At 69.8% G+C, this 57,240-nt stretch carries 52 protein-coding genes (1 of these 52 only partly in view); 27 read left to right on the top strand and 25 right to left on the bottom strand.

The window, feature by feature from the left end; translation table 11 throughout:
* The 4 genes from ACFWXC_RS38245 to ACFWXC_RS38230 all read right to left on the bottom strand — a co-directional run.
* On the bottom strand, positions 1–680 hold the 5' end (the start) of the coding sequence (locus ACFWXC_RS38245; protein WP_384486238.1) for an ABC transporter substrate-binding protein. The gene continues 886 nt to the left of window position 1, outside the view; the window shows 680 of its 1,566 coding nt (coding positions 1–680); it begins with the start codon at positions 678–680; its stop codon lies beyond the left edge, outside the window.
* A gap of 64 nt (positions 681–744) precedes the next feature.
* Positions 745–1,149 (bottom strand): alcohol dehydrogenase catalytic domain-containing protein, encoded by a 405-nt coding sequence (locus tag ACFWXC_RS38240; protein WP_384486236.1) that lies wholly within the window; start codon positions 1,147–1,149, stop codon positions 745–747.
* A 31-nt stretch (positions 1,150–1,180) separates the two neighbouring features.
* A complete protein-coding gene (locus tag ACFWXC_RS38235) occupies positions 1,181–2,068 on the bottom strand; it encodes a sugar phosphate isomerase/epimerase family protein (protein ID WP_384486234.1) in 888 nt (295 codons plus the stop codon).
* Positions 2,069–2,105: 37 nt separating this feature from the next.
* Positions 2,106–3,209, bottom strand: coding sequence for a Gfo/Idh/MocA family protein (locus ACFWXC_RS38230; protein ID WP_384486232.1), 1,104 nt, complete (start codon positions 3,207–3,209; stop codon positions 2,106–2,108).
* Between the two features lie 777 nt (positions 3,210–3,986).
* Between ACFWXC_RS38230 and ACFWXC_RS38225 the strand changes: the two genes are divergently transcribed.
* From ACFWXC_RS38225 to ACFWXC_RS38175, 11 genes are all read left to right on the top strand, one after another.
* Positions 3,987–5,222: an ROK family protein gene (locus ACFWXC_RS38225; RefSeq protein ID WP_384486230.1), complete on the top strand. Its 1,236-nt coding sequence runs from the start codon at positions 3,987–3,989 to the stop codon at positions 5,220–5,222.
* A 471-nt stretch (positions 5,223–5,693) separates the two neighbouring features.
* Positions 5,694–6,650 (top strand): ABC transporter permease, encoded by a 957-nt coding sequence (locus ACFWXC_RS38220; RefSeq protein ID WP_384486228.1) that lies wholly within the window; start codon positions 5,694–5,696, stop codon positions 6,648–6,650.
* A complete protein-coding gene (locus ACFWXC_RS38215; RefSeq protein ID WP_384486226.1) occupies positions 6,647–7,552 on the top strand; it encodes an ABC transporter permease in 906 nt (301 codons plus the stop codon). The genes ACFWXC_RS38220 and ACFWXC_RS38215 overlap by 4 nt, the downstream gene beginning before the upstream one ends.
* A 67-nt stretch (positions 7,553–7,619) precedes the next feature.
* On the top strand, positions 7,620–9,188 hold the full coding sequence (locus ACFWXC_RS38210) for an ABC transporter substrate-binding protein (protein WP_384486224.1): 1,569 nt from the start codon (positions 7,620–7,622) through the stop codon (positions 9,186–9,188).
* Entirely contained in the window at positions 9,173–10,213 is a 1,041-nt protein-coding gene (locus tag ACFWXC_RS38205) for an ABC transporter ATP-binding protein (RefSeq protein WP_384486221.1), read from the top strand. The genes ACFWXC_RS38210 and ACFWXC_RS38205 overlap by 16 nt, the downstream gene beginning before the upstream one ends.
* Positions 10,203–11,270 carry an ABC transporter ATP-binding protein gene (locus tag ACFWXC_RS38200; protein ID WP_384486219.1) on the top strand — a complete coding sequence of 356 codons (1,068 nt, stop codon included), beginning with the start codon at positions 10,203–10,205 and terminating at the stop codon, positions 11,268–11,270. The genes ACFWXC_RS38205 and ACFWXC_RS38200 overlap by 11 nt, the downstream gene beginning before the upstream one ends.
* On the top strand, positions 11,263–12,099 hold the full coding sequence (locus tag ACFWXC_RS38195) for an SDR family oxidoreductase (RefSeq protein ID WP_384486322.1): 837 nt from the start codon (positions 11,263–11,265) through the stop codon (positions 12,097–12,099). Before ACFWXC_RS38200 ends, ACFWXC_RS38195 begins: the two co-directional genes overlap by 8 nt.
* 187 nt (positions 12,100–12,286) lie before the next feature.
* Complete coding sequence (locus tag ACFWXC_RS38190) at positions 12,287–13,294, top strand: zinc-binding dehydrogenase (protein ID WP_384486217.1); 1,008 nt, start codon at positions 12,287–12,289, stop codon at positions 13,292–13,294.
* A 48-nt stretch (positions 13,295–13,342) separates the two neighbouring features.
* Positions 13,343–14,092, top strand: coding sequence for an NADPH-dependent F420 reductase (locus ACFWXC_RS38185; RefSeq protein ID WP_384486215.1), 750 nt, complete (start codon positions 13,343–13,345; stop codon positions 14,090–14,092).
* 34 nt (positions 14,093–14,126) lie between these two features.
* Entirely contained in the window at positions 14,127–15,032 is a 906-nt protein-coding gene (locus tag ACFWXC_RS38180) for an MBL fold metallo-hydrolase (RefSeq protein ID WP_384486213.1), read from the top strand.
* 143 nt (positions 15,033–15,175) lie between these two features.
* Entirely contained in the window at positions 15,176–16,510 is a 1,335-nt protein-coding gene (locus ACFWXC_RS38175; protein ID WP_384486212.1) for a sialidase family protein, read from the top strand.
* 80 nt (positions 16,511–16,590) lie between these two features.
* On the opposite strand, the gene ACFWXC_RS38170 is transcribed toward ACFWXC_RS38175, so the two are convergent.
* The 3 genes from ACFWXC_RS38170 to ACFWXC_RS38160 form a co-directional block, all read right to left on the bottom strand.
* The gene (locus tag ACFWXC_RS38170; RefSeq protein ID WP_384486210.1) at positions 16,591–17,499 is read right to left on the bottom strand and encodes an HpcH/HpaI aldolase/citrate lyase family protein; all 909 of its coding nucleotides are present in this window, start codon (positions 17,497–17,499) and stop codon (positions 16,591–16,593) included.
* A 39-nt stretch (positions 17,500–17,538) separates the two neighbouring features.
* The gene (locus tag ACFWXC_RS38165; RefSeq protein WP_384486208.1) at positions 17,539–18,918 is read right to left on the bottom strand and encodes an LLM class flavin-dependent oxidoreductase; all 1,380 of its coding nucleotides are present in this window, start codon (positions 18,916–18,918) and stop codon (positions 17,539–17,541) included.
* 234 nt (positions 18,919–19,152) lie between these two features.
* A complete protein-coding gene (locus ACFWXC_RS38160; protein ID WP_384486206.1) occupies positions 19,153–19,665 on the bottom strand; it encodes a nuclear transport factor 2 family protein in 513 nt (170 codons plus the stop codon).
* 397 nt (positions 19,666–20,062) lie between these two features.
* Between ACFWXC_RS38160 and ACFWXC_RS38155 the strand changes: the two genes are divergently transcribed.
* Complete coding sequence (locus tag ACFWXC_RS38155; RefSeq protein ID WP_384486204.1) at positions 20,063–21,259, top strand: CaiB/BaiF CoA transferase family protein; 1,197 nt, start codon at positions 20,063–20,065, stop codon at positions 21,257–21,259.
* Positions 21,260–21,338: 79 nt separating this feature from the next.
* Positions 21,339–22,796 (top strand): aldehyde dehydrogenase family protein, encoded by a 1,458-nt coding sequence (locus ACFWXC_RS38150; protein ID WP_384486202.1) that lies wholly within the window; start codon positions 21,339–21,341, stop codon positions 22,794–22,796.
* A gap of 316 nt (positions 22,797–23,112) precedes the next feature.
* On the opposite strand, the gene ACFWXC_RS38145 is transcribed toward ACFWXC_RS38150, so the two are convergent.
* Positions 23,113–23,541 carry a hypothetical protein gene (locus ACFWXC_RS38145; protein ID WP_384486200.1) on the bottom strand — a complete coding sequence of 143 codons (429 nt, stop codon included), beginning with the start codon at positions 23,539–23,541 and terminating at the stop codon, positions 23,113–23,115.
* 80 nt (positions 23,542–23,621) lie between these two features.
* Positions 23,622–24,152, bottom strand: coding sequence for an HdeD family acid-resistance protein (locus ACFWXC_RS38140; RefSeq protein ID WP_384486198.1), 531 nt, complete (start codon positions 24,150–24,152; stop codon positions 23,622–23,624).
* Positions 24,153–24,569: 417 nt separating this feature from the next.
* Between ACFWXC_RS38140 and ACFWXC_RS38135 the strand changes: the two genes are divergently transcribed.
* Genes ACFWXC_RS38135 through ACFWXC_RS38120 form a run of 4 tightly spaced genes read left to right on the top strand, consistent with a single transcriptional unit; the run spans position 24,570 to position 28,523 of the window.
* Entirely contained in the window at positions 24,570–25,835 is a 1,266-nt protein-coding gene (locus tag ACFWXC_RS38135; RefSeq protein WP_384486196.1) for an acyl-CoA dehydrogenase family protein, read from the top strand.
* Positions 25,832–26,635 carry an SDR family NAD(P)-dependent oxidoreductase gene (locus ACFWXC_RS38130; protein ID WP_384486194.1) on the top strand — a complete coding sequence of 268 codons (804 nt, stop codon included), beginning with the start codon at positions 25,832–25,834 and terminating at the stop codon, positions 26,633–26,635. Before ACFWXC_RS38135 ends, ACFWXC_RS38130 begins: the two co-directional genes overlap by 4 nt.
* Positions 26,632–27,390 (top strand): SDR family oxidoreductase, encoded by a 759-nt coding sequence (locus ACFWXC_RS38125; RefSeq protein ID WP_384486192.1) that lies wholly within the window; start codon positions 26,632–26,634, stop codon positions 27,388–27,390. Before ACFWXC_RS38130 ends, ACFWXC_RS38125 begins: the two co-directional genes overlap by 4 nt.
* Positions 27,387–28,523, top strand: coding sequence for a phosphotransferase family protein (locus ACFWXC_RS38120; protein ID WP_384486190.1), 1,137 nt, complete (start codon positions 27,387–27,389; stop codon positions 28,521–28,523). The genes ACFWXC_RS38125 and ACFWXC_RS38120 overlap by 4 nt, the downstream gene beginning before the upstream one ends.
* A gap of 15 nt (positions 28,524–28,538) precedes the next feature.
* On the opposite strand, the gene ACFWXC_RS38115 is transcribed toward ACFWXC_RS38120, so the two are convergent.
* From ACFWXC_RS38115 to ACFWXC_RS38065, 11 genes are all read right to left on the bottom strand, one after another.
* Positions 28,539–29,552: an AraC family transcriptional regulator gene (locus tag ACFWXC_RS38115; protein ID WP_384486188.1), complete on the bottom strand. Its 1,014-nt coding sequence runs from the start codon at positions 29,550–29,552 to the stop codon at positions 28,539–28,541.
* 123 nt (positions 29,553–29,675) lie between these two features.
* Positions 29,676–30,089, bottom strand: coding sequence for a nuclear transport factor 2 family protein (locus ACFWXC_RS38110; RefSeq protein WP_384486186.1), 414 nt, complete (start codon positions 30,087–30,089; stop codon positions 29,676–29,678).
* A gap of 8 nt (positions 30,090–30,097) precedes the next feature.
* On the bottom strand, positions 30,098–31,033 hold the full coding sequence (locus ACFWXC_RS38105) for a cyclase family protein (protein WP_384486184.1): 936 nt from the start codon (positions 31,031–31,033) through the stop codon (positions 30,098–30,100).
* Complete coding sequence (locus tag ACFWXC_RS38100) at positions 31,030–31,977, bottom strand: SDR family NAD(P)-dependent oxidoreductase (protein ID WP_384486182.1); 948 nt, start codon at positions 31,975–31,977, stop codon at positions 31,030–31,032. The genes ACFWXC_RS38105 and ACFWXC_RS38100 overlap by 4 nt, the downstream gene beginning before the upstream one ends.
* A gap of 16 nt (positions 31,978–31,993) precedes the next feature.
* Complete coding sequence (locus tag ACFWXC_RS38095; RefSeq protein WP_384486180.1) at positions 31,994–33,559, bottom strand: flavin-containing monooxygenase; 1,566 nt, start codon at positions 33,557–33,559, stop codon at positions 31,994–31,996.
* A gap of 59 nt (positions 33,560–33,618) precedes the next feature.
* A complete protein-coding gene (locus tag ACFWXC_RS38090; protein ID WP_384486178.1) occupies positions 33,619–34,563 on the bottom strand; it encodes a hypothetical protein in 945 nt (314 codons plus the stop codon).
* A gap of 51 nt (positions 34,564–34,614) precedes the next feature.
* Positions 34,615–35,856: a cytochrome P450 gene (locus ACFWXC_RS38085; RefSeq protein ID WP_384486176.1), complete on the bottom strand. Its 1,242-nt coding sequence runs from the start codon at positions 35,854–35,856 to the stop codon at positions 34,615–34,617.
* 35 nt (positions 35,857–35,891) lie between these two features.
* Positions 35,892–36,632 (bottom strand): SDR family NAD(P)-dependent oxidoreductase, encoded by a 741-nt coding sequence (locus ACFWXC_RS38080; RefSeq protein ID WP_384486174.1) that lies wholly within the window; start codon positions 36,630–36,632, stop codon positions 35,892–35,894.
* A 19-nt stretch (positions 36,633–36,651) separates the two neighbouring features.
* Entirely contained in the window at positions 36,652–37,029 is a 378-nt protein-coding gene (locus ACFWXC_RS38075; RefSeq protein ID WP_384486172.1) for a carboxymuconolactone decarboxylase family protein, read from the bottom strand.
* A gap of 652 nt (positions 37,030–37,681) precedes the next feature.
* A complete protein-coding gene (locus ACFWXC_RS38070) occupies positions 37,682–38,335 on the bottom strand; it encodes a LuxR C-terminal-related transcriptional regulator (protein WP_384486170.1) in 654 nt (217 codons plus the stop codon).
* Entirely contained in the window at positions 38,323–39,474 is a 1,152-nt protein-coding gene (locus ACFWXC_RS38065) for a histidine kinase (RefSeq protein ID WP_384486168.1), read from the bottom strand. The genes ACFWXC_RS38070 and ACFWXC_RS38065 overlap by 13 nt, the downstream gene beginning before the upstream one ends.
* Positions 39,475–39,729: 255 nt before the next feature.
* Here ACFWXC_RS38065 and ACFWXC_RS38060 point away from each other — a divergent pair, with 255 nt between their 5' ends.
* The 3 genes from ACFWXC_RS38060 to ACFWXC_RS38050 all read left to right on the top strand — a co-directional run bounded on the left by ACFWXC_RS38060 (position 39,730) and on the right by ACFWXC_RS38050 (position 41,570).
* On the top strand, positions 39,730–40,152 hold the full coding sequence (locus ACFWXC_RS38060) for a hypothetical protein (RefSeq protein WP_384486166.1): 423 nt from the start codon (positions 39,730–39,732) through the stop codon (positions 40,150–40,152).
* Positions 40,153–40,252: 100 nt separating this feature from the next.
* The gene (locus ACFWXC_RS38055) at positions 40,253–40,672 is read left to right on the top strand and encodes a hypothetical protein (RefSeq protein WP_384486164.1); all 420 of its coding nucleotides are present in this window, start codon (positions 40,253–40,255) and stop codon (positions 40,670–40,672) included.
* Positions 40,673–40,745: 73 nt separating this feature from the next.
* The gene (locus ACFWXC_RS38050; protein WP_384486162.1) at positions 40,746–41,570 is read left to right on the top strand and encodes an SDR family oxidoreductase; all 825 of its coding nucleotides are present in this window, start codon (positions 40,746–40,748) and stop codon (positions 41,568–41,570) included.
* A gap of 123 nt (positions 41,571–41,693) precedes the next feature.
* Here ACFWXC_RS38050 and ACFWXC_RS38045 read toward each other — a convergent pair whose 3' ends face one another.
* From ACFWXC_RS38045 to ACFWXC_RS38035, 3 genes are all read right to left on the bottom strand, one after another.
* Positions 41,694–44,135 carry a SpoIIE family protein phosphatase gene (locus ACFWXC_RS38045; RefSeq protein ID WP_384486320.1) on the bottom strand — a complete coding sequence of 814 codons (2,442 nt, stop codon included), beginning with the start codon at positions 44,133–44,135 and terminating at the stop codon, positions 41,694–41,696.
* A gap of 521 nt (positions 44,136–44,656) precedes the next feature.
* Positions 44,657–45,361, bottom strand: a complete 705-nt coding sequence (locus ACFWXC_RS38040) for a TetR/AcrR family transcriptional regulator (protein WP_384486160.1) — start codon at positions 45,359–45,361, stop codon at positions 44,657–44,659.
* 467 nt (positions 45,362–45,828) lie between these two features.
* Positions 45,829–46,875, bottom strand: a complete 1,047-nt coding sequence (locus tag ACFWXC_RS38035; RefSeq protein WP_384486158.1) for a cyclase family protein — start codon at positions 46,873–46,875, stop codon at positions 45,829–45,831.
* Between the two features lie 193 nt (positions 46,876–47,068).
* Here ACFWXC_RS38035 and ACFWXC_RS38030 point away from each other — a divergent pair, with 193 nt between their 5' ends.
* Together ACFWXC_RS38030 and ACFWXC_RS38025 are read left to right on the top strand one after the other, a co-directional pair.
* A complete protein-coding gene (locus ACFWXC_RS38030; protein ID WP_384486156.1) occupies positions 47,069–47,467 on the top strand; it encodes a nuclear transport factor 2 family protein in 399 nt (132 codons plus the stop codon).
* Between the two features lie 56 nt (positions 47,468–47,523).
* On the top strand, positions 47,524–47,916 hold the full coding sequence (locus ACFWXC_RS38025) for a nuclear transport factor 2 family protein (protein ID WP_384486154.1): 393 nt from the start codon (positions 47,524–47,526) through the stop codon (positions 47,914–47,916).
* Positions 47,917–48,069: 153 nt separating this feature from the next.
* On the opposite strand, the gene ACFWXC_RS38020 is transcribed toward ACFWXC_RS38025, so the two are convergent.
* Together ACFWXC_RS38020 and ACFWXC_RS38015 are read right to left on the bottom strand one after the other, a co-directional pair.
* Positions 48,070–50,241, bottom strand: a complete 2,172-nt coding sequence (locus ACFWXC_RS38020; protein WP_384486152.1) for a hypothetical protein — start codon at positions 50,239–50,241, stop codon at positions 48,070–48,072.
* 114 nt (positions 50,242–50,355) lie between these two features.
* A complete protein-coding gene (locus ACFWXC_RS38015; RefSeq protein ID WP_384486150.1) occupies positions 50,356–50,871 on the bottom strand; it encodes a MarR family winged helix-turn-helix transcriptional regulator in 516 nt (171 codons plus the stop codon).
* A gap of 174 nt (positions 50,872–51,045) precedes the next feature.
* On the opposite strand from ACFWXC_RS38015, the gene ACFWXC_RS38010 reads away from it, so the two are divergent.
* The 5 genes from ACFWXC_RS38010 to ACFWXC_RS37990 all read left to right on the top strand — a co-directional run bounded on the left by ACFWXC_RS38010 (position 51,046) and on the right by ACFWXC_RS37990 (position 57,199).
* Positions 51,046–52,368, top strand: a complete 1,323-nt coding sequence (locus ACFWXC_RS38010; protein WP_384486148.1) for an FAD-dependent oxidoreductase — start codon at positions 51,046–51,048, stop codon at positions 52,366–52,368.
* A 204-nt stretch (positions 52,369–52,572) separates the two neighbouring features.
* Entirely contained in the window at positions 52,573–53,844 is a 1,272-nt protein-coding gene (locus tag ACFWXC_RS38005) for an amidohydrolase family protein (RefSeq protein ID WP_384486146.1), read from the top strand.
* Positions 53,845–54,036: 192 nt separating this feature from the next.
* On the top strand, positions 54,037–55,236 hold the full coding sequence (locus ACFWXC_RS38000) for a cytochrome P450 (protein ID WP_384486144.1): 1,200 nt from the start codon (positions 54,037–54,039) through the stop codon (positions 55,234–55,236).
* A gap of 184 nt (positions 55,237–55,420) precedes the next feature.
* Positions 55,421–56,893: a FadR/GntR family transcriptional regulator gene (locus tag ACFWXC_RS37995; protein WP_384486142.1), complete on the top strand. Its 1,473-nt coding sequence runs from the start codon at positions 55,421–55,423 to the stop codon at positions 56,891–56,893.
* A 117-nt stretch (positions 56,894–57,010) separates the two neighbouring features.
* Positions 57,011–57,199 (top strand): ferredoxin, encoded by a 189-nt coding sequence (locus tag ACFWXC_RS37990; RefSeq protein WP_384486140.1) that lies wholly within the window; start codon positions 57,011–57,013, stop codon positions 57,197–57,199.
* Positions 57,200–57,240: the final 41 nt, after the last annotated feature.

Below are 57,240 nucleotides of genomic sequence, written 5' to 3'. Positions count from 1 at the left end.
GCGTCCCGGTACTTGGCGTACTTGGTGAGCACGACCTTGCCGCCGGGCGTCCACGACGTCCAGGAGTAGCGGCCGGTGCCGTCGACGACCTTGCCGGCCGCGTTGCCCGCGTAGGTGGCGGGGTTGACGATCGGCATCGTCTCGAAGAGGTCGAAGATGTTCGGCGTCGGCTTGGAGAAGGTGAGCTTCAGCTCGTGGTCGCCCTCGGCCTTCATCGACGTGATCTGGGCGGCGATCGGCTGGTTGGCCGCGCCCGCCGCGGGATCCTGCACCGTCTTCAGCGTGAACAGGACGTCGTTCGCCGTCAGTTGGCGACCGCTGTGGAAGGTGACGTCGTCGCGGAGCGTGATGTCGATGCTTCTGGCGTCCGGCGCGAGTTTCCACGACTTGGCGAGGACGCCGGTGGGCTTTCCGGTCTTGGCGTCGATCAGCGTCAGCGTCTCGAAGACCTGGTACTCGGAGAGGATGTTGCCGACCGAGGTCTTCAGGAATCCTCCGGGATCGACGTCGCTGGTCTGGGCGACGACGAGGGTGCCTCCGTCGCGCACCGGGCCGGCGGCCGCGGAGGTACCGGCGACGGGCTGGGCGGCGGCGCTGCACGCGGCCGACGTGAGCAGGGCCGCGCCCACGGCGACGCCCGCTGTCAGCCGGCGGTACCGGGCTTGCTGGGTGAGTGACATCGGTACTCCTTGAGCTGCGAGGGTTGGGGAAGCTTGAGCGAGGGGGCCGGTCGCACCGTTCGGGTCAGTGATCGCCACGTAGGCCGAGCGCGACCTTGCCCCAGGGACGGCCGGACTCGACTACCGCGGGCTTCAGCGCCGTCCGGCTCGCGGTCAGGAGCGCGAAGTGCGCGTATCCGCCACAGCCTCGGTCAGTGGTGCCGAACACCGGGTCGCCGACCGTGAACGAGTCGACGCCCGGCCCGAGTTGTACGACCACACCCGCGACCTCACGCCCGAGCACGGCCGGCAGATCGAGGTGCAGGAAGGCGCGGTGCATCCCGGAACGGACCTTCCAGTCCACCGGGTTGACCCCGGCTGCCCGCACCTCGACGAGAAGCTCGCCCGGCCCCGGTACGTGCATGGGCAGATCGAGGAAGCGCTGGACCTCTGGTCCGCCGTATGCGGTGAATCCGTACGCTGCGGGCACTGCGAGCCTCCAACTCCGGTTGCCGGAACGGTCAGTGCTGCTGCCGGGCCCACTCGCCGCAGAGCCGCACGCTCTCCTCGGGGGTCGGCTGCGCGCCCTTGTCGACCTCGATGACGAGCCAGCCGTCGAAGCTGTCGGGCAGCGCGGCCAGCGTGGCCGGGATGTCCACGGAGGCATGGCCCGGCTCCGCCCACAGGCCGGCCAGGACGGTCTCCTGGTAGGTCCAGCCCTCGGCCCTGCCGCGCTCGGCGATGTCGGCGTGGAAGTCCTTGACGTGCATCGCGGCGACCCGCTCCCCGTACTCCCGGATCAGGCCGATGACGTCGGCGCCGGCCCAGCCGAGGTGACCGATGTCGGGGCCGAAGGACAGGACGTCCGCCGGAATCGTGTCGAGGATGAAGCGGGTCTCCTGCTCGGTCTCCGCCCAGGTGCCGATGTGCGGGTGGAAGGCGGCCGTTATGCCGTTGGCCTTCGTCGTCTCGCCCATCCGCGCGAACACGTCCCGCACCCGCTCCAGCCGTTCCGGAGTGGCATCGGCGCCCACGGCGGGGCGGTGCACGCGCGGTGCCTGCTTGTTCATGCCGGTGGCCACGAAGACGGTGGGCAGGCCGAGTTCGGCCATCTGCGTGCTGATCCGGTCGGTCTTGTCGAGATGCGCCCGCAGGCTCTCCTCGTCCAAGGGCAGCGGGCCCGAGATGTAGCCGGGGGCGGGCGACAGGCCGTGGTCGGAGAGGAGTTGACCGTACTCGGCGGTGGTGAGGTCGGCCGGTACCTCCGCGTGCACGGAGTCGATGCCCGACTCCTTGATGACCTTGAGGCGTTCGGGGAGCGGCGGGGCGAGGGTGGGGTCGATCCAGCCGTCGTCGGTGGCGATCCACTGGAGGGGGTTGATCGCGATCTTCTCGGGGCTGATGGTCACGGCATGCCTTTCGTCGAAAGTGATCGGGGCTGAACGGTCAGGCGGAGTAACGGGGTTCGGGGCGTTCGCAGGTGCTCTCCAGGCGCACCGTCCGGCCCGACCGGGAGGAGTCCTCGACCGCGCACAGAGCTTCGAGGACGTGGAAGGCGAAGGAGGCGTTGGCGCGGTGCGGGCCGCCCTCGACCGCCGTCGCCAAGTCCCGTACGCCGAGGCCGCGTCGGGCCTGTTCGCGGGTGCCGACGGCGCCGAAGAGCTCGACGGCCGGCTCCAGTACGGTCCAGTCGGTGTCGCCGTGGCGACGCAGGCGTACGTCGCCGTCGAAGTGGTTCGGGTTGGGCAGCGAGAGAGTGCCCTCGGTGCCGTAGATCTCCATGGCGGGCAGGTCGGTGTCCCAGACGTCGAAGCTCATCTGGGTGGTGCCGATGACCCCGGACGCGAAGGTGAGGACGGCGGCGGCGTGGGTGGGGACGGTGACGTCGACGGAGTCGATCGCCCGGTCGGGCGCGGTGACGGTCCGGGTCGGCGCGCCGATGCGGCTGCTCGCGCTGACCGACCGCACCGGACCCAGGGCGTTCACGAGGATCGCGAAGTAGTACGGGCCCATGTCCATCACCGGGCCGCCGCCCTCCTGGAACAGGAACGCCGGGTTCGGGTGCCAGGTCTCGGCCTTGCTGTGGCTGATGAACGCGGAGGCCCCGATCGGGGTGCCGATCGCCCCCGAGTCGATCGCCCTGCGCAGCGTCTGGCTCGCGCTGCCCAGGAAGGTGTCCGGCGCCGCCCCGAGGACCCGCCCGCCGCCGGCGGCCGCCTCCAGTACGGTCCGGCCCTCCGCGACGTTCGTGGCCAGGGGCTTCTCGACGTAGACGTGCTTGCCGGCCTCCAGTGCGGCGATGACCGTACGGGCGTGGTGCACCGGAGGCGTGAGGTTGACGAGGATGTCCACCGTGTCGTCGGCGTAGAGCTCCGCGTCGTCGCCCCAGGCCGGGATCTCGTGCTCGACGGCGGCCTGTTTGGCCCGGGCCACGTCGATGTCGCCGACGCGGACGATCCGCAGTTCCGGCCAGCGGGCCAGGCCGGTCACGTACCGGCCGAAGATGTTGCCGCTGCCCAGGATGCCGATGCGATGCGTGTGCTTGACCATGCCGTGGGTTCCTCCGGAGAGCGTTGGGCGGAGAGCGAAGCGCGTAGGGGTGATCCGTGGAATTGGTCGGAGAGCGCGGGCCGGTGGTCGGGAGCGCGACCGGTCGTTCAGGCCGAAACGCGAGACCGGTTCCCGCCGGGTAGTTCGGCATTTAAGGGCTGTGCCGCCGACTGGCACGAGGGCCGCGGTCCGGTGAGCAGAACACCGGGAGCGGGGTTATCGAATGGTGACGGGTGAAATTGACGGGCCGTCAGGAAGCTTGTTCCGGGCTGCGGAAACCGGTGGCGCGGGTGGCGCGCACGGCACAGTTCGCCGAACTGAGGAGATGATGGAATGTGCAGCTCACAGCCGTGCGCGAGGGCATCGATCGGACCGTTGCGCGGGCCTGGGGGCGGTCGCCGGGAGCAGGTGGACGACGTGTCGACGTGCCGCCCGCAGAAGGCGGTTTCGCGCCGGGACGGGACCTTGATCGCCGATGCGTGGTCCGTCGAGTGATCCGATTTCATTGCTTCGGATGCCTCTTCTGGCTAAACTCCCGGACTTTTTCCAGCCGTCCGGGAGTCTCGGTGCCGCTGTCGTTCAATCGGCCACGGCGTGAACGCCGGGTTGCGCATCACCATCGTTTGGTTCGTATGCCGGAGACAAGATGCCGTTTTTTGTTTCTTGTGCGCACTAAAAACAGCGGAATGCCCTGCCGTACCGATCCGAATGTCCTGGTTGACGCGATCACTCCGCAGGCCGGATGGTGAAGGGGCACAAGGAGGCGGAATTAAGACCGTGACGTTTCACAAAGACGGGATCCATCCGGCCGTTCCGGCCCTGCTGCCGGCGGTTCCCGTGGGGCTGCGCCGGGTCCTGGACATGGTCGTCTCCGGCGAGGCGACCAGCCGTGCCGAGATCGCACGGCGCAGCGGACTCGCCCGCTCGACGGTCGGCCAGCAGGTCAGTCATCTCGTCGGACGCGGCATCCTTGAGGAGATCGAGTCCGGCGAGTCCGTGCGCGGCCGGCCGCCCCGTGTGCTGACGCTCTCCCCGCGCGCCGGCACCATCGCCGTGGCCGACGTCGACACCCTGGCCGCACGCGTCGCGATCGCCGACCTCACGGGACGGGTGCTCGCCGAGGACACCGTGCACGTGCGTCTCGATTCCGGTCCGGAAACGGTGTTGGAGAGGGTGTCCGAACGACTGCTGGGCCTGCTGGAGAAGACCGGGCGTGACCCTCGTAGGGTCCGTCAGGTGGTGATGGGTCTGCCCGGGCCCGTCGACATCCAGCGCGGTTGCGCCGTGCGCCCGACAGGAATGCCGGGGTGGGACGCCTACCCGGCCGCCGACGCCCTGAGCGCACGCTTCCGTGCGCCCGCCCTGGTGGACAACGATGCCAACCTCATGGCCCTCGGCGAGGCGACCCAGGACGAGGTCGACACCCCTCTCCTCTGTCTGAAGATCGCCGCCGGGATCGGGGCCGGACTCGTCACCGGCTCCGGCGACATCTACCGCGGGGCCGACGGAGCCGAGGGCGACGTGGGCCACATCCGGGCCGTCGACGGCGGCGACGCCCTGTGCACCTGCGGCAACGTCGGCTGTGTCAGGGGCGTCGCCTCGCACCGGGCCGTCCTGCGCACCCTGGGCATACCCGAGACGACGGACGACGATCCACGGCACGGCGAACGCCAACTGGCCGAACGCATCGCCGACAACGACCCCTCGGCCGTGCACGCACTGCGCCAGGCCGCCACCGCGATCGGCGAGGTCGCGGCCATGCTCGTCCTCATGTACAACCCCCGCACACTGGTCCTCGGCGGCCCGCTGAGCGACCTTCGCGACGACCTCCTGTCCGGGGTGCGTGCCGTGGTGTACCAGCGGGCCCTGCCCCTGACCACCCGCAAACTGACCATCACCACCACCCGTCCCGACGGCACCTCCGCGATTCACGGCGGCATCGCCCTTGCTCTGCGAGACGTCTTCAGTGAGCAGGGGATTGCCCGGTTGCTGGTGGACGACCGGGAAGGCTGACGCCGAAGCCGAGCCGCGTCCGGCAGGGGCGACCGGACGAACCTGCGGGTGGCGGCTCGTCAGATCCGCTGCGGTTTGGAGGAGTTCGGCGAGAACAGGGCCACGCGGCGCAGTAGGCCGACGGACGTGAGCAGACACCGGTCCGGACGGCCGACCGACCCTGGTCCGGGCCGACCGCACGACCGGCGCCCCGTCCCGGTGCCCGGCCGAGGTCAGCAGCAGGACGAGCCCTTCCATACGGCCGCGCCGACAATCTGTTCCGTTGAGCGGACATACTCCGCCAACCGGTTCAGGCCAGTCCCCATGCTGGGCTCCCATCGCGCCAACCCCGGTGCGGCGGTACGAGAACGAGCCGGGTCACGGCTTCCGTCCGCACCGATCGCACCTACCGCGGCGGCAGCCGCACACCTCACCGGACGACCGCACGTCACACGTCACACGTCACCTATGCCTCCCGAGGAAGCGAGTCGCATGGTGCTCACCACCGCGAGACGGGTCCTTCGCAGCCTGGTCGTGATCATCCTGGTCACGATGGGCTCCGTGGCGCTGCTGAGTCTGGCGCCGGGATCGGCCGCCTCCGTCATCCTGGGGGAGAACGCGACACCGGCGGCGGTCGCGAAACTGAACGCCAGACTCGGCATGGACCGACCTCTCTGGCATCAGTACACCGACTGGCTCGGACATGCCGTCACGGGCGATCTCGGCACCTCGCCGGTCACCAACGAATCGGTCACGCACGCGGTCCTGTCCCGACTGCCCGTGACCCTGGAACTCGCGGCCATCGCACTGACCTTGTCCCTGGCCGTCGCCGTGCTCCTGGCCATCGTCTCCGCGGCCCGGGAAGGGTCCGCGGTGGACCGCGGGGCCACGGCCCTCTCGTCGGTGCTGCTGTCGGTACCGGCCTTCATCGCGGGCCCCGTGCTCATCTACTTCTTCTCCCTGAAGCTGGGCTGGCTCCCCGTCAGCGGATGGGCCCGGGTCAGCACCGACGGCCTCGGGGCGAACCTGCGCGGCGCCCTGCTCCCGGCCGTGTCGATCGCCCTGACCGAGATCGCTGCCTTCCACCGCGCGCTGCGGGCGGATCTCGTCTCCACCCTGCGCGAGGACTTCATCGCCGCCGCCCGCGCCAAGGGGATGAGCCCCGCCTACGTCATGTTCCGCCACGCGCTGCGGCCGTCGTCGTTCTCCCTGATCACACTCGCCGGCATCAACCTCGGCCGGCTGATCGGCGGGACCGTCGTCGTCGAGATCCTGTTCTCGCTGCCCGGTCTCGGCCAGCTGGTCGTCTCCTCGATCGTCTCCCGGGACCTCGTCTCGGTCCAGGGCATCGTGGTCTTCGTCGTCGTGGCGTACGTCCTGGTCAACACCCTGGTCGACCTCAGCTACCAGTGGCTGGATCCGCGGGTCGGAAAGGTGGCCGCAGCATGACGAGCGTCCAGCGCACCGTCACCACGGGACGGGACACCGGGACCGGCGACGGCGCCGGGACGGAGCCCTCCGTCCCGGCCGTGCACCGCAGACGGTCGATCCTCGTCGGGATCGCCTACACCTGGCTCGCCGTGATCGTCCTCGCGGCCGTCCTCGCCGACCTCCTCCCGCTGGCGCCCTACGACCGTCCCGTCGGCCTGCCCCGGCAGACACCGGGCCTCGGCTCGCTCGACGTTCTGCTCGGCACCGACCAGCTCGGCCGCTCGCTCCTGTCCCGCTGCGTCTACGGAGCACGGGTCTCGCTGCTGGTCGGAGCGGGTGCGGGCCTGATCGGCTCGGCCGTGGGGACCGTACTCGGCATGGTCGCCGGATATCTCCGCGGCCGTACCGACTCGGTGATCAGACTGCTCGCGGACGCGATGCTCGCGTTCCCGCCGCTGATCCTGCTCCTCGCGCTGGCCGCCGTCCTCACCCCCAGCGTGTCCACCCTCCTCATCGGGCTGACCCTGCTGGTCGTCCCGACCTTCATCCGGCTGGCCAGGGCCAACACCCTGTCCTGGGCGTCGCGAGAGTTCGTCACCGCCGCCCGCACCATGGGCGCGAGCAGGCGGCGCATCCTGGCGCGGGAGATCCTGCCCAACCTGCTGCCCTCACTGGGCGCCTACCTGCCCGTCGTGATGGCCGCGCTGATCGTGGCGGAGGGCTCACTGAGCTTCCTCGGCATGGGCATCCCACCCCCCTCGCCGAGCTGGGGCGGAATGATCTCCGACGGCAAGGACTCCGTCGGTGACTACCCGCACCTCGTCTTCGTGCCCACGGCGTTCATCTTCCTGACCGTGTTCGCCCTCAACCAGGCCGGTGACCACCTGCGGCACCGGTTCGACCGCGGTCTGCACGACTGACGCGGTCCGGCCCGTGCCCGCTCCGGGCCGGCCGGCTTTCCAGACCGTCCACGACAAGGGGCCAACGATGATCCGTAGAAGGTGCGTCACCACGATTGCCGCAGCCACCGCGGCACTCCTGCTCGGCGCCTGCGGGGGCGGCGGCGGGAAGAGCGCCGGGGGATCGACCGGGGCGACCGGCAAGCCGGTCGCCGGCGGGTCCGCCCGGGTCCTCACCCTCAGCGAACTCCGTACCCTAGATCCCGCGCAGATGGGCAACAACTTCGTCAGCGGCGCCGTCGTCGGCAACGCGCTCTACGGGACCCTGCTGACGGACGATCCCCGTACCGGGAAGATCCGCGTTTCCCTGGCCAAGTCCTTCACCTCCCCGGACGGGGGGAAGACCTTCGAGCTGAAGCTGCGCGACGGGCTGACGTTCTCCGACGGCACCCCACTCGACGCCGAGGCCGTCAAGTACAACTGGGACCGCATGCGTGATCCGGCCACGGCATCCCCGTACCAGGCCGACGCCTCGCTGGTGACGTCGACGAAGACCGTCGACGCGACGACGCTGAAGGTCACTCTCGCAGCGCCCATGAACCAGTTCGCCCAGTCGGTGGTCACCACGTCCATGAACTGGATCGCCTCACCGGCCGCGCTCGGCAAGGGGGCGAAGGCGTTCGACGCACACCCCGTCGGCGCCGGACCGTACACCCTGAAGGAGTGGCGCCGGCAGGACGCCATGGTGCTCGTGAAGAACCCCGAGTACTGGGACGCGCCCAAGCCCTACCTGGACCAGCTCACCCTGAAGGTCGCCCTCGACGCGACCCAGCGTCTCAACACCGTGGTCAGCGGGGGCGCCGACCTCGCCATCGAACAGAACTGGGAGAACCTGAAGAAGGCATCCCAGGCCGGACTGCCGACCACGACGTCCCCGCTCAGCGGTGGCACCTACCTCGCCCTCAACACACGGCGGGCGCCCTTCAACGACGGACGGGCACGGAAGGCGCTGTCCGCGGCCGTCGACTTCAACGCCCTGAACGACTCGGTGTACAACGGGACGGGGGAGACCATCGACACGCTGTTCCGTAAGTCCTCGCCCTTCTACACCGACATCCCGGTGGGCAAGCCCGACGCCGCCACCGCGCAGCAGCTGTTCGACGAACTCGCGGCCGACGGCAAGCCCGTCTCGTTCACCTTCATCACCACCGCGTCGACCGAGAACAAGGGCCAGGCGGAGTCGATCCAGGCCCAGCTCAGCAAGTTCAAGAACGTGACCATGAAGATCAAGGTGGTCGACTACGCGGAGTTCCTGCCCCTGCAGACCTCCCACAACTTCGACATGGTGGTGTCGTCCGCCGCCTTCAACGACCCCGAGCCCAGGCTCTGGACAGCGTTCCAGGGCGACTCGCCGACCAACATGACGGGCGTCCACGACACACCGCTCGACCAGGCCCTGCTGAAGGGACGCACGGCCACCACCGTCGCGGACCGCAAGGCCGCCTACGAGACCGTGCAGCGGCGGCTCGTGGCACTGCGCCCCATGCTCTGGATCCTGCGCATCGCCGGCAGCGCGATCTCCGGCAAGAACGTCGGCGGCCTCACCCAGTACGGGTTCGGCTCGCTCCTTCCGGAGGACCTGTGGATCAAGCACTAGGCGGTCCGGCCGACCCGGTCGCCCCGATCCTCGAAGTCCGCGATCTGCGGGTCCACATCGGGACGCCGCGCGGTGTCGTACGGGCGGTCGACGACGTCTCCCTGACGATCGGCCACGCGCAGGCGCTGGGCGTCGTGGGGGAGTCGGGTTCCGGCAAGTCGGTGACCGCGAAGGCGATCATGGGCATGCTGCCTCGTGGCGCGGGGTGCAGCGGTCAGATCCTCTTCCGGGGACAGGACTTGCTCACACTGTCCCGGAGCGAGCGCAGGAAGATCTGGGGCACCCAGGTCGCCATGGTGCTCCAGGATCCGGGGAGGTCACTCAACCCGGTCGTACGGGTGGAACGGCAGCTCACCGAGGGCATGCGCCGGCACCTCGGGGTGGGGCGCGCGGAGGCGCGGGGGCGGGCCGTCGATCTCCTCGCGGAGGTGGGCGTGCCCGACCCGGAGCGTCGGCTGCGCAACTACCCGCACGAACTGTCCGGCGGTATGCGTCAGCGGGTGATGATCGCCATCGCGCTGGCGTGCGAACCCGACCTGGTCATCGCGGACGAACCGACGACGGCGCTGGACGTGACCGTCCAGCGCCAGGTCCTCGACCTGTTGCGCCGCATCCAGCGGGACCGGGGGACGGCCCTCATGCTGATCAGCCACGACCTCGCCGTGGTCGCCGGGCGCACCGACCGCACGGCCGTGATGTACGCGGGCCGGCTCGCCGAGGTCGGCGCGACGCGGACCGTGTTCACGACACCGCGCCACCGCTACACCCACGCCCTGCTGGAGGCGGTTCCCACGATCGACCACGAACGGCACACCCCTTTGCGCCTGATCCCCGGCACGCTGCCGGATCCCGTCGCACCGCCGACGGGCTGCCGGTTCGGCCCCCGCTGTACGGCGGCACGGGCCGAGTGCGGTGTTCCGGGGCCCGTCATGACCTCCGTGGGGCACGACCACCGGGTCGCGTGCTGCGTTCCGGTCGACGCGCCCGACACACCGCCGGTGGCGGGGGTCCACGATGGCCGGTAGCGGGAACGCCCATCTCCGCGGTGACAGCGCCCTGTTGACGGTACGGGACCTGGTCGTCGAGTACGCCACCGATGCCGGGGTCGTGCAGGCGGTGTCCGGTGTCAGCTTCGACGTCCTGCCCGGTGAAACCCTCGGCATCGTCGGCGAGTCGGGTTGCGGCAAGTCCACCACGGGCCGGGCCGTGCTGCGCCTGGACCACGCGACCGGCGGCACGATCGAGTTCGACGGCGAGCGCATCGACCAGGCCCGCCCACAGCGGATGCGCACGCTCCGACGTGACATGCAGATGGTCTTCCAGGACCCGGTGGCCTCGCTGAACCCACGCCGCAGGGTCCGGGACGTGGTCGAGGAGGGCCTGGTGATCGGAGGTATGCCGGTCGCCGAGCGTACCGAGCGGGCAGCCACCGTACTGGCTCAAGTGGGGCTTGCGGAGGCACGGTTCGCCGAGATGACGCCTCATCAGCTGTCGGGAGGTCAGGCGCAGCGGGTCGCCATAGCCAGGGCCCTGGCGCTGAATCCGAAGCTGTTGATCTGCGACGAGCCGGTGTCGGCCCTGGACGTCTCGGTGCAGGCCCAGACGCTCAACCTGATCGAGGACATCAAGGCCGCCTACGCGCTGACCGCCGTGTTCATCGCGCACGACCTCGGCGTCGTCCGCGCGGTCAGCGACGACGTCATGGTGATGTACCTGGGCAAGGTGTGCGAGTTCGGTGACGCCGACCTGGTGTACGAGCGGCCCTCCCACCCGTACACCAGGGCCCTGCTCGACTCGGTTCCGCTGCTCGACTCCGACCGGGGGTTCGCCGGACCCGCCCTCGACGGGGACATCCCCTCACCCCTGGCGCCCCCGTCGGGCTGCCGGTTCCGTACCCGGTGCCCGAGGGCGGAGGACCGGTGCGCCGTCAGTGAGCCGCAGGTGCGGGAGGTGCGCAAGGACCAGTACGTCGCGTGCCACTTCCCGCTTCAGGACACGCAGGCGGGCCGCCAGGACGGGCGGTCCTTCTCGGAGGAAGGACGGCCTGCTCTTCTGCGAAAGGTGGAGCGTGGACATGCATGAACTCGGCACGAGCAAGCGGCCGGACTGGAGTCTCGCGGTGGTGATCGGGGCCGGTGGCCTCGGCACGGCGGTGGCGCGACGGCTCGGCCATCACCACCGGCTGCTCATCGCGGACATCGACAAGGACAAGGCGGACGAGGTCGCGCACAGCATGCGCGACGAGGGCGGCGACGCGGAACCGGTGCACTGTGACATCACGCGGCCGGAGTCGGTCCTGGAACTCGCCGAAGAGGTGAAGCGGCACGGAGGGTTCGCCGCGCTCGCGCACGTCGCCGGACTCTCCCCGTCGGCGGCGGACTTCGAGAGCATCGTGCGGGTCAACCTCACCGGCGCCGCACTCGTCACGCGCGCGCTGCTGCCCTGCGCGGAGCCCGGCGCGGCGGCGATCCTCGTCGCGTCCCTCGCCGCGCACACCGTCACGCCGAGCGCCGCTGCCGAGGCCGTACTGCGTGACCCGCACGACACGCGGACGGCGACCCGTCTCAAGGAGGCGCTCGGCGAGGCGGAGCGCACCTCCGCGATGGCCTACCACCTCTCCAAACACGGTCTGCTGTCCCTGTGCCGACGCGAGGCATGGGCGTGGGGACAGCGGGGAGCACGGATCGTCAGTCTCTCCCCGGGGCTCATCGCCACCCCCATGGGCGCGTTCGAGTTCGCGCGCAGTCCGGTCAAGCACGACCTCTATGCCAGGACGCCGCTCGCCCGTGAGTGCACGATGATCGAGATCGCCGGCGTGGTCGCCTTCCTCGCCTCCGACCAGGCGTCGTTCATCTCCGGCACCGACATCCTGGTCGACGGGGGCCTGGCGGGGACACTGCGCGGCGACTGAGCGAGCCGGTGTCGGCCGGGACCCGCGGAGAAAGTGGTCCGCCCAGCGGGACACCGGCCCCGGCGCGAGACCGCACCGCCCTAGTTTTTCGCGAGCCGTGACTCCCCGGCGCGGTCAGCGCCCTCGCGGCGGTCAGCACGGGGGACACCTGGCGCCCACCCGCCCTCCCGGACCGGAAGGACCCACGATGAAGTCCGCCATCTACAACGGGCCGTTCGACATCACCGTCACCGAGTTGGAGACACCCACCTGCGGTCCGCGGGACGTGCTGCTGCGCAACCTGCACGCCGGCATCTGCGGTTCTGACGTGTCGGTCTACCGGCACGGTCCCGGGGCGCACCAGATCCTGAAGGGCGAGCAGTTCGGCCACGAGGTCGTGTCCGAGATCGCCGAGGTGGGCAGCGAGGTGACCGGCCTCTCCGCAGGCGACCGCGTCTACCCCTACCCGCTGACGGCCAAGGGCGACCCCACCCGCGCCGGATGTCTGGGCGGGTTCTCCGAGTACATCCACGTCCCGAACTGCCGTGTGGGTGAGCAGGTGTTCAAGGTCGACGACCGGATCCCGACACCTGTCGCCGGACTCATCGAGCCCTTCACGGTGGCCCACCGTGCTGTGCGTCGCTGCCGTCCGCGGCAGGGGGAAAAGGCCGTCGTCTTCGGCGCCGGCACGATCGGGATCGCCGCGGCGGTGGCGCTGAAGAGCTTCGGTGCCGCGGAGGTCATGGTGGTGGACCTGTCCGACTTCCGTCTGGAGAAGGCCGCCGGACTCGGATTCGTGACCTGCAACTCCGCGCGGGAGGACCTGCGCAGGCGAGCCGGTGAGGTGTTCGGCGAGGTGAAGACCTTGATGGGGACCTTTCCCGACGTCGACATCTACGTCGAGGCGGCGGGGCCCGACGAACTGTTCGCCACGATCCAGTCCATGGCGAAGTCCGGCGCGCGCATCGGCGCGGTCGCCGTCCACCCCAAGCCGGTCGCCGTCGACATGGTCCGGCTGGCCTACGGCGAGCAGGAGATCATCGGACCTGGCGGCTACCGCCCCGAGGACGTCGTCGACGTCATGAAGATCATGGAGAGCGGACGGTTCGATCTCGCCTCCATCATCACCCACACCTTCGAGCTCGACCGGATCATCGAGGCGATCGAGACGGCGGGCGACCGCGAGTCGGCCCTCCACGTCGCCATCGCCTACTGAGGAACCGCTCGGCCCTCGCCGAACGGCGGGCAGGAAAGGATCAGGGAAGTGACGAAGACCCTCGGGCTCATCGGAGCCGGACGGATAGGCGGGGCGCTGGCCCGGCTGGCGCTCGCCGCCGGACTGGACGTGGTCGTGAGCAACTCGCGCGGCCCGCAGACGCTCGTCGACACGGTGGCGCAGTGGGGAGAGGGCGCCAGGGCCGCCACGGTGGCGGACGCCGCGCGCCAGGGCGACATCGTGGTGGCCACCGTCCCCCTCGGCGCGCACCGGCGGCTGCCCGCCGACGCCCTGGTGGGGAAGACGGTGGTGGACACCATGAACTACTACCCCGAGCGCGACGGCTCCCTGGCGGAGCTGGACTCCCGCCGGCTGACCTCCAGCGAGCTGGTGCAGCGCGAACTTCCCCGGTCGCGGGTGGTCAAGGCGTTCAACAACATCGACTTCCGGCGGCTGGAGATCCTGGCCCGGCCCACCGGCGCCGCGGACCGCAGCGCGCTGCCCGTGGCCGGTGACAGCGCCGCCGCCAAGGAGGAGGCGATCCGGCTGCTCGACGCCCTGGGTTACGACGCCGTCGACCTGGGTCCCCTGTCGGAGAGCTGGCGCAGCGAGCCGAACACGGCGGTCTACGTCCAGCCGTACCTGCCCGAACGCCCGGCGGGGCCGGCCGGGGAAGAGGACGTCATGAGGTGGTTCCTGGACTGCCCCGGTGCCCCGCTCCCCGCCGACCGGGTCGCCGCCCTTCTGTGCGATGCCGTGCGTCAGTCGCCCGCCGACGCACGAGAGCGCCTCGGCTGACGGCCGACGACCTATTCACCGGAGGCATGACGACATGCGGACACTCAGCCTGGGCCATGCCTCGGTCGACCGGGTCGAGGAGCACACTCTGCCGGTCTCCCTCACCTTCCTCACCGGCGACGAGGCCCTCATCGCGCGGCGCGTGGACCCGCTGCCCGGCGGGTTCCTGGACCGGGCCACGATGAACTTCCGGTTCTCCAACCACAGTTGGGTGCTACGGGTGGACGGCCGCACGGTACTGGTCGACCTGTGCACCGGCAACGGCCGTACCGGCAGGGGGCCTTACTTCGACGGACTGGACGTGCCCTATCTGGACCGGCTCACGGCGGCAGGTGTGTCGCCCGAGACCGTCGACGTCGTCTTCTGCACCCACTTCCACCACGATCACTGCGGCTGGAACACCCGTCAGAGCGAGGGGAGATGGGTGCCCACCTTCCCCAACGCCGACTACGTCTTCGCGGCGGACGAGTACCGGCGGTGGGACACGGCGAGGCCACCGCACCCCAACGACTTCAGCCCCAACGTGTTCGATGAATGCATACGTCCGGTCGTCGAAGCGGGCCTGGCCAGGGTCGTTGCGCTGCCGTACGAGATCTCGCCGAGCCTGACCGTCGAGCACGCACCGGGCCACACGCTCGGGCACGCGGTGCTGGGGCTCGACTCCGGTGGCGTACGGGCGTACTTCACCGGCGACGCCTTCCACCACCCGGTCCAGCTGACGCGTCCCGAACTGCACCTGCCGGGCTGCGACGACCTGGAGACGGCCGTCGCCACCCGGCGCGCACTCGTGCGACGGGCGCTGGACGAAGACGCGTTCCTCTTTCCCGCCCACTTCCCCGCCCCGCACTACGGCCGACTCGCCCTCGACGGCGACGAGGTCTGCTTCGTGCCGGGCGGCGCGATCCACACCACCGTTGGCTCCACGCAGGGTGGAGCATGACGTCCTTCAAAGGAGCAGGCATGAGATCACCGCACGGATCCTTCCCACCATCGAGTACGGACCCACAGTTACCCGAGCGGGCCCGGGCAAGGCGTCGTGTGACGGCGCCCGGGAATTCGTTCCGCGCGCGGGTGAGGAGAGGGGTGAGAGTGTTCGGCGCCGGCCTGTTTGCCGCCATGGTCGCCCTGCCCTTCCTCGTGACCAGCGCGCAGGCAAGTCCGGCCGGTGGCAGCTTTGGTGCCTTTTCGCGCGGCATACTCGAGGTCGACGCGACCCCCGGCACGCCGGACCGGGTGAACGGTCAGCCGGTCGTCGCGGTCGACCCCAGGAACCCGAACAACCTCGTGTACGCGTCGACGGACCACATCGTCGACGGCGCCGCACTCGTGCGGGTGGACTGTTACGCCGCGTTCTCGACCAACGGCGGCCGAACCTGGACCCGCACGGCCTGGCCGGCCGGCGACAACCCCCAGTGCGGCGACCCGTACCTCGCCGTCGACTCGAAGGGGATCTTCTACCTCGCCTGGAACCAGCTGGGCTGCCCCGACGACCCGACCGGACCGATCACCGGTACCTGCGACGGGGTCCCGAACAAGCTCGGCGTCGCCAGATCCACCGACGGCGGCCGCACCTGGTCGCACGCCGTCGACACGCCGGCCGTCCGCGCCGCCACTCCGCGGTTGAGGGTGGACACGGCCACCGACTACGTCTACGCGGTCGGCGCGAGCCCGGTCGGGCAGCCCGGACCCTCGGCCGTCACGGTCAGCAAGGACCACGGCCTGACCTGGACGCCGGTCGGGGAGCTCCCGGACCAGCCCTTCGGTAACCAGATCGCCGTGCACAACGGCGTGCTGGCCAGCGCGACCTCCGAGGTGGTCGTGGGCGGCGTCTCGGTCGAGCCCGTGAACCCCGTGTTCGAGGTGAGCCGCGACGAGGGGCAGACCTTCACCGCCCTCCCGGTCACCGACAGCGCCGGAAACCCGGTTGCACCGCCCTCGGGCGACCTCGTGCCGGACACCAGGCTCCTGGCGTCGGACCCGATCCCCTGGGTCTCCGCCGATCCCACGAGGACCAACCGGTTCGCGGTCATGGTGCCCCGGGGCGACAACCTGGAGGTGTACGTCACCGACGACGCGGGCCGGACCTGGGCCGGTCCGAGCGTGGTCGCGGCACCGGGTGCCGCGAAGCCCTGGATCGAGTTCGGTTCCAAGGGAACGCTGGGCATCATGTGGCGGCACGTGGTCGACGGGCTCGTCGACACCTACTCCACGGTCTCCTTCGACGGCGGGCAGACCTTCCCCCGCACGGTGAAGGCCAACCGGACGAGCGAGCCGTACACCTTCCTCGGCAGCGGCGGTGACGAATGGTCGCGGATCCTCATCCACGGCAAGTACGCCTACGTCACCTGGTCGGACGCGCGCGAGGGTGGCGCTGTCGACGGCATCGTCGCCCGGGTTCCCCTCTCGCTCTACCACTGAGTCCGCGCGACCCGTCGTGATCCACGGCACCGGGCGGCATCTCCTGCCGAGGAGATGCCGCAAGGGCTTCGTCACCGGCGTCAGTCGCTCACGGCGGAGTGCTGGGCGAGGACGATTTCCGCGAGCTTCACGTGTGCGGCGTCCACGAGCCGGCCGTCGACGCTGGTGGCCCCCAGGCCCGCCGACTCGGCGGCGCGATACGCCTCCAGGACCCGCCGGGCCCGCCTGACCTCGTCGTCCGTCGCCCGGAAGACCTGGTTCGCGATCCCGATCTGCGAAGGATGGATCGCCCACTTGCCGTTGAACCCCAGGGAGGCCGCCGCGCGCGCGTCCTCCTCGTAGCCGGCCGGGTCACGGAAGTCGGGATAGGGGGCGTCGACGGCCGCGATGCCCGCGATGCGCGCCGCGGTGAGCACCTGCATCCGTGCGAAGTACCAGAAGTCACCCGGATACGGCTCACGTGGACGGAAGTTGGTGTCCACTCGGGCGCCCTGGGAGACCGACAGGTCGCCCGCGCCGAAGATGACGGCGTCCAGGCGCGTACTCGCGGTCGCGATCTCCTCGGCGTGCGCGACGCCCGCGACGTCCTCGATGAGGACCTCCAGCCGGATCCGCTTGCGCAGTCCGAGCCGCTCCTCCAGCTGGCTCAGCAGCACGTCGACCCACCAGACGTCCCGCGCCGCCGTGACCTTCGGGACGATGACGGTGTCCAGGTTCTCCCCGGCCCCTTCGACCACCTCGATGATGTCCCCGTGGGCCCACCTGGTGCCGATCCCGTTGATCCGCACCGCACGGACGGTGCTGCCCCAGTCGTACCCGTTGAGCGCCTGCACGGCCTTGCCCCGGGCCTGTTCGCGCAGCGCCGGGGCCACCGCGTCCTCCAGGTCGAGGAAGACCAGGTCGGCGTCCGAGGCGGCCGCCTTGGCGAACATGTGGTCGTTGGAGGCGGGCGTGGCCAGCTCCGAGCGTCGCAAGGGGGGTGTGTTCATCGTGTCCTGGTCTCTCCTCGGGTGGGTCTCGGTCCGCGGTCAGGCGCGCGTGTCGTGCCGTTCCTGTGCGAACAGGTTCGCCGGGCGGTCGAGGGACAGGTTCTCCCGCAGGGTCCGGCCCGTGTACTCGCTCCGGACGAGCCCCAGGCGGCGGAGTTCGGGCACCACCAGCCGGACGAAGTCCTCGAAGGCGCCGGGGAAGTGGGTGGCGGCCAGGACGAAGCCGTCGCAGGAGCGCGACTCGAACCACTGCCGCATCTGCTCGGCGATCCCCGGCCCGGTGCCCACGAACCGCGGCCCCTGGAGCAGGGTGGCCCGGTGGTTCGCGAGCATGCGCAGGGTCAGTTCGCGGTCGCCGAGGTGCCGCCGTACGCCCTGCACCAGTCCGCGGATCCCGGACACCGAGTCGATGAGTTCGTCGGTGACGACGTCGTCGAGCGAGTGGCCGGCGAAGTCGTGGTTGGTGACCTCGGACAGCAGGGTCAAGGACGCCATGGGATGCACGAGTTCGTCGAGGAACAGCGCCTCCTTCTCCCGGGCGATCGCCTCCGTCTCACCGGCGATCGTGTAGACCATGGGCAGCAGCCGTACGGTGTCCGCGTCCCGCCCGGCCTCGGTGATCAGGTCCTTCTGCTCCCGGTAGTGCTCGCGCGCGATCTCCTGGCTGGGATCGGAGGTGAAGATCAGATCGGCCCACCTGGCCGCGAACAGCCGCCCCCGGCCCGACTGCCCCGCCTGGATGATCACCGGCCGCCCCTGCGGGGTGCGCGGCACGGTCAGCGGCCCGCGCACGGTGAAGTACTCACCCTCGTGGGCGACTTCGTGGACCTTCTCCGGATCGGCGAAGATGCCGGCCGTACGGTCGCCGACGATGGCGTCGTCCTCCCACGAGTCCCAGAGCTTCGAGACGACCTCGACGAACTCCTCGGCCCGGTCGTAGCGCTTGTCGTGTTCGAGGTGCTCGTCCAGGCCGAAGTTCTGCGCTTCGGCGTCGTTCACCGAGGTCACGACGTTCCAGGCGGCCCGCCCGCCGCTGAGGTGGTCGAGGGTGGCGAACGTCCGCGCCACATGGAAGGGCTGGTAGTAGGTCGTCGAGTAGGTCGCGCCCAGCCCGATGTGCTCGGTGGCGCCCGCGACGGCGCCCAGCACCGTGCTCAGGTCGAGCTTGACGGGGCGCGCACCGTAGCGGACGGCGTCGGCCGGCGAGTCGCCGTAGATCGTCGGCATCGCCAGCCGGTCGTCGAAGAACATCAGGTCGAACATGCCCTCTTCCAGCACGCGCGCGATCCGCTGGTAGTAGCGCACGTCCAGGTAGTCGGCAGCCGCACTGGGATAACGCCACGAGCCTGAATACACCGACACGTTGGAGGCCTGGAGAAACGCGACAAGGGTCAACTGGTCATTGCGTGAGGTGGACATCGGGGCCTTTCGTGAGCGGGGGGCGAGGGAACGGCGGCAAGACGGAGAGGACACGGCCGGGAGCGGACGGATGCCCCGGTCCCGCCGCGTACGACAGCGGCGAGGGACGCCTCGCGCGATCGTGGGCGGCCGGCCGGCCGGCCCGACCGGACGGCGGCGGGACACGTCCCCACCCCGACGGGCTGTGCTGTCCACCCGAGTGCCTCCTGAGGCGAACCGACGCGCCGCGTCGTGTCAGCGGAACACCTCGTAGGAAGGGTCGGTGTCGTCCCGGCGTCCCGAGGGCGGCGCGACGGCCTCGGGGGAGCGCGTCACCTCGCGGTAGAGGTCACCGACGTAGGCTCGGTGGTCGATGGCCCAGACGCCGGCCCGGCGCGACCAGCGGTCGACGTACCGGCCGCGATGGAACAGGTCCGTGACGAGGCCGTCGGCCGGGTGAGTGCGCAGCCACACCGACACGTAGGTCTCGCTGGCCGCTGTTCCCGCCCCTTCGTCGACTTCGACGAGCGGGTGGGACACCAGGTGCGAATGGCCGGCGAGCTGGGCGTGGTAGGGCCAGACGAAGTCGAGGAAGCCGGCGGCGGACCCCCGGTAGTCGGGGCCGTAGTCGGCCGTGCCGTCGGGATGCCAGACGGTGTCGGCGAGGGCACGGTCCATGCGGTCGAGACCACGGCAGTACCGGTACAGCACCTCCGTGATCTCCTGCTTCGCCGCGAGCCGGGTGATCGACGCCGAGTCGGTGTGCATGCCTCGCTCCTCTCGTGTGTCGTACGCCCGGGGCGGAGTGGCGGCGCCGCCCGTCGCGGCCGGGATGCCGGGAAGCCCCTGCGAGCAACCTAGGAAGTGCCGCGGCGGGAGTCATGTGCCGTGTCCGCTGAGCGGGATCGAATCCGGGGCGAGTGCCCGATGCCGGTTAGCGTGGGCCGTCGTCGAGTGGGCGGCGTGACACCACCGGTGCGCTCGGCCCGGCGGAGAAGCCGCGCGTTCCGCCCGCCACGGTGTCCCGTACGCCGGACACGAGCCCGAACGTCCGACCGAGGCAGGCCCACCGCCCTCGTGCCCAGGCTGCCTCGCGGCAGCGTGCGCGGAACTCGCCCGGAGCGTCACGAGACGACGACCGACAGGAAAGGCAGGGAACGCAACCATGAGCGACGGACCACTGGCCGGACTCCGTGTCCTGGATGCCGCCACCCTCGCCGCCGGACCGCTGATCGCCACCTGGCTCGGCGAGCACGGCGCGGACGTGATCAAGATCGAGCAGCCCGACGGCGGTGACCCGCTGCGGCAGTGGGGGGCGCAGAAGGACGGCGTCGGGCTGATGTGGAAGAGCGTCGGCCGTAACAAGAAGAGCGTCACGCTGAACCTGCGCCACGAGACCGGACGGGACCTGCTGCGCCGGCTGGCCCGGCAGGCGGACGTCGTGGTCCTGAACCTGCGGCCGTCGACCCTGCGCAAGTGGCGCCTGGACTACCCGAGTCTCGCCGCGGAGAACCCCCGCCTGGTGATGGTGCACGTCACCGGGTACGGAGCGGGCGGGCCGAAGTCCGACCGCCCCGGATTCGGCACCCTCGGCGAGGCGATGAGCGGGTTCGCCCACCTCACCGGCAGCCCGGACGGCCCCCCGACCCTCCCGTCGTTCATGCTCGCCGACGGCGTGGCGGGGCTGACCGCCACCTACGCGGTGATGATGGCCCTCTACCACCGCGACGTGCACGGAGCCGACGGCCAGCTCGTCGACGTCAACCTGATCGACCCGCTGGCACGGCTGCTGGAACAGTCGGTGCTGACCTACGACCAACTGGGCAGCATCCCCGCCAGAACCGGCAACCGCTGGGACATCAGCGCACCGCGCAACGTCTACCTCACGAAGGACGGGCACTGGCTCGCCATGTCCGGCAGCGCGCCCACGATCGCGAAGCGCGCCCTCCAGGCGGTGGGGCGGCCCGAACTGACCGAGGACCCCCGGTTCGCCGAGGCCCAGCAACGCCTGCGGAACGCCGCCGAGATAGACACGATCATGGCCGACTGGATCGTGGCCCACACCCTGGACGACGCGATGGCCGTCTTCGAGGCGGCGGGAGTCGCCGCCGCCCCGGTCTACGACGCCGCGCAACTGCTCGCCGACCCGCACATGGTGGCCAGGGACGTCTACCCGTCTGTTCCGGACGCCCAGCTGGGGGCGATGCGGGTGCAGGCACCGGTGCCCCGGTTCTCGGCGACCCAGGGCGGCATCAGCCATCTGGGCCCGGCTCTCGGCGAACACAACGACGAGATCTACGGGGGGCTGCTCGGCCTCGACGCCGACCGGCGCCGGGAACTGTCCGCGCAGGGCGTGATCTGACCCGGGACAGAAGCGTCAGGAACCAGAACACCTGTGCCGGACGAGATGGTCCGGCGGCGACGGCAACGGGAGGCCCCGCATGAGCCAACTCGACGTGGAAGCAGCGGACTTGGGGAAGGTCACCGAGTCCTTCATCGACGGGGTGTCGGTCGGGACACGCGAGGTCTACGAGAACATCGACCCCTCGACCGGACACTCGCTCGGAGACGTGTCGAGAGGGACCCCCGAGCAGATCGACCGGGCGGTCGCCTCGGCACGCGCGGCACAGCGGGCATGGCGCACCACGACACCGGAACAACGAGCCGACCTCCTGTGCCGGTTGGCCGACCTGATCGAGAGCCGGACGGAGGAACTCGCCCGGCTGGAGAGCGAGGACTCCGGAAAACCCCTGTCCCAGGCCCGCAACGACGCCCGGGTGTGCGCCCGTTACTTCCGTTTCTACGGCCGCGCGATCGACTCGTACTACGGTCTGAGCCTGCCCCTGCGCCCCGACCTCCTCGTATACACACGCCGCGAACCCCACGGTGTCACCGGCCACATCCTCGCCTGGAACTACCCCCTGCAACTCCTCGCCCGTGGAGTCGCACCCGCCCTCGCGACCGGGAACTGCGCCGTGGTGAAGCCGGCCGACGAAACGCCGCGCACCGCGGTGGCCGTGGCCAGGCTCGCCGTACAGGCCGGGCTGCCGCAGGGCGTGTTCAACGTCGTGACCGGGCTCGGTGCCGAGGCCGGTGCCGCGCTGGCGGCCCATCCCGGCATCGACCACCTGGGCTTCGTCGGCTCCACCCGGGTCGGCTCTCTCGTCGCGACGGCCGCCGCCGAGCGGGTGTCCCCGGTGACGCTCGAACTCGGCGGCAAGTCGGCCCACTTGGTGTTCGCGGACGCCGACGTCGAGAAGGCGGCACGGGTCGCGGCGGCCGCGATCCTCCAGAATGCCGGGCAGACGTGTTCCGCGGGCTCGCGCGTGCTCGTCCACGAGAGTGTGCACGCCGAAATGGTGGAGCGCGTCGCGGGTCACTTCGCCCAGGTGACGATAGGCCGCGGTCTCGACGACCCCGACCTCGGCCCGCTCGTCTCGCGCAAGCAGCAGGACCGGGTCCGCGGTTACGTGCGGGCGGCCGGCACCGGCGAGATCGTCTTCGGGGGTTCGGTAGCCGAGCCCGAGGGCATGACGGACGGCGCCTACTTCATGCCGACCCTGATCGACGGGGTGGACCCGGCGTCCCCGATCGCACAGGAGGAGATCTTCGGACCCGTGCTCACCACGATGCGGTTCGCGACCGAGGAGGAGGCCCTCGCCCTGGCGAACGGGACCGAGTACGCCTTGCTCGGCGCCGTCTGGACCAGGGACCTCAGCCGGGCGCACCGGGTCGCCGCCGAAGTGGAGGCGGGCCAGGTCTATGTGAACACCTATGGTGCGGGCGGCGGCGTGGAACTCCCGTTCGGCGGATTCCGCAAGTCCGGCTACGGCCGTGAGAAGGGCGTGGAGGCCCTCGACAGCTGCACCGCGACGAAGACGATCGTCGTCCAGCTCTGAGACGAAGCGCTGAGCGGGTGTTCTGCGACAGTGGCCGGAGGCGCGGCCTTGCTGCGAAGGGCAGGCGGGCGCCGGGCGTGTCCGAGTGATCTGCCGGATGAGGCAGGGGAGTTGATCCGGCCGGTCATCGCGGCCTGGAAGGCGAGGCACCCGTCGGTCCGCGGGCACGCGGGCCAGTACGCGATGCGGGCGTCTCCGTGTGCACAGCCAGTCCCGGACCGCGACATGACAGACGGCTCGTCAGGGCACGTCATGTCACGTCGCGGCGGCGGGTGGATCGACCGGCTCGGCATGCGCGGTGATGCCGAGCCGGGCATCAGCCGGAGGTACCCAGCTCGGCGGCGAGGTCGTCGGCGTCGGCGCGGGCGAGCGCGGCGTCTACGACGGCGTACTCGGCCTGGTCCAGCACGTAGAGCACCAGGGCGATGGCGTCGGCGGCGTCCTGCTCGGCGTCGTCGGCGCGGTGTTCGGCCCGCTTGAGGTCGCGTTCGGCCTTGTGCTCGGCGCTCGCCGCGCGGCGGTCGGCGAAGTGCTTCGCCACCGAGTCGTGCAGGTCGCTTATCCGACCCTCCGCCCGGGCCTTGGCCTCGTCAGTCTTGGTTCCGACGGCGTCCAGGGACGCCTTGAGGTTGGTCCTCTCCGTCTCCAGCTGCGCGCGGTTCTTCGCCTTGGCGGCCGCGGCGGTGTCCTCGACCTTCTTCGTCCGGTCTGCCAACTTGCTGAGCTGGTCCGAAAGCTTTTCCATGGTGATCCCTATCTCGTGAAGTTGATTCGGTGGGGTCTCAGATGCCGCGCGGCCCGGGCGCGCCGACGCCAGGCCCGCGGCTATGCCGCTCTTTGCCGCAGGTGGAACGAGAGGACGATGCCGGAAATCCCGTACATCAGGCTGAACAGGCCGAACACGGTCGCCAGAGACACCGCGCCGACGTCCGGCCGTACGAAGAGCGCGAACGCCAGCGCGACGGATACCAGCCCGGTCAGCATGAACATTGCACGCTCCCCGGCGGACTCGCCGACCTGGGACGCCATGCCGATCTCGACGGCGCCGGTGACCAGCGCCCACGCACCGATCCAGAGGGTGAGTGCCAGAGCCGTGATGCCCGGCCACAACAGCGCGGCGGCCCCGCCCACGGCAGACAGCAGGGCCAGCAGCAGCCAGCCGAAGACCGGTCCTGCCCGGCCGCTGCTGAACGCGCGAACGGCGTCGTTCACCGCGGTGAAGAAGGCGTAGAAGGCGTAGAGGTAGACGAACGTACCCACGGTAATGCCGGGCCACAGCAGCGAAACCACTCCGAAGCCGACCGCGAGGATGCCGCGCCACAACAGTACGTTGGGTGAACTGAGTATATTGATCACTTCCCTTCTTGACTGACGGCATGAGTCGGTCGTCGGGACGCCAGGTTCGGCCGGCTGGCTGAGAGACGGCGCCCGGTGGTGCGTGCGCCGCGATGCCCATGACCGGCCTCTTTCACAACCCCGAGGCTAGGGCTCCGCGGCCTGTGGCCCATCCGTCATCCGACTGCAGTACCACTGCAATCCGTCGCACGCCGAGGGCGCGGCAGCGGCCGCCGGCATCACGGTGAAACGCCGCTGTAAGAGCTCCGCCGGCGCTCTGGCGTACCTGACTTCCGATGCGCCGGTCTCGTGCGGAGATTTCCTCGGTCCGGCCGGTTGTTCACCTGGACCGGAAGAACGCCTTCGTTGTCGTCTGAGATCAAGATTCTGTCGTGCAGGATCAAGAGAGAGCGGGCGGCTGTCCCTAGCGTGGTGGCCATGGACTTCAGCCCTTCTCCGCGTGCGGCCGAGCTCACCGCGGCCGTGCGGCTCTTCATTCAGGACGAGATCGCCCCCGTCGAGCACGAGTTGCGCCGGCGCCAGGACGAGGCTCGCCGCGTCGGCGGCGGGACGGACCTGTGGCAGGTGCCGGAAGAGGTGCGGGAACTTCAGCGCCGGGCGCGGGGGCAGGGCCTGTGGAACCTGTTCCTGCCCGCGGGCCATGGAGGGCGGTACGCGGAGCGGTTCGGTCCGCGCGGCGGCTCCGGACTGACGAACCTGGACTACGCCCCGATCGCCGAGGCGACCGGATGGTCGTTCCTGGCGCCGTACGTGTTCAACTGCAACGCGCCGGATTCCGGCAACGCCGAGGTGCTGCTGCGCTATGGCTCCAGTGAGCAGAAGGACCGCTGGCTGGAGCCGCTGCTCGACGGGTCGATCCGCTCGGCGTTCGCCATGACCGAGCCGGGCGTGGCCTCCTCGGACGCCACCAACATGCAGCTCACCGCTGTGATCGAGGGCGACGAGGTCGTTCTCGACGGCCGCAAGTGGTGGACCACCGGCATCGGGCATCCGGACTGCGAGGTCCTCATCGTCATGGGGCTCACCGCCCCGGGCGCCCACAAGCACGCCCAGCACTCGATGGTCCTGGTCCCGCGGGACACCCCGGGGGTGAAGGTCGAGCGGATGCTGGACACGATGGGCTTCTTCGACGAGCCCTTCGGCCACGGCGAGGTCTCCTTCACCGATGTCCGCGTCCCGGCTTCGTACATCGTCGCCGGCCCCGGGCGGGCCTTCGAGATCGCCCAGGGCCGCCTCGGCCCCGGCCGGGTGCACCACGCGATGCGCATGATCGGCCTGGCCGAGCGGGCCCTGCACCTGGCCTGCGAACGCGGTCTGGCACGCTCCGCGTTCGGCAGGCCACTGGCGGACCTCGGCGGCAACCGCGAACGCATCGCCGAGGCGCGGATCGCGATCGACTCCACCCGCCTGCTCATCCTGGACGCCGCCTGGAAACTCGACACCGTCGGCGCCAGGGGTGCGCTCGCAGAGGTCAGCGCCATCAAGGTCGCGGCGCCGAACACAGCCCAGCAGGTCATCGACTTCGCCATGCAGATCCACGGCGGCGCCGGCCTCTCCAGCGACTTCCCGCTCTCCGGCGCCTGGACCGCCGCGAGGGCCGTCCGCCTGGCCGACGGCCCCGACGAGGTGCACAGGGACGTCATCGCCCGTGTCGAGCTCGCCAAGCACAGGGCGGCCCGATGAGCCGCGACGCCCGCCGTGTCCTCGTCACCGGCGGCGCCTCCGGCCTCGGTGCGGCCCTCGCGTCCCGGTACGCCGCGCGGGGGGACCGTGTGCTCGTCACCGACCGCGCCGCAAAAGCGCCGGTCCCGGCGGGCGCCCTCTACCAGCGGCTGGACATCACCTCGACGCAGCACTGGGCGGATGCGCGGGAGCGGGTGCGCCGTGAGTTCGGCGGGCTCGACGTGCTGATCAACAATGCCGGTATCGCCGCCGGCGGGCGCATGGACCGCGTTGACGACGCGCACTGGCGGCGGGTGCTCGAGGTCAACGTGCTCGGCGCCGTGAACGGCTGCCGCACCTTCGCCCCGCTGCTCAAGACCCAAGGGCACGGCCACATCGTCAACGTGGCGTCCCTGGCAGGGCTGGTCCATCCGGCGGCCATGAGCTCCTACGACGCGAGCAAGGCGGCCGTCGTCGCCCTCTCGGAGAGCCTGCGCCACGAACTCGGCCCGTGGGGCGTCGGCGTGACGGTGGTGTGCCCGTCGTTCTTCCGCACCAACCTGGCAGCCTCCCTGGGCGGGGAGGACCCGCTGATGGACGAGGTGGCGGCCAAGTTGATCTCACGTGCCCCGCTGGGGGCCGAGGAGGTCGCCGTGCGGGTGCTGAAGGGGGTGGACGCGCGCCGCTTCCTGGTCCTCCCCGACCGCTCCGCACGGATCGCGTACTGGACGAAGCGACTGGCGCGGCCCCTGTACGACCGTCGGATGCTGGCCGCGGGCGCGAGAATCCGGCGTGCCGAGCTCAGAGAGGAGCAGGCATGAGCAGGCCCGGCGACCACCGCGTCGTCCTCATCACCGGGGCGAGCTCGGGACTGGGGGAGGAGATGGCCCGTCAGTTCGCTGCGCTGGGTTACGACCTGGCCCTGTGCGCCCGGCGCACCGACCGGCTCGAAGCCCTCGCCGACGAGATCCGCTCGGTCACCGGCCGCAGGGTCGATACCGCTGCCCTCGACGTCACCGACAGCACCGCGGTCGGCTCGGTGTTCCACGAGTTCGCGCAGCGGACCGGACAGATCGACCGGATCGTCGTGAACGCCGGCATCGGCAAGGGCGCTCCGTTGGGCACGGGACGCGCCGATGCCAACATCGCGACGGCGATGACGAACTTCGTCGGGGCGCTGGCCCAGACCGAGGCCGCGCTGGAGATCTTCCGTCGGCAGGGCCATGGCCACCTCGTGCTCATCTCGTCCATGTCCGCCCTGCGCGGCATGCGCAGATCCATGACCACGTACGCGGCGACCAAGGCCGGACTCGCCAGCCTCGCCGAGGGCCTGCGCTCGGAGAACATCCAGGGCCTCGACGTCTCCGTCATCCACCCCGGGTACATCCGCTCGGAGATGAACGCCCACGTCGAGCAGAAGACCCGGTTCATGGTCGACACCGTGACCGGGGTGCGCGCGATGGTCAAGGCCGTCGAGAAGCGCCGCGCCAAGGCCTACGTGCCCGCCTGGCCGTGGCTCCCGCTCGGGATCGCCATGAAGATCCTCCCCCTCCAGATCGTCCGGAGACTCATATGAAGCAGGAAAGCGTCGCCGGTGCCCGCCCGGTCCGCGACGAGGACGCCTTCGACGTCGCTGCCATGGCCGCCTGGCTCGCCGAGAACGCCACCCCGGGCAGCACCGAGGCCGACCTGTCCGTCGTGCCGGAGGCCCGACAGTTCTCCGGGGGCGTGTCGAACCTGACCTACCTGCTGCGCTACCCGGACGGCGACCTCATCCTGCGCCGTCCCCCGAAGGGCACCCACCGCAACGGCGCGCACGACATGGGCCGCGAGCACCGCATCCAGACCCAGCTCGGGCAGTTCCTGCCGTACGTGCCGCGCACGGTCGCCCTGTGCGAGGACCCGACGGTCATCGGCTCGCCGTTCTACGTGATGCAGCGCCTCGTCGGCCTGATCCCGCGCAGAGACCTGCCGCGCGGGGTGGTGCTCGACCGCGAACAGACCGCCGCCCTGTGCCGCAACGTCATCGACCTGCTCGTGGACCTGCACGCCGTCGACCTCACGGCCACCGGACTCGCAGACCTCGGCAAGGGCGACGGCTACGTACGCCGGCAGGTCGAGGGCTGGTCGGAGCGCTACCGCAAGGCGCGCACCTGGAACGTCGGCAGCTTCGAGCGGGTCATGCGGTGGCTGGCCGACCACCAGCCGGCCGACCGGCCGCACACCCTCGTGCACAACGACTTCCGCTTCGACAACGTCGTCCTCGACCCGGAGAACCCCACCCGGCCGGTCGGCCTGCTCGACTGGGAGCTCGCCACCGTCGGCGACCCGATGATGGACCTTGCGAACGGCCTGGGTTACTGGGTGCAGGCCGACGACGGCAGGCACCTGCAGGCCTTCCGCCGCCAGCCCACCCAGCTGCCCGGGATGATGACCCGCGAAGAGGTCGTGGCCCACTACTGCTCGCGCACCGGCACCCGCGTGACCCACCGCGAATGGGCCTGGTACCAGGTCTTCGGCCTGTTCCGTGTCGCCGTCATCGCCCAGCAGGTCTACCAGCGGTACCTGGCCAGGCAGACGACGAACAAGCAGTTCCGCTACTTCGGCATCGCGGTCGTCCTGCTCGAACTGCGGTGCCGCCGTATCGTCTCCGCCGCCGTACGGATGTCCCCCGACATCGCTGATGCCCAGGTGGGGAGCCTGCCGTGACCCGGACTTGGCGGCTCAGCGCCTCGCCCGTGCCTCGCGGCGCAGGGCGGACGGAGTGCGCCCCCACCACCGCTGGGCGCAGCGGGTGAGGACTGCTTGCTCGGCGAACCCGATCAGGTCGCTGACCTGGGCGAGTGGCATGTCCGTCGTGGTCAGGTAGGTGCGGGCTCGGCTCCGCCGGACTCCGTCGAGGATCGAGGCGAACGACTCACCCTCTGCGGCGAGTTGCCGCTGGAGGGTGCGTGGGTGCACGGCGAGGGCCCGGGCGACGTCGACGAGATCGGTGGAACCGGTCCCGAGGGACTGGTCGAGGAGCGCGCGCACCTTCGCGGCCACCACCGGGCCGGCCTCGGGAGACTGACTGGACAGGAACGCCAGCGCGATCCGGCGCAAGGTCTCGTCTACCCCGTCGAGCGGCCGCGACAGCAGGCTCGACGGCACACGCAGCAGCGCGCTGTCGCGGCCGAAGCGCACCCGGGCTCGAAAGGCGTCCTCGTACCGCGACCGTGGCGCCACCGGCTGGTGGGGCAGGTCGACCGACCGCAGCCCGTACTCGCCGCCCACCAGGAACATCACCGCACGATGGACGAACAGCATGGTCATGTCGGTGGCCTGCGGCAGCGGCCGCCTGCCCGTACCGAAGGAGTACCGCAGTCCGACGACCCCGCGAGCCCCGTCGGGGTCCTCCACCAGCGAGACGCTGAGGTCTCGCGCATGGACGAACATGTACCGGGAGGTGCAGGCGAGCGCGTCGGCGACCGAGGGGGAGTGCTGGATCGCCACTGCCAACGGGCCCAACATGCCGAAGTCCTGTGCCTCGCCCACCCGCAGCCCCAGGTCCGGGCACCCCAGGTCGGCCGCGGCGATCTCCAGCACCGCCGCCAGGGCGGAGTCCTCCACGAGCAGTTCGTCGCTGTCGAGCGCCTCGACGGGCAGACCCGCCCGTGCGGCATACGCTCCCGCGTCTCCACCCAGACCCTCGACGGACTGTCGGAACTTCTGCAGGCCTGCCGACCGAACCAGGGACACGCTCCCAGGATGGCACCCGTGTCGCCCAGGATCAAATCATGGTCGCAGTCCGCACTGAGGTGACGAGGCCGGCGCGACCGCTGGGAACGCGCGGTCGCGCCGGCCTGTTGCCGTCCACCGGGGTCAGGGCGCGTCCCCGGCGTACTCGTCCACCCGCCGGCGCAGCAGCCAGCGGCCCGCGGACTCCTCGAACGTGTCGTGATAGCGCGCCACGATGGCGACGGACCAGGCGGAACCGGCGCGGACGAGCATCACCACGTCGCTGGTCGCCTTCGCCGTACGGTCGTCCCACTCCGTCAGGAGCGTGTTGCCGACGAGGTGGCACTGCGGCCGGTCCGGATCGGGCCGCCACCCCGGCTGGGAGAAGGCCTCCCGGATGGCGTCGGCGCCCACCAGGGGCTCGAAGCCGGGTATCTCGACCACGCCGTCCGGCAGGTACAGCGCGACCATGTCCTCGGTACGGCCCTCGTCCTGGGCCTGGGCGTGCGCGGCGACCGTCGCCCGCACGCCTGCGCTGACCTCGGCGAACTCCACCACGGCGAGGCCTACTTGATGGCGATCGGCGTGATGGGGGAGCCGACGGAGCCCGTCACCTTCAGGCCCGGTGCGCAGAACAGGCTCTCCCACACGCCGTCCTCCTCGCAGTCCGCCGCCAGTTCTTCGAAGTTGAACATCTCGCCGAGCGTGAGCCCCATGTCCCGGATCACCACCTGGTGGAACGGAATCGTCGAGCCCTTGACGGGACTGGGCCACACCTCACCGGAGTGGTTGTCCACCGCGAGCGCCGCGACCTCGCGTTCGTACAGCCAGTTGCAGGTGTCGAGGCAGGGCCCGGGCGCGTTGCCGAGGAAGTGTTCCCGGTCGCCCTCCAGGAACCACTGGTAGGAGCCGGTGCGCAGCAGCACGATGTCGCCCGACTCGACGCGCACGCCCTGGCGTTCCTCGGCGGCCAGCAGGTCGGCCTCCGTGATCTCGTACGAGTCCTCCAGCCGGTCCACACCCTTCAGCCGGGCGATGTCGAGCAGGACCCCGCGGGAGATCAGCCGGTCGACGGCCTTGTGGAACGAGTTGCGGCTGGCGCCCTGGAAGTTGTTGACCGCGGCGGCCGGCACGTTGTTGTAGAAGGCGCCGCCGTAGCCCGCGTGCGCCAGCCCGTCCCACTGGGTGGCGGCCTGCAGGCCGGTGACGATCATGTCGTCGGCGGAGATCAGACCGTCCTGGGCGAACGCCGTGTCGGACGGAAGCAGCGTCATGACATGGATGGGGTTGTTGCGGAAACCCCCGGACTTGAACGGCCCGTTGCTGTCGAACGCCATGCCCAGGTCGAACGCCTTGCCCGTACGGACGAGTTGCGCGGCCTCGACGCGCTTCTGCGGGGTCACGAAGTTCAGGGTGCCGATCTCGTCGTCGTCCCCCCAACGACCCCAGTTGTTGAGCTTCTTGCCGAGTTCGTGATGAGGCCAGACCTTCTCTGCGCTCACGCTTCTCCCTCTTCTCCTTGCCGATGTGCCATGTAACGGCTGACGCATTCCATGAGGTCGCCGGGAACGTGGTATCCGGAGCGCTCCTTGATCCGGTCCAGGTTCTCGGCGATGTCCTCGGTCGTGACTTTGAGCGGATCGGCGGGCAGATAACCCTCGGTGACCCCGACGAAGAGGTGCGCGAACCGTCCGCCTCCGGCGAGGAACACCTCGCCGCTCACGTCGCACGCCTCGTGGGCGAGATACGCCACCATGGGCGCCACGAGCGCGGGATCCATCACGCCGCCACCGGGATGGCCCTGCTCCCGAAGGGCGTCCATGCCCTCCGAGGGGCCGCCGCCCATCCGCGTCATGGCATTGGGGGCGATCACGTTGACCTTGATGTCGTGGCCGCGGGCCGAGACCGCCATGCTCCGGGCCATCCCGATCATCGCCGCCTTGGCGGTGGCGTAACCGAGGTTGTCCGGGAGCCCGAACATCCCGATCGAGCCGGTGAGCACGACCCGGCCGTAATTCCGCTCCAGCATGTACGGCCAGGCGGCACGTGTGGTGTGGAAGGCCCCGAGGACATGCACCGCCAGGTGGCTTTCGATGTTCGCCGCGTCGATGTCCGGCAGTCCGGCGAACCGTACGTTGCCGGCGTTGTTGACGACGATGTCGATCCGCCCGAACGCCTCGACGGCGGCTTCGACGGGCCGCCGGCCGCCGTCGGCGGTGGAGATGTCACTCGTGTCGGCGATCGCCGTACCGCCGGCGTCGTTGATCTCCGCGGCGACGGCCTCGGCGGGACCCGCGTCGGAACCGAAGCCCTCCATCGATCCGCCCAGGTCGTTCACGACGACCTTCGCGCCCAGTTCACCGAGGAGCAGGGCGTAGGCCCGCCCGATCCCGCGTCCGGCGCCGGTGACCACCGCGACGCGATCGTCGAATAGGTGTTGCCGCATGACCATGCCTTCCGGTTCAGGAAAGGAAGCGGGAGTATTCCGACTGCAGGACCTCGCCCATGAACTCGCGCAGTTTCGGGCGTCCGCCGGGATTCAGCAGGAAACTCCGGGGCTTCCCGGCGATGTTGGAACCGAAGAAATAGCTGTGCTCACCGAACGGGGAATACACGGCGAGCTCTGCGACCATGGCGTTCCAGCCCGCCTCCGTGTCGGCGGGGACCTCGATCACCCGGTGGCCGTGATCGCCCAGGTACTCGATCGCGTCGGCGATGAAGTTCACCTGGTCCTCGGCGTACCGCGGGTTGTTGCCGGCCGCACCGTGGGGCCCGCCGGGAAAGAAGAAGTTCGGGAATCCGTGGCTCATGAGCCCCAGGAACGTGCGCGGTCCGTCGGCCCAGTACTCCTCCAGGGCCAGCCCGCCGCGGCCGCGCACGCCCATCCGGTTCAGCGCGCCGGTGCCGAAGTCGAACCCCGACGCCCAGACGATGACGTCGAACTCGCTCAGTCCGTCCGGGGTCTCGATCCCGGTCTCCGTCACCCGGACGAACGGGTTCTCCCGGAGATCGACCAGACTCACCTTCGGATCGTTGTAGGCCTCGAAGTAGCCGGTCACGAAGGGCGGCCGCTTCCCCGCCCAGCCGTGGTCGGTGGGGATGAGGCGCTCCGCCGTCGCCGGGTCCTTGACGATGCCGCGGACCTTCTCCGCCATGAAGGCGCACCAGTCGTCGTTGGCGGCCTTGTCCGTGAGCATGTCCGCGTAGTGACTGATCACCTTGGCGAAGCCCGGGCTCTGCCACATCCGTTCGTGGAACTCCCACCGTTCGTCCGGTGAGTCCTCGAACGCCGTACGCTCGCGCGGCTGGTGCAGGAACCCGCTCGCCGAGGCGTTGAGTGTCTCCCGCAACTGCTCGAAATCGTCGCGCAGTTGGGCCTGTTGCTCGGCCGCGATCGGCTCGTTGTTCAGCGGAGTGCACCAGTTGGGCGACCGCTGATAGACCGTCAGAGAAGCGACGTCCGCGAGGATGGCGGGGATCACCTGGACGCCGCTCGAACCGGTCCCGACCACCGCGACCCGCTTGCCCGCGAAGTCGACGGGTGTGTCGGGCCACAGGCCGGTGTGGTGGGCCACGCCCGCGAAGTCCTCGCGACCGGGCACGTCGGGGAAGACCGGCACCGACAGCACACCGGTCGCCGCGACCACGAACCGCGCCCGCACCTCGGTGCCGTCGGTCGCCCGCACCAGCCAGGTGGCCGAAGTCTCGTCGAACAGCACGGAGTTGACCCGGGCCCCGAACCGGATGCGGTCGCGCAGGCCCAACCTGTCGACGGCGTAGTTGAAGTACCGCTCGTTCTCCGGCTGTCCGGCGAACCGCTCGCGCCACTCCCAGCCCTCGAACAGCTCCTTCGAGAACAGATATCCGTAGGTGTGGCTCTCCGAGTCGAGGCGCGCTCCCGGATACCGGTTCCAGTGCCACACCCCGCCGACCCCCTGGCCGGCCTCCAGCAGCAGGGCGGAGAGTCCCGCGTCAACGGCCCGCTTCAGCTGATGGATCCCGGTGACACCGGCACCGATGACCAGCACGTCGATATCGGTGTGAGCGGCGGCTCGGCTCCCGTTGCTTGCAGGGACTGCCAATGCACTCACCCCTCGCGCGGATCGCCGGCCGTCAGCCTGGTGGTGAAGCCCCAGGGAATGCCGAGTCCGGTCGCGGCGTCGGTGACGAGCGTGTCGCTCGTCCGCGTGCGTATCCCCACGCCCTGCGCGTCCAGATGGCGTGCGACGCGGTCGAGGTCGGCGACCTTCCAGGTGATCGAGTGGTACGTGTCGGCGGGCGCGCCGGTGGCCCAGTCGGCGTGCGCCGGGGTGCCGTCGTCGGGGACCGCGTACTCGAAGACCGCGTCGGCCAGATGGACGTACGTGCTCTGCGCGCCCAGCACCTCGTTGCGCCCCGTGTGGAAGACCGTCCCGCCCAGGCCGTCGACCACCACACGCAGGGCACGGTCGACGCGGTCGGTCAGCACGGTGTGGTGCGAGCAGCGCTCGATGCCGAGCGGGTCGTCCTCGGACACCGGCGGCAGCTCCCAGTCCGGAGCCAGCCGGTGGTCCAGCGGGAACGGGATCTGCGGCAGGAACTCGTAGCGCAGGCCCGCGTCCTCGGGCACCGTGAAGAAGATCGGCATCGGGGAGTTGGGCGCGGTCGGGGGATCGTCCCCTTCGGCGACCTCGTCGAGCTGGCCGACCATGCCGATGCCGAGCCCCTTCAGCGCACGATAGGCGTCGGCGATCCCGTCGACGTACCAGCCGAACCCCTTCAGATGCGGCTTGTCGACGGACGCGTACCGCTGGACGCCCTGGAGGACGTAGCGCTTCGGGTCGATCGTGTCGAACAGGACGTCGTTGATCGGCGTGAACGTCGAGTAGTCGGTCGGATAGCCCTCACTGACGGGGGCGCCCCGCATCATCTCGGCCATCGGCCGGCTGGGCCGCCCGAAGACGCGCTCGAACCACGCCTCCGCCTCGCGGAGATCGGTCACATGATGGCTGGGGTGGTACAGCCGGGTCACACGAAAGCCGCCGTCCGTCATGGCGGTCCTCCCTTTCTCGGGTCTGTCGTACGAGCCGTGCCGGATCGGCGGTCACCAGGCGACGGGCAGTTCGTAGATGCCGTAGGCCTGCGAGTCCTCCTTGAACGCCAGGTCCTCCAGACCGGCCGCCGGCCGCAGCGTGGGAATCCGGCGGAACAGGGTGCTGAAGACCACCTGGAGTTCGATGCGGGCCAGCTGCTGCCCGACGCACTGGTGGGGGCCCCAGCCGAACGCGAGATGGTGACCCGCGGCGCGGTCGAGGACCAGCGCCTGCGGGTCGGGGAACGCCTCGGGGTCCCAGTTCGCCGCCGGCAGACTGGCGATGACCCCCTCACCCGCGCGGATCGTCACCCCCTCGAACTCGACGTCCTCGACGACCGCACGGCGGGCCAGCAGATGGGCGATGGTCAGATAGCGCAGCAGTTCCTCGACGGCCTTCGCCACGTAGTCGGGGTCGCCGGAGCGCTCGCGCAGGGCAGCGAGCTGGTCCGGGTTCTGGAGCAGCAGCGCCGTCCCCAACGTGATCATGTTGGCGCTGGTGTCGTGGCCCGCGACGAGCAGGATGTGGCCGAGCGGCGCGGCTTCCGCCAAGGTGAGTTCACCGGCCTTGATCCGTGCCCCCAGGTCGGAGAGCACGTCCTCGGCCGGGTCGTCCATCTTGGCCTCGATGAGCTGAGCGATGTACGCGCGCAGCGCCCTTGCCGTCTCCGCGTTCTCCTCGGGGGTCTTGTGCACCGCGTTGGTGACACCCGCGTGCTTCTGGAAGAACTCGTGGTCCTCGTACGGCACCCCGAGCAGCTCGCAGATCATCAGTGACGGCAGCGGCAGCGAGAGCGCCTCGTTGAGCTCGGTCGGGTTGGGACCGTCCAGCATCCTGTCGATGAGGTCGTCGGTGATCCGCTGGATCGCCGGCTGGAGCCTTCGCATCCGATTGCGGGTGAAGGAACTGGTCAGCATCCTCCGCCAGCGGGTGTGCTCGGCGCCGTCGGTGTTGTTGATCGACGGCTGCATCTCGCCCGCGTGCGCCTTCATGGCCGCGGTGGTGTGCGGGTATCCCGGCGCGCCGATGTCGGCGCTCATCCGCGGATCGGAGAGGATCGCTCGCTGGGCGGCGTGGGAGAGGACCAGCCACGGGGTGGTGCCGTCCCAGCTCCGCACGCGCATCACCGGCTTGCCGGTGTCGCGGAGCCTCAGCAGGTCGGGCGGGGGAGCGAAGGGGCAGGTGCCCGACCTCGGTGCCGGGAACGGCGGCGGTTCGTCCGTCGCTTCGGTGTCCGTCACGGTCTCTGTCATGGTCGTCCCTTGTTCGTGGCTTTGCTCGTGGCCGCTCAGACGAAGTAGCGGCCGCCGTTGACGCTGAGGGTCTGGCCCGTCACGTATGCGGCTTCGTCCGACGCGAGGTACGCGACCGCGTAGGCGATCTCGTCGGGGCGCCCGGCCCGTTTCATGGGCATGGTCGCGCCCAGCACGTCGGGGTCGAATCCCTCGCGGAGCAGGGGCGTGTCGATGAGGCTCGGCGCCACGTTGTTGACCGTGATTCCGGTGTCGGCGAGTTCCAGGGCGAGCGCCTTGGTCAGGCCGATCACCCCGCCCTTGGACGCCGCGTAGTGGGACACCCCGGGACCGCCGGTCTGGGCGGACGAGGACGAGATGTTGACGATGCGTCCGTGCCCCGCCGTCAGCATGTCGGGCACGATGGCCCGCGTGACCAGGAAGGGGCCCTTGAGGTTGACCTGGATCATCCTGTCCCAGGTCTCCTCGGTGAGATCGGGGAACGGCACGTAGTTGGTGATCCCGGCGTTGTTGACCAGGATCGTGACCGGGCCGAGTTCCGCGTGCGTCCGCTCCGCCGCGGCCGCGACGGCCGTGGCCTCGGCGGCGTCGCCGACGACCGCCACCGCCCTGCCGCCCGCCTCGCCGATCGCGTCGGCCGTCTCGCGCGCCCCCGTGCCGTCCAGGTCCCACACGGCGACCGTCGCACCCTGGGCGGCGAGCACGAGGGCGATCGCCCGCCCGATGCCTCGGCCGCCACCGGTGACGACCGCGTTTCTTCCGTTCAGTGACGTCATTCAGGACTCCATGTAGGGGCTACTGCTTCGGTTCTGCGGGGAGGTCACCCCTCGCCACGCCGAGGGTCGGACCCAGCGCCTTCCGGGCGGCCTTGCGTGCGGCCATGGCCCGGGGGAAGCCCGCGTATCCGGCGGCGTGGTAGAGGACTTCGGAGATCTCGGCCTCCGTCAGCCCGTTGTTCAGCCCTATCCGGACATGGCTGCCGAGTTCGTCCTCGGCGCCCAGCGCGATGAGGATGCCCAGCGTGACCAGGCTGCGGTCCCTCCGTGCCAGGCCGTCCCGCGCCCAGAGTTCGGCCCAGACGCTGACCAGGCCGATCTCGACGAGGTCCGCACCCAGACCGTCGTCACGCAGATCGGCGTCGTCGGGGAGGGAGACATCGACGACGGAGGACATCGTTCGGAGTCCGAGTCGGCGCAACTCGGCCGCTGTCGTGAGGTCTACGGGTGACTCTTTGCGCGTCCCGCTCACCGGGACGGACTTTCTGTTCCCTGCACTCGTCACACCCTTCTCTCGGCCACTTCTCGGGGGATCGCGGCAACCGGAGACGCTGGGGCGCTCCGGGCCGTCCGTGGCCATCGGGTTACGTATACAGATTGGTGAAATTAGCTATCTGATTGAACCGTATGCGAAGGAGAGTGGGTACGGCAATGCCCCGGACGCCGACTCGTCGCAGCGGGGTGGCCCTAGTGCCCTCGGCAGGACATCGGTGCAGGTCGGAGCCTCGATGGCAGGAGCTTCGGCAAAAGGGAGGTCCGGGTCGAGAATCGGATGGCGGCCGGCGTGATCAGCGGCATGCCGGCCGGTGCCGCCGTCGGACGGGTGATCCAGCGCGTCTCCGGAGGTATCGTCCGGCTGCGCACGCCGGGGCGGGCGGCAACGTCATCGCCGGTGCGCTCGGCCACGGGGCCCGGTACCTGCCGAAGCGGCGGGTCGCCGACCGGGGATTCTCGAACCACCGCCGCGAACCCCTTGCCGGTCACGGCCGTTCCGAACGCAACTGCTCGTCAGTCCTCACCACATGTGGTGAGGACGCCCCTTCGGACGTTCATGCCTGGGGTGTGTGGGCCAGGTAGGCGAGGACGGCGAGTACCCGGCGGTGGCCGCTGTCGCTCGCCGGCAGGCCCAGTTTCAGGAAGACGTTGCCGATGTGTTTGTGGACGGCGCGTTCGGTGACGACGAGGGTCCTGGCGATGGTCGCGTTGTCGTGGCCCTCGGCCATCAGCGCGAGCACCTCGCGCTCGCGCGGGGTGAGTGTGTCGAGTGGTGAGTTCTTGCGGCGGGTGAGGAGTTCGGAGACGACCTCGGGGTCCAGGGCGGTGCCGCCGGCGGCGACCCGCTCCAGCGCGTCGAGGAACTCGTCGACCCGGCCGACCCGGTCCTTGAGGAGGTAGCCGATCCCGTTGGTGCCGCCGCCCAGCAGTTCGGCGGCGTACGACTCCTCGACGTACTGGGAGAGGACCAGTACCGGCAGGCCGGGGATCGCCTGCCGCGCTTCGATCGCGGCGCGCAGGCCCTCGTCCCTGAAAGCGGGCGGCATCCGGACGTCGAGTACGGCGATGTCCGGCCGGTGTTCCAGCAGCGCGGGCATGATCTCGGGGCCGCTGCCGGCGACGCCGGCGACCTCGTGCCCGGCCGAGGTCAGCAGCAGGACGAGTCCTTCCCGCAGGAGGGCGTTGTCCTCGGCGATCACCACACGCACGGCAGCTCCACTTCGATCACGGTCGGCCCCCCGGTGGGGCTGGACACTTCCATGGTTCCGTCGAGTGCGGCGACCCGCCGTCGCATGCCGGGCAGCCCCGAGCCGCCGGTCTCGACGGCACCGCCTCGGCCTTCGTCCCGGATCTGGACGCGCAGGCTGCGCCGAGCCCGGACCAGCCGGACCTCCGCGCGGGACACCCCGCTGTACTTGGCCACGTTGGTCAGGGCCTCGGCCACCACGAAATAGGCCGCCGCCTCCACGGCCGCGGGCGCCCGCACCCCTTGGTCCAAGGCGCCGTCGTCCAGGGCGACTTCCAGTCCGCTGCTCGCCGCCAGCGCCCGCAGCGCGCCGACGAGGCCTCGGTCGGTCAGGATCGGCGGATGGATGCCGCGGACGACGTTCCGCAGCTCCGCCAGCGCCTTCTCGGCCTGCTCCTGGGCCTCGTCCAGCAGCTTGAGCGCGGTCTCCGGATCACGGCCGTAGGCGCGTTTGGCAAGCCCGATCCGCATGGACAGCGCCACGAGCTGTGCTTGCGCCCCGTCGTGCAGATCACGCTCGATACGGCGCAGTTCGGCACCGTGCGCGGCGATCGCGTCGGCCCGCGTTCGGGCCAGCCGCTCCACCTTGGCCGTCAGCAGCGCCTGCGGGGACGGCTTGAGCAGGGCCGTCGACCAGTCGGCCTCCAGGTCCGCGATCCGCACGATCAGGGGCAGGACGACGGCCTCGCGGCGCAGCAGCCCGCACCACGCGCCGTCGACGAGCAGCCCGACCGGCCACAGCGGCAGGGCGAGGGCGAGCAGGGCGCCGTAGAACCAGTAGGCGACCATCCAGCGCAGATCCCTGCGGGTGCCGGGATCCCGTACCGCCGTGACCACCCGCTCGCGCACGGTGCCGGTCAGGCGCTGGTACACCTCGGGGATCTTCACGCCCGTCCAGGCAGCGGTGAGGTTCCGCTTGGCCCCCGCGATCCGCCGGACGAGCAGCACCGTCTCGGGCAGCAGCCAGATACCGGCCAGTGCCAACGTACCGACGGCGGTGATCAGCAGCACGGTGATGAAGATCCACGTGCCGAACGCCATGAGCGCCGTCAGAAAGAGGTGAGCGGTGGCCCTCCCGGCGCGCTGCACCGATTTCCACATGGCAGGAAGTTAAGTGATCTACTTGAGTTACGCAAATATCTGTGGGGGTGGGCGAGTTCCCGCGTACCACGGGACCGGCGCCGGCGTCTTCGTGGCCGTACGGGACAGGTGACGGCCGAACTGCTCCGAGTTCAAGGGTGTAGCGGGCTACACCCTCGGTTCGGGAGTCCGCTTCCGTGTGCCGACGGGTGAGCGACGGAATCGTGGGAGGCCCAGACCACGAGAGCTCCGAGCTCCCCGCACCCGAGGAACGCGATGAAGCCGAAGTCGCTGTTTGCCACCCTGAAGTCGTTCGTCGCCGATCTGCTGCTCTGGTCGTTCTTCGTGATCGGCCTGGCCGCCTCCATGGGAGCCGGCGCGGTTCTGGACGGCACGGACAAGAACGTCGCCACGCTCGCCGGGGTCGCCGTGTCGCTGGTGACAGGTACCCGCATCGCGAAGAAGCCCAGGATCAAGGCGTTCCTGTCGACCCGGCCCGTGTTGTGGTTCCTGTTCCTGTTCAACGGCGGTGTGGCGGTGGCCTCCTACTTCGTCGTCGACGGTGCGAAGGGCATGGCGACCGCCGGCGCGATGGGCATCGTCGCACTGGGAGCGCTCGGCGGACTGGTGACAGGTCGCCGCACGGTCAGGGGCGAAGCCGGCCGCCCCGTGCCGGACACCCGCGTCACCGGCCAGTAGGGACCGGAGCCCGGCCCCGGCATCGCGAACCATCGCCCGCGTCCGTCCGACCACCGGCTCCGCCGTCACGCACCGCACGGTGCGAGGAAAGGAAACCCCCGTGACCACACGCCGTCACCATCGCATCACTGCCGTTGCCACCGCCGCAGCCGCTGTCGCGTTGACCGCGACACTCGCCACCGGCTGCGAGTTCGACGACTCGCTGGACTGCGTCTCCAGCGCCGACACCATCGCCGACAGCGTCACCGCCATCCACCAAGCGGGTGCGGACGCGATCGAGGATCCCACGCGGACCCAGGAGTCCATCGACACCATCGAGAAGAACCTCGACAAGATCAACGACAAGACCGACGACAAGTCGGACGACAAGACGGACGACAACAAGCTCGATGCCGCGGTCGACGACCTGAACACGACCATCGTGAACTACAACAAGGCCATCCTGAACGGCGACACCAGCCCGGACACCAGCAAGATCGACGCGGCGGCCGACCGGTTGAAGGACGTCTGCACGTCGTGAACCGGTGTCCCGGGCACGTCCGCCTGCGAGACACTCGTCCTCAGGGACAGGTGTCTTCGATGAGGAGTGACGCATGACCACGGTAGGTATCGCCACCGGCGCCGCCAGCGGGACGGGAGAGGCATGCGCCAGGCGCCTCGCCGACGTGGTGGATGTGCTGTTGCTCGCCGACGGGAACGAAGCGGCTGTGGCCGCGGTCGCGAAGGACCTGTCCGGCCACGGGAAGCGTGCCTTGGTCGAGCCGTTCGCAGTCGATGTCACCGACCGGGAGGACCTCGTCCGGCTCGCCGACCGGGTCAGGGAGGCCGGCACCCTCCGGGCCGTCGCGCACGCCTACAGCATTCCGCCCGAGGAGACCGACTGGCGCCGGATCGTCGCAGCCGACTTCGTCGCGGCGGCGCTGCTCACCGAGACGCTCCGGTCACTCGCCACCGCCGGTACGGCATTCGTGTACCTGGCCTCCGTGTCTCCGCTGATCGCGCACGTCGAGCCCACCCCGGCAGTGGCGGCCGTTCTGGACGACCCACTGCAGGAGGACTTCCTCGACCGGATCCGGGAAGCGGTCGGACCGGCCGTCGAGGATCCGGCCTGGGCGTATCCGTGGGCCACCTACGGCGTCCATCGTTTGACCCGCGCGGAGGCCGTACGGCTCGGGCCCGTGGGCGCCCGCGTGTGCTCGGTGTCGCCGGGCGCGATCGACACCCCGGAGACGCGGCTGGAGGCGGCACGGCACGCATCGATTCGACAGCTCATCGAGCGCACGCCACTGGGCCGCGTCGGCCGGCACGAGGAGGTCGCCGCCGTCGCTGCCTTTCTGCTGTCGGACGAGGCGAGCTTCGTGAACGGCGTCGACATCGTCGTCGACGGCGGCCTGTGCGCCTCCTTGCAGGAGAACTGACGCCGGAGACAGCGCGCTTCGACCGGTGCGGGACGACCTGTTTCGCACCGGCACACGCGGCTTCCCCGGCTGGGAGCGTGAGTTCGATTCTCTTCGGGAGGACTCCGCGTCGCGCTTCCCGTGTCAGAGGCCGGGGTCGAGTTCTTGTTCGGCCCACACGGTTTTGCCGCCGCCTGCCAGGCACCTGGCTCCGTGGCGCCGACAGAGCTGCGCGACGATGTAGAGGCCGCGGCCGCCTTCGTCGCTGGTGCGCGCGTGCCGCAGCCGGGGGAAGGTGTCGCTGGTGTCGGAGACTTCGCAGGTCAGGACCTGGTGCCGGATCAGGCGGAGGCGGAGCGGGCCGGTGGCGTGGCGGACGGCGTTGGTGACCAGTTCGCTGATGATCAGCTGGGTGGAGGCTTCCAGACGTTCCAGTCCCCACTGGGTCAGTCGTCGGGTGACCAGGGCGCGGGCACGGCGGACGACGGCCGGATCGCTGGGCAGTTCCCAGCACGTGGTCTGGCTCGGGCTCAGCGAATGGGTCCGTGCGACGAGCAGAGCCACGTCGTCGCCCGGTGACCGAGCCGGCACTGTCTCCATCACCGAGGAGCAGAGCCCTTCCAGCGACTGGCCGGGATCCGCCAGGGCGCGGCCCAGACGCTTCATACCGACGTCGATGTCCTGGTCGCGGCTCTCGACCAGGCCATCGGTGTACAGAGCGATCCGGCTCCCCTCGGGCAGTTCCAGCTCGACGGCTTCGAAGGGGATCCCCAGTCCGACGCCGAGCGGTGTCCCGGACGGCAGGTCGGGGAAGGTGACCTTGCCGTACGGGTCGATGACCGCGGGCGGAGGATGCCCGGCCCGTGCCATGGCGCACTTCCGGGTGACGGGGTCGTAGACGGCGTACAGGCAGGTCGCACCGGTGACACGGGTCGGGTCCTGAGAGTCCGCGTCTTCCGCGGCGAGCCGCCGGACCGTGTCGTCGAGGTGGCTCAGCAACTCGTCGGGGGGCAGGTCGAGGTCCGCGAGCGTGTGTACTGCGGTGCGGAGCCGGCCCATGGTCGCCGCGGCGGTGATGCCGTGTCCCACCACATCGCCCACGACGAGCGCCGTCCGGGCGCCGGACAGCGGGATGACGTCGAACCAGTCGCCTCCCACACCGTTGTCCACATCGGCCGGCAGATAGCGCGAGGCCGTCTCGATGGCCGTGCCCTGCACCACACGCTGCGGGAGAAGGTCGCGTTGCAGGGTCAGGGCCGCACTGCGCTCCCGGGCGTACCGGCGGGCGTTGTCCAGGGCAAGCGCCGTACGGCTGACGAGTCCTTCGGCCAGGAGCAGGTCATCCTCCTGGAACGGCGCGGGTTCCTCGGTCCGGATGAACACCGCAGTACCCAGGCAGGCGTCTCGCGTACGGATGGGGACGACCATCAGGGAGTGCATGCCGCTGGCACGCATGGTCCGCGCCCGGTCGGGGTCTCGGTCGAACCAGGTGCCGGGAGAACCGTCCAGGACCGGTTCCAGATGGGAGCGGCCGGATGACAGGGCCTTGGTGAAGGGCGAGCTCGGTGGTACGACGACCAGCTCACCGCGCGCCCACGGGGACTCGGGCACCCCGGGATGGATCGAGGCCATGCCCGCGCGACGCAGGACGCGGCGGTGGTTGTCCATCGGTCCGATGCGGGCGAAGGGCGCTTCGCCGAACTGGATCGACTCGGCCAGGTCGACGTTGACGTAGTCGGCCAGCAGCGGTACCGCGAGGTCGGCCAGCTCCTGACCGATCTGCATCACGTCCAGGCTGTTGCCCATGCGTGTGCTGGCCTCGCTGAGGATGGCCAGGCGCTCGCGAGCCCGCTGGCTGCCGGTGACGTCCACGCTCGTACAGCACACCCCCGTGGCTCGGCCGTCGGCGTCCTGGAGGCAGAAGTACGAGGCCGCGATCGCGTGCTCGCGACGCGGATCCGCCGACGGCCACGACCGGTACTCATGGACCGTGCCGATGCCGCTGTCCAGGACCTGTCGCATCACCACCTCGAGCCTTTCGGCTTCGATGGCGGGCAGCACGTCCGAGAGACGGCGTCCGAGCCGCTTTTCGCGAGGAATGCCGTCCTGTCGCTCCATCGCGTCGTTGGTCCAGGCGCAGTGCAGGTCCTGGTCGTGAACGGCGATGCCGATCGGTGTACGGGTGAGGAGTGAGTCCCGTACCGATCCGGTGGTCGCCACCGGGGAGAGCGAGGCGATGTCGGTGCCGGAGATGAGCCAACGGATCTCGCGGTCTTGCCCCCACAACAGCGAGAACCGCAGACTCGCCTTGAGGGCATGACCCTCGCGGTGGCGGATGGTCGCGGTACCGGACCAGCCACCCCGGGCAAGGCACTCCTCGGTCGACGCCCAGTCCAGCAGCGTTTGGCGGCTGAGGGGCAGGAGCCTGGAGACGGCCTGGCCGACCACTTCCGTGGCCGGATAGCCGACAAGCCGCTGCGCCGTGCTCGTCCATCCCACCACCGTCCCCTCGGCGTCGATCATGGCGATGGCGGAGTCGGGTGTCTCTCGGTGGTCCAGTCGCTCACACAGGCTGCCTTGAAACATCTCGGTCACCAGACTCCCCCCATCACATGGACTGCTGAGAATCGGACCGGAGTGATCCGGCGGTTCTGGCTGATGCCGTCCGGACCACGACAGTAAGCAAGAGGGTAGGAGTGCGAACCGGAAGGAACGTGGGGTGCAACGCACCATCTTCTGGTCGCGATTTGTGACAGGGAAACAAATCGTTCACCGCTCGGCTGTGCCGCCGGGTGGGAACCATCCGTGAGTACGGCAAACGCAGAGTCACGCCTCGCGGAGATCCCCCACGACGTATGGGAACACCTGCTCATTGAAAACCCGCAGGTCAGGGTAGGTGGCGTTGCCGGAATACTGGCCCCGGCACCTTACCTCCGGTGGGCATCCGTGAGTGCTCGCCAAGATCTGTGCCAGAGTCCGCCGTGCACCTCACACTCGGATCTGGTTGCCCCGGCAGCGTGTCGCTGCGCTGCGGGCACCGCCCCGACCAGCGGATCTACGCCTGCGCCTCGGTCGCCGTGCGCTCCGCGTGGCGACCGGCGCGCCCGTCATCGGCCGGCGTCGGCCTCCCACTCGGCCTCGGGGTCGAGCGGCAGCCCGGGCCGGTCGCGCTTGAACGCCTGTGCCTGTTTCTCCACCTTGGGCAGGGCGTGATCAGGCGCCCCGAAGCCGCGGAACAGGGTCGAGCAGTACTCATGGGACAGGAACTGCGCGTCCCACTGCCCGTCCGGTTTCACCCATTGGTACGTGTGGTTGTGCAGGTTGAGGAACTGCAGGGTGGCCAACCGCGGCGGCATGCTGCGGAACGTGCCCTGCTCCATGGCCTGCGAGAGCAGGTCCGAGATCAACTGCTCGAAGTCGGAACGCTGGGCGAGCAGGGTCTTGAGTTCGTCGCCGCTGAGACTGCGGTAGTCGTGTTCGTAGACCCAGATGTGGTCGAGCCGGCGAAAGATGATCGTCAGAAGCGACTCCGACAGCAGGCGCAGGCGCAGCAACGGGTCGATGTCGAGGTCTGCGATCTGCCGTGCGCGGGACAGCAACGGGCCCATGACCCGCGACTGGATTTCGACCAGCAGGTTCTCTTTCGAGCCGATGTAGTAGTACAGGGCTCCCTTGGCCAGCCCGACCGCACGCCCCAGGTCGTTGATGGAGGTCGCGGCGTACCCCTGCTGAGCGAACAGGGAAGCCGCGATGTCAATGATCTTCTGGCGTCTGACCTCGAAGCCCGGTCCATGGCCTGGCGGTCGTGGCATGGATTCACTCCCCGCGTGATGTGGCGGCACGTCGATGCGAATCGACTACCGTGCCCGCGTCGGATGCCTTTCGGTATATCCGGGGGAAGCGGACCACGGGCACCGCTTGCGTTTGTTGGACCAATCGGTACATTAAAGCATGGAAACCCTTCGGCCCAAGCCCGCGCCATCTGGGGAGCATAGCGATGACGCCGGGCCCCGGGGGCTCCAGCGCGCCGCCGTCGGCTCCGGACGCGCGGACGACCTGGCGTCAATGTAGCGCCGCACGCGGCGCGTCCGGCGGTTCGGGGGCCGGGTATCCGAACTCCACGAACTCTACAAGGCGGCGAAGTTCCCCGGTTTCCCGCATCGGTCGACGGGGCGGCCCCGGGAACGGGTTCCGGGGTGCCCCTTGTGCATCCGCCGTCGGCCCGGCCGCTCGGGCAGGACTGGCTGGGCCGACGGCGGGCCCCGATCGGGTCCGTGGATCAGACGGTCGCGACCGGAGTCAGCGGACTGCCCTGAGTGCCGGGCAGGTTCAGCGGGGGAGCCGTCAGCAGGAACCGGCTGCGGCCGTGTTCGCGCAGCCAGCCGGCCAGCTCGTGCAAGTACCACAGTTCGCCGAGGGGGACGCCCAGCTTGAACAGGCACAGATGGTGGATCGGCAGCAGCGTGTGCGGGCCCTGGGCCTGCGTGACGCCCACGCCTTCGACGGCGTAGTTGTCCGCCACCAGTGCCGAGATCTGCGACTCGGTGATCCATTCGAGCAGCGCCGGGTCGTCCGCGTCCAGATAGGCGGCGGTCTGGTGGATCGCCACGGGATCGGGGTTCTTGTTCCAGGCGAGGATCTGGGTGGCGAAACCGGTGTGCAGCAGCAGCATGTCGCCGGGTTCGACGACGACGTTGTCCGCGGCCATGATGTCCTGAAGTGTCTTGAAATTCACCGCCTGGTAGTCCGTGCCCAGGTGGTGGGCCAGGTCGACCAGGACCCCCCGGCCCTGCACGCCGTGCTCCGCCATGTGCTCCAGGCCGAGGTGACGGGCGTGGCTGAGGCTCCCGCTGCCGTCGCCCTTGGCGTCCTCCTGCGGTCCGACGATGTCGGTGCCCGCGCGGTATCCGTTGTAGTAGACCGGCTCGGCGGCCCCGTCGCCGTCGGTGTCGAACTCGGCGCCCTGGTGGGCGAGGGCGTCCCACTGGGTCGAGTACTGCAGCCAGAGGGTGACCACGTCGTCGGACCACACGTCGATGAGCTCGGGTGCGATCTGTTCACGTGCGACGACGTTGTAGAAGACGTCCTGCTTGTGCGCCAGGTCCTCGGTGGGCCGCAGGATCGGCGGGTAGCGTCGCTGGTTCATCGCCGAGCCGCCGGGATAGTCGAGGGGCAGGCTCAGGCTGAAGCTGATTCCGTGCTCGACCTCACGCACGCCCTGAAGGACCTTCTCGGAGGTGAGCAGGTTGATGCGGCCCAGCTCGTCGTCGTCACCCCAGTCGCCCCACGTCGAGCCCGGCGGACGCTGCTTCCAACGCTTCGTCACGATACGCCTCCTTCGGCGACAGTCCCGGTGACAGCCGTGGGCATGTTATTCAGATTGTACCGATCGGTCAATGAGTTGAGTTTTATGCGAATGACCTCTCCCTTTTCCCTCTGTCGCAGTAATAGACTAAGTGGTCGAAAGAAGTGGTGGGGTGCTGCTGCCGAGCGCAGGCCCGTTCGACCTTGGAGAGACGATGAACGAAGCCGCACAGGCACGGGTCGCGGAGGGGGTGCGGGCCGTGATCGGGGCCCATGCCCAGGCACAGGACGCCGGCCGTACCGATGAGGTCGTCGCGTTGTACACGTCCGACGGTGTTCTCGAAGTGCCCGGCATGGATCCCGTCGAGGGCCACGGCGGGATCCGGGAGGCCTTCGAGGGCTGGGCACCGACACGGCCGCAGCTCCACGTCGTGACCAACACCGTCGTCACCTCCGCCGCCGAGGACGAAGCCACGGCGGTGAGCGACGTGGTCTTCTTCCTGCGCGCGGAGCCGGGCTGGGCACCTCAGCTCGTGGGCAGCTACGACGACACCTTCCGCCGCGTCGACGGCACGTGGCTGTTGCGCCGGCGCAGGACCACCTACCAGGCCTAACTTCCCGCCTCGACCCGCTCCGCCCATCGAATTCGTCCTGGGAGAGAAGAAGACAGATGACCATTTCCACCGAAGCGGCCCTGGCCGGTGTACAGACCGCCATCGCCGCCTACGCCCACGCCATCGACGCGGGCCGCACCGATGCCGTCGCCGACCTGTTCACCGAAGACGGCGTCGCCGAGATCACCGGTCAGGGCACCTTCGAGGGCCGGGAGACCATTCGCAAGGCCTACGAGGCGTTCGCACCGCAGGCTCCGCAGCTGCACCTCGTCGGCAACACCCTGCTGACCTCCCCTCCCGGCGATGAGGTCACCGCCACCAGCAACCTGGTGTTCTTCGTACGCGGCGAGGAGGGCTGGGCCGTGCAACTCGTCGGGAACTACGAGGACACGCTGGTCCGCGTCGGTGACGCGTGGAAGTTCCGCAGGCGGGTCACGACCTTCAAGTAAGGGTGTGGGGTCCCGGCGCACACGAAAACTGGGAGGCGCCGCGTGGGCGCCTCCCAGTCGAGGTCGACGGCGAGGAAAGCGAAGGAACTCGTTTCGGTAAAGGAAGTTGAGAAGGAAGCCCCTTCATGGCCTCGCCGTCGTCAACGCTAGCACTCAGCCCGGGATCAAGTCGCGCAGATTTTCGAGGGTGATGATCCGGGAGTCCGGATGCAGTCCCTCGGGACGTTCGAGGCCGATGTACGTCACGGGCTCGTCCGGGACCCGCCCGCCGTCCCACAGGTCCACGGTCGCGGTGTCGCCGGACATCAGGTCGATCAGGTACCCCACCGTCAACTGCTCGCGCTCCACGACGGCGCGCACCACCGTCGACACGGATGCCTGGTTCTCCTCGACCCGGTTGGCCCACGAGATGCCCTTCAGATACAGGTGCAGCCACTTCGCGCGCCACCGGCCGTCGTCCCCGCGCCGGAACACCAGCGGCAGCGCCACCCGGCCCACCCCACGCAGCTCCGACTTCATCCGCACGGTGCGCGGCTCGAACGGCCGGCCCTTCTGCTCACCGTCGCGCAGCATGAAGCCGAAGAACGACTCCTCGACCTCCTCGAAGCCTTCGCCGGCGAAGATGTTGACCTGTGGAACGATGAAGGTGCCGCGCACCCGGTCCAGGGACAGGCTGATGAACTCCGAGGCCCCGTCGGGCGCCTCGGTGATGTCGCCCGAATGCTCGCCCCCGACGGCCTTGAGGGATGTGTAGGAGAGCCAGGAATCGGTGCTGTAGTCGGCGTGGAGAAGCAGCGCCGACAGGTCGTAGTCGGTCCGGTGCTCGCTCTCCTTCCAGTAGACGAAGAAGCGCAGCTGTTCGCCGTCGACCGCGGAGACCGACCCTCGCGGCAGTACGCCGAGCCCGGCCGCGGTGGCCCGGCCGCTGAGCGGCAGCGCCACGTCGAGGACATCGGGGTCGAGCAGCAGCCGGCCCGGCGCCGGGAGCCGACGACGCATCTCGGCGTCCAGGGCGGCGATCAGACGATCGCGGTCGGCGGCCGGTACCGGCGGCCGGTGGTCGGGAGTCACCCACGCGCGGCCCCGGCGGTTGACGAAGACCCGGGGTTCGTCGCTCTCACGTGCCCGGTTGTGGAGATGCTCGCGCACCGAGAGCACGACCCGGCCGGAGACGTCGGGAGCGACCCGCGCCGCGGCGGCCACCACCGCGTCCCGTTCCCCCTGGTCGGCGGCGATGCGCAGCAGGAGGTCCAGGGCGCGGAACAGCTTGCCGGGAGCGGACTCCAGCAGCTTCACCGCACCGAGGACGTCGAACGCGCCGAGCAGCTCCTCGATCCGGCTGTCGAAGGACCGCGCCTCCTTCTCGCCCCGCGCGACCGCGAACACATCGGCGGCGTGCGGCCAGCGCGGGTACTCGTGCGGGTGGAGGCGCTCGCCGAGCCGCTTGAAGGGCTCCCGGTGCGCGTGCACATCGGCGAGTTTCGCGGGGTTCGCCGCGACCACGGCGTCGAGACCCGCGAGCAGTCCCCGGCGCAGCGGCCGCGACAGCGCCCTGAACCGGGTCGGCTCCTGCAGCGTCACGTCACCGCCCGACAGCGCGCAGGCCAGCCGCAGCACATCGGTGACGGTGTCGAGGAGCAGATCCGCCCCGGCGCCGAGCCGGGCCTCGTTGATGACCGCCCGGTTCTCCCGGACCGGGATCGCCTCCGGCTGGGGGCCGAGCGCGCACCGCTCGGCGAGGGTCTTGAGGTCGCGCAGGTCGTCCTCGCCCAGCGGGGTCGTGCTGCCGGCCAGCGCCAGGTACAGGTCGGTGAGTTCGTCGTCCAGGTCCCGGCCGAGATGCAGGACGGTGACCCGGTCGCCCGCCGAGGCGATCAGTTCGTCCTGCGCCGCGAGCATCTCCTCGTAGGTGTGCTGGTACCGGCCGTACGCGGGGAGGCTGAGCAGGTTCAGCACCCCGTGCCGCAGCTGCGTCAGCACGTTCTCGCGCGACTTCTCGTCGCCGAGCGCCTTCGCCACGCACTGCATCCAGAACTCTTCGGTGTCCGGCACGTTCGCCGGGAAGTCGATGAAGTACGCGTTGTGCCGGACGTGGTCGCCCACCATCTCGCTCACGGTGCGCAGCGTCCGCCTGGCGGTGTGCACGACCGCGGCCTCGGAGAGCCCCGACAGCCGCTCCAGCAGCTCCGCCGAGAGCTTGAAGCCCACAGATGCCAGCGCCGCGTCGAACTGCCGTGCGGCGACAGCTCCTTCCCCGGCCGAGCCCTGGGGAGAGGAAAGACGGTGGGTGTGCCGGATGACCAGCGATTCGAAACTGTGCGCCATTCGGGGATGATCGCAGAGGTGCGCGAGCCGGTGCACAGGAGTTTTCGTACGCGCTCCGACGCTGTGATCACACACCCGCCACCTCACTTGCGAGTGGCAGTCACGGGACAGCCCTCAGCGGGCGGTTGGGCTGCCGGCCTTCTCGCCGCTGCGCAAGCGGGGCAGCGCCCGCAGCTGCCGGACGTGCCGTTGCTGGAGCTCCGTGGCTCGCCGGAGGAAGTCGGTGATGACGGCGATCTGGTCGGCGGTGAAAGCGTCGGCGATCATCTGGTGGCCCTCGTCCACCAGGGGGGCCATGAGGGAGAAGGCGGTCTTCTGGAATTCCGGGGTGGCACGAATGATGCTCTTGCGCCGGTCCGTGGGGTGAGGCTGACGGGCGAGGTAGCCGGCTTTCTCCAGCCGGTCCAGGAGGGCCGTGGTGCTGCCCGTGGTCAGACCGAGGCGGTCGGCAAGCTGACTGGGGCTGGCTTCAGGCAGCTCCTGGAGGAGGATTTCCAGACAGCGTAGGTCCGTCTCGTTGACGCCGAGGTGATGGGCGAGTTCGCGGTCGAAGTCGTCGACGGCGGCCTGGTAGGCACGGGAAGCCTCGCCCAGTCCCGGCTGGGGCGGCACCTGGCCGGCAGCGGTCATGACTCCCGTGGTCCCTTCACAGTCTCGTAGCTCGTTTCTCAAGGTACCGCAGCGGGGGTGATGTCCCGAGGGCTCCACCGGGTGGCACTTGCCTTGACAATCAAGTAACTCGGCAATCAAGGTATAGGTACCTCGACAAACGAGCTGTATGGCGATCGACGGAAGTGACTTCCCATGCACGTATTGATCATCGGCGGCGGCACGGGCGGTATGTGCCTGGCCCACGGCTTGAAGAAGGCCGGCGTCTCCGTCGCGGTCTACGAGCGCCACCGCACCCGCCGCGACGGCCTCTTCGGCTACCGGGTCGGCATCGACCCCACGGGAAGCCGCTCCCTGCACGAGTGCCTGCCGCCGCAGCTCTTCGACACTTTCGTCGCCACCTGCGCCAAGGACCCGCAGCACCTGAACGTGTGGACCCAGTCGATGCACACCACGGCAAGCTTCCGGCTGCCCGACGCAAAGGACCACGTCAACGCCGAACGCTCGGTCTCCCGCTCCACGCTGCGCCAGGTCCTCTTCACGGGCATGGACGACGTGGTGCACTACGGCAGGGAGTTCACCGGCTACGACCAGCTCCCCGACGGCAAGGTCCGCGCCGACTTCGCCGACGGCAGCAGCGCGACCGGTGACCTGCTGGTCGCGGCCGACGGCTCCCGTTCGAAGGTGCGCCGGCAGTTCCTGCCGCACGCCACCGTCAAGGACACCGGCATCACCGCCCTGGCCACCAGGACCGCCCTCACCTCGCAGGTCCGCGCCCTCATCCCGGACGAGGCCCTGAACGGCATGTCGTTGATCTTCGGGACCAAGGGCATGATCGGGATGCTGCACTCGATGCAGTTCAAGTGGGACGCCGACGGCAACCCCAAGGACCCTGGCGACAAGGCGCTCCTGGACAGCTGGTCGGGGCTGCAGTTCGACAACACCCGCGACTACCTCAACCTCTCGGTCTGGAGCACCCACGCGCGCTTCCCGGCGGGCGTCACCGAGCAGCGCGGCCAGGAGCTGATCGGCACCGTCCTCGACTCGACCCGCAACTGGCACCCCGACCTGCGCCGGATCTTCGAACTGTCCGACCCCGCGGCGGCCTTCCCGCTGAAGATCGCCACCTCCGAGCCGGTCGAACCGTGGAAGAGCACCAACATCACCCTGCTCGGCGACGCGATCCACACCATGACCCCCGGCCAGGGCGTCGGCGCGAACACCGCCCTGCGCGACGCGGCCCTGCTGTGCCGCCACCTCACCGCGGCTGCCCGTGGCCGGCAGTCGCTGCCGGCCGCCGTCGCCGCCTACGAGGCCGAGATGATCCCCTACGGATTCCAGCGCGTCGCCGACTCCCTCGGCCAGAACGGCACCACCGCCGCCGACCCTCTCTACAAGCCCGGCATCGGCCGCCTCGCGCTGTTCGGCGCCCGCAGCTACTTCAGCGTCATGAGCAAGGTGCCCGCCCTGCGCACCCACTTCCTCGACCAGATGTACGCCTACCGCGGCGACGAGTAGGCCAAGCCGCCCGCAGGCGGGTGGCACCCGGAACCTGTACCGGCTCGGCCATCAGGAGCTGGCGCGCCGAACCCGCCGATATTTCGTATCCTCAATTATTGACTGGACCGAGCGGTACAGTTAACTTCGTCAGCAAGCCCGGGTGAGTCCTGCAGCGAACGACGAGGTTCGAAAGGGGTACCGCCTGTGTTCAAGGAATTCGTCGTGTCCGGTGACTCGCACATCATCGAGCCGGCCGATCTCTTCAAGGCCCGTCTGCCCAAGCACCTGCGTGAACGGGCTTTGTGGGAGGAGGAGTTCACCCTGGACGAGCCGATCGTTCCGGGTGGGCACACGGAGTTCAAGAAGCTCCACACCATCGGCTTCGACGGCTGGACCATCTCCAAGTACCGCCAGCACGGCGGTCAGACGCCGGACGGCGAGCCGGAGCACATCATCCGCGACATGGACCTCGACGGCATCGACGCCTCGGTCATGTTCCCCAACCTCTCCCTGTTCGTCCTGTTCACCGACGACCACGAACTGTCGATGGCGCACGCACGCGTGTGGAACGACTACATCGCCGAGCGCTACCTCCCCCACCGGGACCGCCTGCGTCCCACCGCGGCGATCCCGCTCACCCGCATCCCCGACGCGGTCGCCGAGATCGAACGGTGCGCCCGGCTGGGCATCGGCGCGATCCTCCTGCCCGACATCCCGCCGGTGCCCTACTGGTCGCCGGAGTACGACCCGGTGTGGGCCGCGGCGCAGGCGAACGGGATGCCGGTCTTCTTCCATGTCGCCACCGGCGGGGTCAAGGTCAAGGAGAACGTCTCGGAGACCGCGGCCACGGTCCGGGGCCTGATGACGTCCATGAACATGGGCAAGGGCCAGCTGACGGACGCCATGGTGGCGAGCCGCACCATGAGCGCCGGGGGCAGCGGGGCGGCCGGCCCGCAGGGGATCATCGCCGACCTGGTGGCCGGCGGCGCCTGCGAACGCTTCCCCGACCTGCACTTCAACCTCATCGAGTACAGCGCCGGCTGGCTGGTCTCCTACATGGGATTCATGGACAAACTCTGGAAGACCGGCACCGGTCAGGACCCCGACTGGTGGCTCGGCTTCTGGGACGACTCGCGCTCGCCGAAGGACCAGCCGGCGATGGGACGGCTGTTCGCCGTGAACAGCCGCTGGCCGCACCCGCTCAAGCCCAGCGAGTACGTCCGGCGCCAGATCCATGTGCAGTTCGCCGACGACCCCACAGCGGTCAAGGCCCGCCACATCACCGGCCTGTCGACGATCATGTGGGGCAACGACTACCCGCACGCGGAAGGCACCTTCCGCAGCAGCGCCGACTGTGTCGCCGAGAACTTCGTGGACGTCCCCGACCCGGACCGCGCGGCGATCCTGGGCGGCACGCTCGCCGGGATCGTGGGCTTCGACACGAGCCGGAAGCTGGCTCCGCTCCCGCAGGACGCCCGGACAGCCGCCGGGTGACGGAGCGGCCCGGAGCGACCGTGCTGCGGGGCCGGCTTTGCGGACGGCCCCGCCCCCCGGAGTGGGCAGCCTGTCGAAGCACTCCGAAAAAGTGCACTCATTAGCGGAAGACCGGTCTCGGCGGGGACGAGCTCATCGCGCGCGAGATCGACAGCGGGGCGCTCTGACGAACGTACGACGAGAGGAGTCGCGATGACCACGACACTCGAACCCGACGGAACCCACGACGGTGTCGCCGCCTACCACTTCGACAACCGGCTCGGCGGCCCGGTGCTCAGCCATCAGAACCGCTGGGACGAGATGGCCGCCGCGCACTCGGGCTTCCGCAGCACCGTCGCCGGCGGCCACTGGGTCGTCACGGACGGCGCGGCGGTACAGAAGGCGCTCCAGGACTGGCGCACCTTCTCCAACACGTCGGTGACCGCACTCGATCCGGATCCGACGTTCCTGTGGATCCCCGAGATGCTGGATCCGCCCCTGCACACCGTGTGGCGGCGGCTGCTGGGCCACTACTTCTCCCCGAAGACCGTGGCCGCCCGCGAGCAGGAGATCCGCCAGGTCGCCGGCGACCTGATCGACGTGCTGAAGCAGCGCGACGGTGCCGACGTCCTGGACGAGTTCGCACGCCGTTTCCCGACCTCGATCTTCATGCGCCTGATGGGGCTGCCCGAGGAGGATCTGCCCACCTTCCTGGACTGGGTTCACGAACTGCTGCACCTGTCCCACCGCGAGGACCCGGACGGCGGCAGGCGGCTGGCCGCCATGCGAGCGGTGTCGGCGTACTTCGAGGAGCAGATCGCGCTGCGCCGTTCGGCTCCGCGCGACGACCTGCTCTCCCACGCCATGACCTGGACCGTCGACGGCGGACCGATCGGCGACCGGGACCTGCACGCCTTCTGCGTCCTGCTCTTCCAGGCAGGCCTGGACACGGTCCCGATCTCCATCGGCTGGGCGCTGTACCACTTCGCGACGCATCCGGAGCAGCGCAGGGAGATCGTCGCCGACCCCTCGCTCATCGCCACCGGGGTGGAGGAGACCCTCCGGGTCTATTCCTTCGTCGTCCCGGCACGGAAGGCGATGCGGGACGTCGAGGTCGGCGGCTGTCCGGTGCGGGCGGGCGAGATGGTGATGCTCCCGCTGGCGGTCACCAACCGCGATCCCGACCGGTTCGACAACCCGCGCGAAGTGGACCTGCGCCGCAAGGCCGTCAACCACATCGCGTTCGGCTCGGGCCCCCATCGCTGCCTGGGTTCGCACCTCGCCCGCCTCGAACTCAACGTGGCGGTCGAGGAATGGCACCGCCGCATCCCCGACTACCGGCTCGCACCCGGTCAGGACCTCTGGCAGCACGGCAACATGTACGGCATCAAGTCGCTCCGCCTGGAGTGGTGAGGCCGAGGGGGCTCGCGTTCGTGCGTGGAACGCCTCCCCTGAGGGTGCGTCACTGCCGTCTCCCGCCCCGTGGAGTCGCGGCGCGGACGCGAAATGAGGACACTCCAATCGTGGCACCGTGCCGTCTCTCCGGCGTGGCGACGCATAGACTCGGGAGCCGCAACAGCCACCGGAGGAGTGACCCATGGCGACTGCCGTCGATCGCGAGTCCGTCGGCGGCGGGACCGGTATCGCGGTCGGGAAACTCGCCGCGCAGACCGCACTGCGTATCGAGGCCACCGTGATCCGCCAGGGCTGGCCCGTCGGCGAGTCACTGGGCTCCGAAGCGGACCTGCGGGAGCGCCTGGGCGTGAGTCGCGCCGTGCTGCGCGAGGCCGTTCGGCTGGTCGAGCACCACCAGGTGGCGAGGATGCGGCGCGGCCCCGGCGGCGGCCTGATCGTCCGTGCCCCCGACGCCGGACCGGCGACCCGGGCCATGGTGATCTATCTCGAGTACGTCGGCACCAGCGTCACGGACCTGCTCCAGGCCCGCCGGCTGCTGGAGCCCCTCGCCGCGGGACTCGCGGCCGGGCGCCTCACCGAGGACGGGATCGCCACCCTCCGCACGGCGCTCGACGCCGAACTCGCCCACCTGGACGACCCGTCGGTCCACTCGCAGGAACCACTCCACCCGATGCTCGGCAGGCTGTCGGGCAATCCCGTGCTGCATCTGTTCATCGACGTCCTCACCCGCCTCACCGCCCGCTACGCGCACACCTCCCGTCGGCTCTCCAGGGCGGAGACACGCGCGGCGAAGGAGTTCTCGCATCGGGAGCACCGCGCGGTCGTGGACGCCGTGATCGCCGACGACGGTGCTCGCGCTCAGACGGAGCTCACCGCCCACCTGGAGTCGGTGACCGCGTGGATCGCCGAGCACCGCGTGCGCCGCGGCCGGCGCGTCGAGGGGAACGTCGTCGAACCCGAACTGGTCGAGGGACCGAGGGCCAAGCTCGCCGAGGTCGTGGCCGCCCGGATCCACGACGACATCGCCGCGCGGGGCCGGCAGATCGGGATGGTGCTCGGTTCGGAGGCGGACCTGCTGACCAGGTACGGCGTCAGCAGGTCCGTGCTGCGCGAGGCCGTCCGGCTCCTCGAATACCACTCGGTCGCCCGGATGCGCCGGGGCCCGGGCGGTGGGCTGGTCGTCACGGAGCCCGAGCCCCAGGCCAGTGTCGACACGATGGCGCTCTTCCTCGAATACCAAGGAGTCACGGCCGACGACCTGCGGACCGTCCGCAACGCCATCGAACTCGGCCTCGTCGCCAAGGTGACCGCCCGGCACGCCGAGGGGGACACGGAGGTCGCCGAGCGTCTGGCGAGGGCCGTGCGGTGGACCACGGAGGGCCCGGCCGGAGAGCCCCGCAAGGCCGACCTCTTCCACACCGAACTGGCGGCCCTGGCCGGCAACCCGGTGCTGTCGCTCTTCCTCGCCATCATCACCGAGTTGTTCCGCCGGCACGCGTCCGGCCATGACCGGCCCCTGCCCGGTGACACGGCCGCCGACGAGGTGCGCCAGGTCCACCAGCGCATCCTCGACGCGGTCCTCCAGGGGGACGCCGGGGTGGCCAGGCACCGCATGCGCCGTCACCTGGACGCGCTGATGCCCTGGTGGCATTGAGCGAACGAGGCCACATCGCCAGGGCCCGGTGCTACGCCCGGCAAATGAGTGGCCTGAATCAGAGACAAGCCCGATGGACCTGAATCAGAGACAAGCCCGATAGATCGGAGTAGCCGAGTGAAGATCACCATCGATGCGGCGCAGTGCTCCGGGCACGCGCGGTGCGCGGCAGCAGCGCCCGGACTCTTCCGTCTCGACGACGACGGTTATGCGCTGCCCTACGACGGAGACGTCCCCGAAGCCTTGGAAGAGGCCGCCCGGGACGGGGAGTCGGCCTGCCCGGAACGGGCGATCACCACAGGGTGACGCCGTGAAACGCGCGAGCCCCACGGCCCGAGCCCGTGGGG

The sequence above is a fragment of the Streptomyces sp. NPDC058683 genome, assembly GCF_042716195.1.
Lineage (GTDB): Bacteria > Actinomycetota > Actinomycetes > Streptomycetales > Streptomycetaceae > Streptomyces.
This window is presented reverse-complemented; position numbering and strand designations above follow the sequence as displayed.

Bases quoted from the DNA above. Each gene is read 5' to 3' on its own strand.
- ACFWXC_RS38210 (WP_384486224.1), top strand. From the start codon at position 7,620: ATGATCCGTAGAAGGTGCGTCACCACGATTGCCGCAGCCACCGCGGCA.
- ACFWXC_RS38215 (WP_384486226.1), top strand. From the start codon at position 6,647: ATGACGAGCGTCCAGCGCACCGTCACCACGGGACGGGACACCGGGACC.
- ACFWXC_RS38155 (WP_384486204.1), top strand. From the start codon at position 20,063: ATGAGCGACGGACCACTGGCCGGACTCCGTGTCCTGGATGCCGCCACC.
- ACFWXC_RS38150 (WP_384486202.1), top strand. From the start codon at position 21,339: ATGAGCCAACTCGACGTGGAAGCAGCGGACTTGGGGAAGGTCACCGAG.
- ACFWXC_RS38195 (WP_384486322.1), top strand. From the start codon at position 11,263: ATGCATGAACTCGGCACGAGCAAGCGGCCGGACTGGAGTCTCGCGGTG.
- ACFWXC_RS38065 (WP_384486168.1), bottom strand. From the start codon at position 39,474: ATGTGGAAATCGGTGCAGCGCGCCGGGAGGGCCACCGCTCACCTCTTT.
- ACFWXC_RS38090 (WP_384486178.1), bottom strand. From the start codon at position 34,563: ATGACGGACGGCGGCTTTCGTGTGACCCGGCTGTACCACCCCAGCCAT.
- ACFWXC_RS38220 (WP_384486228.1), top strand. From the start codon at position 5,694: ATGGTGCTCACCACCGCGAGACGGGTCCTTCGCAGCCTGGTCGTGATC.
- ACFWXC_RS38230 (WP_384486232.1), bottom strand. From the start codon at position 3,209: ATGGTCAAGCACACGCATCGCATCGGCATCCTGGGCAGCGGCAACATC.
- ACFWXC_RS38145 (WP_384486200.1), bottom strand. From the start codon at position 23,541: ATGGAAAAGCTTTCGGACCAGCTCAGCAAGTTGGCAGACCGGACGAAG.
- ACFWXC_RS38170 (WP_384486210.1), bottom strand. From the start codon at position 17,499: ATGAACACACCCCCCTTGCGACGCTCGGAGCTGGCCACGCCCGCCTCC.
- ACFWXC_RS38050 (WP_384486162.1), top strand. From the start codon at position 40,746: ATGACCACGGTAGGTATCGCCACCGGCGCCGCCAGCGGGACGGGAGAG.
- ACFWXC_RS38200 (WP_384486219.1), top strand. From the start codon at position 10,203: ATGGCCGGTAGCGGGAACGCCCATCTCCGCGGTGACAGCGCCCTGTTG.
- ACFWXC_RS38160 (WP_384486206.1), bottom strand. From the start codon at position 19,665: ATGCACACCGACTCGGCGTCGATCACCCGGCTCGCGGCGAAGCAGGAG.
- ACFWXC_RS38135 (WP_384486196.1), top strand. From the start codon at position 24,570: ATGGACTTCAGCCCTTCTCCGCGTGCGGCCGAGCTCACCGCGGCCGTG.
- ACFWXC_RS38080 (WP_384486174.1), bottom strand. From the start codon at position 36,632: ATGACGTCACTGAACGGAAGAAACGCGGTCGTCACCGGTGGCGGCCGA.
- ACFWXC_RS38130 (WP_384486194.1), top strand. From the start codon at position 25,832: ATGAGCCGCGACGCCCGCCGTGTCCTCGTCACCGGCGGCGCCTCCGGC.
- ACFWXC_RS38180 (WP_384486213.1), top strand. From the start codon at position 14,127: ATGCGGACACTCAGCCTGGGCCATGCCTCGGTCGACCGGGTCGAGGAG.
- ACFWXC_RS38030 (WP_384486156.1), top strand. From the start codon at position 47,069: ATGAACGAAGCCGCACAGGCACGGGTCGCGGAGGGGGTGCGGGCCGTG.
- ACFWXC_RS38165 (WP_384486208.1), bottom strand. From the start codon at position 18,918: ATGTCCACCTCACGCAATGACCAGTTGACCCTTGTCGCGTTTCTCCAG.
- ACFWXC_RS38085 (WP_384486176.1), bottom strand. From the start codon at position 35,856: ATGACAGAGACCGTGACGGACACCGAAGCGACGGACGAACCGCCGCCG.
- ACFWXC_RS38015 (WP_384486150.1), bottom strand. From the start codon at position 50,871: ATGACCGCTGCCGGCCAGGTGCCGCCCCAGCCGGGACTGGGCGAGGCT.
- ACFWXC_RS38025 (WP_384486154.1), top strand. From the start codon at position 47,524: ATGACCATTTCCACCGAAGCGGCCCTGGCCGGTGTACAGACCGCCATC.
- ACFWXC_RS38125 (WP_384486192.1), top strand. From the start codon at position 26,632: ATGAGCAGGCCCGGCGACCACCGCGTCGTCCTCATCACCGGGGCGAGC.
- ACFWXC_RS38120 (WP_384486190.1), top strand. From the start codon at position 27,387: ATGAAGCAGGAAAGCGTCGCCGGTGCCCGCCCGGTCCGCGACGAGGAC.
- ACFWXC_RS37995 (WP_384486142.1), top strand. From the start codon at position 55,421: ATGGCGACTGCCGTCGATCGCGAGTCCGTCGGCGGCGGGACCGGTATC.
- ACFWXC_RS38020 (WP_384486152.1), bottom strand. From the start codon at position 50,241: ATGGCGCACAGTTTCGAATCGCTGGTCATCCGGCACACCCACCGTCTT.
- ACFWXC_RS38075 (WP_384486172.1), bottom strand. From the start codon at position 37,029: ATGTCCTCCGTCGTCGATGTCTCCCTCCCCGACGACGCCGATCTGCGT.
- ACFWXC_RS38100 (WP_384486182.1), bottom strand. From the start codon at position 31,977: ATGCGGCAACACCTATTCGACGATCGCGTCGCGGTGGTCACCGGCGCC.
- ACFWXC_RS38000 (WP_384486144.1), top strand. From the start codon at position 54,037: ATGACCACGACACTCGAACCCGACGGAACCCACGACGGTGTCGCCGCC.
- ACFWXC_RS38190 (WP_384486217.1), top strand. From the start codon at position 12,287: ATGAAGTCCGCCATCTACAACGGGCCGTTCGACATCACCGTCACCGAG.
- ACFWXC_RS38045 (WP_384486320.1), bottom strand. From the start codon at position 44,135: ATGTTTCAAGGCAGCCTGTGTGAGCGACTGGACCACCGAGAGACACCC.
- ACFWXC_RS38060 (WP_384486166.1), top strand. From the start codon at position 39,730: ATGAAGCCGAAGTCGCTGTTTGCCACCCTGAAGTCGTTCGTCGCCGAT.
- ACFWXC_RS38010 (WP_384486148.1), top strand. From the start codon at position 51,046: ATGCACGTATTGATCATCGGCGGCGGCACGGGCGGTATGTGCCTGGCC.
- ACFWXC_RS38040 (WP_384486160.1), bottom strand. From the start codon at position 45,361: ATGCCACGACCGCCAGGCCATGGACCGGGCTTCGAGGTCAGACGCCAG.